Annotated in this window: 55 protein-coding genes and 1 pseudogene (1 of these 56 running past the window's edge); 28 read left to right on the forward strand and 28 right to left on the reverse strand. The window is 58.4% G+C overall.

Annotated elements, in window-relative coordinates; all coding sequences use genetic code 11:
- Positions 1–298: 298 nt before the first annotated feature.
- The 4 genes from IM303_RS20270 to IM303_RS20285 all read left to right on the forward strand — a co-directional run bounded on the left by IM303_RS20270 (position 299) and on the right by IM303_RS20285 (position 4,757).
- Complete coding sequence (locus IM303_RS20270; protein ID WP_193360200.1) at positions 299–1,534, forward strand: MFS transporter; 1,236 nt, start codon at positions 299–301, stop codon at positions 1,532–1,534.
- Positions 1,535–1,549: 15 nt separating this feature from the next.
- Positions 1,550–2,575: a sugar phosphate isomerase/epimerase gene (locus IM303_RS20275; RefSeq protein WP_193360201.1), complete on the forward strand. Its 1,026-nt coding sequence runs from the start codon at positions 1,550–1,552 to the stop codon at positions 2,573–2,575.
- Positions 2,568–3,710 (forward strand): Gfo/Idh/MocA family protein, encoded by a 1,143-nt coding sequence (locus tag IM303_RS20280; RefSeq protein WP_193360202.1) that lies wholly within the window; start codon positions 2,568–2,570, stop codon positions 3,708–3,710. Before IM303_RS20275 ends, IM303_RS20280 begins: the two co-directional genes overlap by 8 nt.
- Positions 3,711–3,785: 75 nt before the next feature.
- A complete protein-coding gene (locus IM303_RS20285; protein ID WP_049001024.1) occupies positions 3,786–4,757 on the forward strand; it encodes a LacI family DNA-binding transcriptional regulator in 972 nt (323 codons plus the stop codon).
- Here IM303_RS20285 and IM303_RS20290 read toward each other — a convergent pair whose 3' ends face one another.
- The gene (locus tag IM303_RS20290; RefSeq protein WP_041911005.1) at positions 4,758–6,002 is read right to left on the reverse strand and encodes a mechanosensitive ion channel family protein; all 1,245 of its coding nucleotides are present in this window, start codon (positions 6,000–6,002) and stop codon (positions 4,758–4,760) included.
- 65 nt (positions 6,003–6,067) lie between these two features.
- Entirely contained in the window at positions 6,068–7,504 is a 1,437-nt protein-coding gene (locus IM303_RS20295; protein ID WP_048998955.1) for an MFS transporter, read from the reverse strand.
- 107 nt (positions 7,505–7,611) lie between these two features.
- Between IM303_RS20295 and IM303_RS20300 the strand changes: the two genes are divergently transcribed.
- From IM303_RS20300 to IM303_RS20315, 4 genes are all read left to right on the forward strand, one after another.
- Positions 7,612–8,481: a helix-turn-helix transcriptional regulator gene (locus IM303_RS20300; protein ID WP_193360203.1), complete on the forward strand. Its 870-nt coding sequence runs from the start codon at positions 7,612–7,614 to the stop codon at positions 8,479–8,481.
- 138 nt (positions 8,482–8,619) lie between these two features.
- Positions 8,620–8,949, forward strand: coding sequence for a type II toxin-antitoxin system RelE/ParE family toxin (locus IM303_RS20305; protein WP_028012246.1), 330 nt, complete (start codon positions 8,620–8,622; stop codon positions 8,947–8,949).
- Positions 8,930–9,217, forward strand: a complete 288-nt coding sequence (locus IM303_RS20310) for a helix-turn-helix domain-containing protein (RefSeq protein ID WP_028012247.1) — start codon at positions 8,930–8,932, stop codon at positions 9,215–9,217. The genes IM303_RS20305 and IM303_RS20310 overlap by 20 nt, the downstream gene beginning before the upstream one ends.
- A gap of 78 nt (positions 9,218–9,295) precedes the next feature.
- The gene (locus IM303_RS20315) at positions 9,296–9,898 is read left to right on the forward strand and encodes a hypothetical protein (RefSeq protein ID WP_045260722.1); all 603 of its coding nucleotides are present in this window, start codon (positions 9,296–9,298) and stop codon (positions 9,896–9,898) included.
- 27 nt (positions 9,899–9,925) lie between these two features.
- Here IM303_RS20315 and nfsB read toward each other — a convergent pair whose 3' ends face one another.
- The 3 genes from nfsB to IM303_RS20330 form a co-directional block, all read right to left on the reverse strand.
- Positions 9,926–10,579 (reverse strand): oxygen-insensitive NAD(P)H nitroreductase, encoded by a 654-nt coding sequence (nfsB, locus tag IM303_RS20320; RefSeq protein WP_047367650.1) that lies wholly within the window; start codon positions 10,577–10,579, stop codon positions 9,926–9,928.
- 120 nt (positions 10,580–10,699) lie between these two features.
- Positions 10,700–11,068: an MmcQ/YjbR family DNA-binding protein gene (locus IM303_RS20325; RefSeq protein WP_028012250.1), complete on the reverse strand. Its 369-nt coding sequence runs from the start codon at positions 11,066–11,068 to the stop codon at positions 10,700–10,702.
- Positions 11,058–11,648, reverse strand: a complete 591-nt coding sequence (locus IM303_RS20330) for a TetR/AcrR family transcriptional regulator (RefSeq protein ID WP_028012251.1) — start codon at positions 11,646–11,648, stop codon at positions 11,058–11,060. The genes IM303_RS20325 and IM303_RS20330 overlap by 11 nt, the downstream gene beginning before the upstream one ends.
- Before the next feature lie 190 nt (positions 11,649–11,838).
- Between IM303_RS20330 and IM303_RS20335 the strand changes: the two genes are divergently transcribed.
- Together IM303_RS20335 and IM303_RS20340 are read left to right on the forward strand one after the other, a co-directional pair.
- A complete protein-coding gene (locus IM303_RS20335) occupies positions 11,839–12,942 on the forward strand; it encodes a RomA family MBL fold metallo-hydrolase (protein WP_048960930.1) in 1,104 nt (367 codons plus the stop codon).
- A 32-nt stretch (positions 12,943–12,974) separates the two neighbouring features.
- Positions 12,975–13,316, forward strand: coding sequence for a RamA family antibiotic efflux transcriptional regulator (locus IM303_RS20340; protein WP_028012253.1), 342 nt, complete (start codon positions 12,975–12,977; stop codon positions 13,314–13,316).
- 56 nt (positions 13,317–13,372) lie between these two features.
- On the opposite strand, the gene IM303_RS20345 is transcribed toward IM303_RS20340, so the two are convergent.
- The gene (locus tag IM303_RS20345) at positions 13,373–13,621 is read right to left on the reverse strand and encodes a DUF1158 domain-containing protein (RefSeq protein ID WP_041910998.1); all 249 of its coding nucleotides are present in this window, start codon (positions 13,619–13,621) and stop codon (positions 13,373–13,375) included.
- Positions 13,622–14,109: 488 nt separating this feature from the next.
- On the opposite strand from IM303_RS20345, the gene IM303_RS20350 reads away from it, so the two are divergent.
- The 3 genes from IM303_RS20350 (at position 14,110) to IM303_RS20360 (ending at position 21,110) form a co-directional block, all read left to right on the forward strand.
- Complete coding sequence (locus tag IM303_RS20350) at positions 14,110–16,818, forward strand: cation-transporting P-type ATPase (protein WP_192986381.1); 2,709 nt, start codon at positions 14,110–14,112, stop codon at positions 16,816–16,818.
- An 83-nt stretch (positions 16,819–16,901) separates the two neighbouring features.
- Entirely contained in the window at positions 16,902–17,966 is a 1,065-nt protein-coding gene (locus tag IM303_RS20355; protein WP_192971446.1) for an efflux RND transporter periplasmic adaptor subunit, read from the forward strand.
- A 9-nt stretch (positions 17,967–17,975) separates the two neighbouring features.
- Entirely contained in the window at positions 17,976–21,110 is a 3,135-nt protein-coding gene (locus tag IM303_RS20360) for an efflux RND transporter permease subunit (RefSeq protein WP_193360204.1), read from the forward strand.
- Here the strand turns inward: IM303_RS20360 and IM303_RS20365 are convergent.
- Positions 21,061–22,182: a YbdK family carboxylate-amine ligase gene (locus IM303_RS20365; RefSeq protein WP_048998948.1), complete on the reverse strand. Its 1,122-nt coding sequence runs from the start codon at positions 22,180–22,182 to the stop codon at positions 21,061–21,063. The genes IM303_RS20360 and IM303_RS20365 overlap by 50 nt on opposite strands.
- Before the next feature lie 105 nt (positions 22,183–22,287).
- On the opposite strand from IM303_RS20365, the gene IM303_RS20370 reads away from it, so the two are divergent.
- Complete coding sequence (locus tag IM303_RS20370) at positions 22,288–23,178, forward strand: oxidoreductase (RefSeq protein ID WP_048998947.1); 891 nt, start codon at positions 22,288–22,290, stop codon at positions 23,176–23,178.
- Between the two features lie 53 nt (positions 23,179–23,231).
- Here the strand turns inward: IM303_RS20370 and IM303_RS20375 are convergent, their stop codons facing one another.
- The 3 genes from IM303_RS20375 to IM303_RS20385 are packed head-to-tail and all read right to left on the reverse strand — an operon-like array spanning position 23,232 to position 24,521.
- Positions 23,232–23,666, reverse strand: a complete 435-nt coding sequence (locus IM303_RS20375) for a hypothetical protein (RefSeq protein ID WP_045260731.1) — start codon at positions 23,664–23,666, stop codon at positions 23,232–23,234.
- Entirely contained in the window at positions 23,663–24,019 is a 357-nt protein-coding gene (locus IM303_RS20380) for a tlde1 domain-containing protein (RefSeq protein ID WP_045325586.1), read from the reverse strand. The genes IM303_RS20375 and IM303_RS20380 overlap by 4 nt, the downstream gene beginning before the upstream one ends.
- A gap of 10 nt (positions 24,020–24,029) precedes the next feature.
- Positions 24,030–24,521 (reverse strand): Hcp family type VI secretion system effector, encoded by a 492-nt coding sequence (locus IM303_RS20385; protein WP_193360205.1) that lies wholly within the window; start codon positions 24,519–24,521, stop codon positions 24,030–24,032.
- Positions 24,522–24,968: 447 nt separating this feature from the next.
- Between IM303_RS20385 and IM303_RS20390 the strand changes: the two are divergent.
- A pseudogene (locus IM303_RS20390) lies at positions 24,969–25,121 on the forward strand (ketopantoate reductase C-terminal domain-containing protein); the annotation flags it as partial.
- A gap of 170 nt (positions 25,122–25,291) precedes the next feature.
- Here the strand turns inward: IM303_RS20390 and IM303_RS20395 are convergent.
- Complete coding sequence (locus tag IM303_RS20395) at positions 25,292–26,191, reverse strand: LysR family transcriptional regulator (protein WP_045260750.1); 900 nt, start codon at positions 26,189–26,191, stop codon at positions 25,292–25,294.
- Positions 26,192–26,319: 128 nt separating this feature from the next.
- On the opposite strand from IM303_RS20395, the gene IM303_RS20400 reads away from it, so the two are divergent.
- Positions 26,320–26,892 (forward strand): flavin reductase family protein, encoded by a 573-nt coding sequence (locus tag IM303_RS20400; RefSeq protein WP_048998943.1) that lies wholly within the window; start codon positions 26,320–26,322, stop codon positions 26,890–26,892.
- A gap of 179 nt (positions 26,893–27,071) precedes the next feature.
- On the opposite strand, the gene IM303_RS20405 is transcribed toward IM303_RS20400, so the two are convergent.
- On the reverse strand, positions 27,072–27,527 hold the full coding sequence (locus tag IM303_RS20405) for a hypothetical protein (protein WP_028012261.1): 456 nt from the start codon (positions 27,525–27,527) through the stop codon (positions 27,072–27,074).
- A 192-nt stretch (positions 27,528–27,719) separates the two neighbouring features.
- Positions 27,720–28,601: a LysR family transcriptional regulator gene (locus IM303_RS20410; RefSeq protein ID WP_048998942.1), complete on the reverse strand. Its 882-nt coding sequence runs from the start codon at positions 28,599–28,601 to the stop codon at positions 27,720–27,722.
- 105 nt (positions 28,602–28,706) lie between these two features.
- On the opposite strand from IM303_RS20410, the gene budA reads away from it, so the two are divergent.
- The 4 genes from budA (at position 28,707) to IM303_RS20430 (ending at position 32,575) form a co-directional block, all read left to right on the forward strand.
- A complete protein-coding gene (gene budA, locus IM303_RS20415) occupies positions 28,707–29,486 on the forward strand; it encodes an acetolactate decarboxylase (protein WP_028012263.1) in 780 nt (259 codons plus the stop codon).
- Positions 29,458–31,179 (forward strand): acetolactate synthase AlsS, encoded by a 1,722-nt coding sequence (gene alsS / locus IM303_RS20420; protein WP_208298099.1) that lies wholly within the window; start codon positions 29,458–29,460, stop codon positions 31,177–31,179. Before budA ends, alsS begins: the two co-directional genes overlap by 29 nt.
- Positions 31,180–31,199: 20 nt before the next feature.
- The gene (locus tag IM303_RS20425; protein WP_045631532.1) at positions 31,200–31,970 is read left to right on the forward strand and encodes a (S)-acetoin forming diacetyl reductase; all 771 of its coding nucleotides are present in this window, start codon (positions 31,200–31,202) and stop codon (positions 31,968–31,970) included.
- A 131-nt stretch (positions 31,971–32,101) separates the two neighbouring features.
- A complete protein-coding gene (locus tag IM303_RS20430; protein WP_045260739.1) occupies positions 32,102–32,575 on the forward strand; it encodes a cold-shock protein in 474 nt (157 codons plus the stop codon).
- 43 nt (positions 32,576–32,618) lie between these two features.
- Here the strand turns inward: IM303_RS20430 and IM303_RS20435 are convergent, their stop codons facing one another.
- From IM303_RS20435 to IM303_RS20455, 5 genes are all read right to left on the reverse strand, one after another.
- Entirely contained in the window at positions 32,619–33,323 is a 705-nt protein-coding gene (locus tag IM303_RS20435) for an ABC transporter ATP-binding protein (RefSeq protein ID WP_048998940.1), read from the reverse strand.
- On the reverse strand, positions 33,310–34,146 hold the full coding sequence (locus tag IM303_RS20440; protein WP_193360206.1) for an ABC transporter ATP-binding protein: 837 nt from the start codon (positions 34,144–34,146) through the stop codon (positions 33,310–33,312). Before IM303_RS20440 ends, IM303_RS20435 begins: the two co-directional genes overlap by 14 nt.
- Positions 34,139–34,972, reverse strand: a complete 834-nt coding sequence (locus IM303_RS20445; RefSeq protein ID WP_048998938.1) for an ABC transporter permease — start codon at positions 34,970–34,972, stop codon at positions 34,139–34,141. Before IM303_RS20445 ends, IM303_RS20440 begins: the two co-directional genes overlap by 8 nt.
- A complete protein-coding gene (locus IM303_RS20450; RefSeq protein WP_048998937.1) occupies positions 34,972–35,985 on the reverse strand; it encodes an ABC transporter permease in 1,014 nt (337 codons plus the stop codon). The genes IM303_RS20445 and IM303_RS20450 overlap by 1 nt, the downstream gene beginning before the upstream one ends.
- Positions 35,986–36,082: 97 nt before the next feature.
- Complete coding sequence (locus IM303_RS20455) at positions 36,083–37,651, reverse strand: ABC transporter substrate-binding protein (protein ID WP_048998935.1); 1,569 nt, start codon at positions 37,649–37,651, stop codon at positions 36,083–36,085.
- Between the two features lie 200 nt (positions 37,652–37,851).
- On the opposite strand from IM303_RS20455, the gene IM303_RS20460 reads away from it, so the two are divergent.
- Positions 37,852–38,550 (forward strand): GNAT family N-acetyltransferase, encoded by a 699-nt coding sequence (locus IM303_RS20460; protein ID WP_048998934.1) that lies wholly within the window; start codon positions 37,852–37,854, stop codon positions 38,548–38,550.
- Positions 38,551–38,582: 32 nt separating this feature from the next.
- Here IM303_RS20460 and IM303_RS20465 read toward each other — a convergent pair whose 3' ends face one another.
- The 8 genes from IM303_RS20465 to betI form a co-directional block, all read right to left on the reverse strand.
- Positions 38,583–40,277, reverse strand: coding sequence for a thiamine pyrophosphate-binding protein (locus tag IM303_RS20465; RefSeq protein WP_193360207.1), 1,695 nt, complete (start codon positions 40,275–40,277; stop codon positions 38,583–38,585).
- Positions 40,278–40,310: 33 nt separating this feature from the next.
- On the reverse strand, positions 40,311–41,051 hold the full coding sequence (locus IM303_RS20470) for an SDR family oxidoreductase (RefSeq protein WP_048998931.1): 741 nt from the start codon (positions 41,049–41,051) through the stop codon (positions 40,311–40,313).
- A gap of 271 nt (positions 41,052–41,322) precedes the next feature.
- A complete protein-coding gene (locus IM303_RS20475) occupies positions 41,323–41,970 on the reverse strand; it encodes an anti-sigma factor domain-containing protein (RefSeq protein WP_028012274.1) in 648 nt (215 codons plus the stop codon).
- Positions 41,967–42,521 carry an RNA polymerase sigma factor gene (locus IM303_RS20480; protein ID WP_048998929.1) on the reverse strand — a complete coding sequence of 185 codons (555 nt, stop codon included), beginning with the start codon at positions 42,519–42,521 and terminating at the stop codon, positions 41,967–41,969. The genes IM303_RS20475 and IM303_RS20480 overlap by 4 nt, the downstream gene beginning before the upstream one ends.
- A gap of 43 nt (positions 42,522–42,564) precedes the next feature.
- Positions 42,565–43,128: a fasciclin domain-containing protein gene (locus IM303_RS20485; RefSeq protein WP_028012276.1), complete on the reverse strand. Its 564-nt coding sequence runs from the start codon at positions 43,126–43,128 to the stop codon at positions 42,565–42,567.
- Between the two features lie 148 nt (positions 43,129–43,276).
- Complete coding sequence (gene betA / locus IM303_RS20490; RefSeq protein ID WP_048998928.1) at positions 43,277–44,941, reverse strand: choline dehydrogenase; 1,665 nt, start codon at positions 44,939–44,941, stop codon at positions 43,277–43,279.
- Positions 44,942–44,954: 13 nt separating this feature from the next.
- On the reverse strand, positions 44,955–46,427 hold the full coding sequence (gene betB / locus IM303_RS20495) for a betaine-aldehyde dehydrogenase (RefSeq protein WP_048998927.1): 1,473 nt from the start codon (positions 46,425–46,427) through the stop codon (positions 44,955–44,957).
- Between the two features lie 13 nt (positions 46,428–46,440).
- Positions 46,441–47,028 (reverse strand): transcriptional regulator BetI, encoded by a 588-nt coding sequence (gene betI / locus IM303_RS20500; RefSeq protein ID WP_023334836.1) that lies wholly within the window; start codon positions 47,026–47,028, stop codon positions 46,441–46,443.
- A gap of 128 nt (positions 47,029–47,156) precedes the next feature.
- Between betI and betT the strand changes: the two genes are divergently transcribed.
- From betT to IM303_RS20535, 7 genes are all read left to right on the forward strand, one after another.
- Entirely contained in the window at positions 47,157–49,190 is a 2,034-nt protein-coding gene (gene betT, locus IM303_RS20505) for a choline BCCT transporter BetT (protein WP_048998926.1), read from the forward strand.
- Positions 49,191–49,328: 138 nt separating this feature from the next.
- Positions 49,329–49,715, forward strand: coding sequence for a type II toxin-antitoxin system RelE/ParE family toxin (locus IM303_RS20510; protein ID WP_041912044.1), 387 nt, complete (start codon positions 49,329–49,331; stop codon positions 49,713–49,715).
- 2 nt (positions 49,716–49,717) lie between these two features.
- Positions 49,718–50,002, forward strand: coding sequence for a NadS family protein (gene nadS / locus IM303_RS20515; protein WP_041910964.1), 285 nt, complete (start codon positions 49,718–49,720; stop codon positions 50,000–50,002).
- Positions 50,003–50,205: 203 nt separating this feature from the next.
- Complete coding sequence (locus tag IM303_RS20520; protein WP_047362700.1) at positions 50,206–51,117, forward strand: metal ABC transporter substrate-binding protein; 912 nt, start codon at positions 50,206–50,208, stop codon at positions 51,115–51,117.
- Between the two features lie 2 nt (positions 51,118–51,119).
- Positions 51,120–51,926 (forward strand): iron/manganese ABC transporter ATP-binding protein SitB, encoded by an 807-nt coding sequence (sitB, locus tag IM303_RS20525; RefSeq protein WP_192971433.1) that lies wholly within the window; start codon positions 51,120–51,122, stop codon positions 51,924–51,926.
- Positions 51,923–52,771 (forward strand): iron/manganese ABC transporter permease subunit SitC, encoded by an 849-nt coding sequence (gene sitC / locus IM303_RS20530; protein ID WP_048998924.1) that lies wholly within the window; start codon positions 51,923–51,925, stop codon positions 52,769–52,771. Before sitB ends, sitC begins: the two co-directional genes overlap by 4 nt.
- Positions 52,768–53,607 (forward strand): metal ABC transporter permease, encoded by an 840-nt coding sequence (locus tag IM303_RS20535; protein WP_193360208.1) that lies wholly within the window; start codon positions 52,768–52,770, stop codon positions 53,605–53,607. The genes sitC and IM303_RS20535 overlap by 4 nt, the downstream gene beginning before the upstream one ends.
- Here the strand turns inward: IM303_RS20535 and entD are convergent.
- Positions 53,543–54,232 carry an enterobactin synthase subunit EntD gene (gene entD / locus IM303_RS20540; RefSeq protein ID WP_193360209.1) on the reverse strand — a complete coding sequence of 230 codons (690 nt, stop codon included), beginning with the start codon at positions 54,230–54,232 and terminating at the stop codon, positions 53,543–53,545. The two genes, IM303_RS20535 and entD, sit on opposite strands and share 65 nt — an antisense overlap.
- A gap of 81 nt (positions 54,233–54,313) precedes the next feature.
- Positions 54,314–55,436, reverse strand: partial view of a TonB-dependent siderophore receptor gene (locus IM303_RS20545; protein WP_193360210.1) — the end only. The gene runs 1,127 nt beyond the window's last position; only the last 1,123 of its 2,250 coding nucleotides appear in the window; its start codon lies off the right edge, out of view; its stop codon occupies positions 54,314–54,316.

A 55,436-nucleotide genomic window follows, 5' to 3' on the forward strand; every position in this document is an offset into this window, starting at 1 on the left:
CACCATGGGTAAAGGATGTTAAAAAGTGTTCACCATGTCCCCGAACACCTGTCTACCATGTCCCCGGACTGTACAGTGGGAGAGGGCCGGGGTGAGGGCAACAGACCGCACCAAACCAGTCCGCACCTGCCTTCACGCCCGGTGGCGCTGCGCTTACCGGGCCTACAAAACACTGCTTCATCTTTATCGTGACTCCCCTCCCAAATCTTCTACGATCCACAGGATCTTTATTTTGTAATCGATTACTTTTCATTTGAACTGTTTTGTAATCGATTACTTTTTCCGGGTGAGGCTTATCATGGTGTCAACTGAAAGTAGTGAAAAGGCGATAACACAGCACCGGCTACTGGTGCCGCGGCTGTCGCTGATGATGTTTCTGCAATTTTTTATCTGGGGTAGCTGGTCGGTCACGCTCGGCCTGGTGATGACCCAGCACAACATGTCTCTGCTGATTGGCGATGCGTTCTCCGCCGGGCCCATCGCCTCCATTCTCTCGCCGTTCGTGCTCGGGATGCTGGTGGACCGCTTCTTCGCCTCGCAGAAGGTGATGGCGGTAATGCACCTCGCGGGCGCGGCGATCCTCTGGTTCGTGCCGGGGGCGCTGATTGCCGAGAACGGCGCGCTGCTGATTGGCCTGCTGTTTGGCTACACGCTCTGCTACATGCCGACGCTGGCGCTGACCAACAACATCGCGTTCCATAGCCTGGCGAACGTGGATAAAACCTTCCCGGTGGTGCGCGTGTTCGGCACCATCGGCTGGATCGTGGCGGGCATTTTCATCGGCGTCACCGGCGTGGCGTCCAGCGTTACCATCTTTAAGGTAGCGGCGGCCAGTTCCGTGCTGCTGGCGCTTTACAGCATGACGCTGCCGCACACGCCTGCGCCCGCGAAAGGCCTGCCGGTGAAGGTGCGGGATCTCTTCTGCGCGGATGCCTTTGCGCTGCTCAAAACCCGCCACTTTTTCGTCTTCTCCGTCTGCGCGATGCTGATCTCCGTCCCGCTCGGCACCTATTACGCCTACACCGCCTCGTATCTGGCGGATGCAGGAATTGCCGACGTCAGCACCGCCATGTCCTTCGGGCAGATGTCCGAGATCTTCTTCATGCTGGTCATTCCGCTGCTGTTCCGCCGCCTGGGGGTGAAAATCATGCTGCTGATCGGCATGCTGGCGTGGTTTGTGCGCTACGCCATGTTCGCGCTGGGCGTCAGCGAGGAGGGGCGCATTCTGCTGTATCTCGGCATTCTGCTCCACGGCGTCTGCTACGATTTCTTCTTTGTCGTCGGCTTTATCTACACCGACCGGGTGGCAGGCGAAAAGGTGAAAGGCCAGGCGCAGAGCATGATCGTGATGTTCACCTATGGCATCGGCATGCTGCTTGGCTCGCAGATTTCCGGCGCGCTCTATAACCGCCTGGTGGCAGGGCAGGCCGTGCCGCAGGCGTGGGTGACATTCTGGTGGATCCCGGCGGTAGCGGCCGCGGCGATCGCGCTGATTTTCCTTCTCACGTTTAAGTATGACGATGACAAGGCGTAACGTTCAGGAGGTGGTATGAGGACGATGAAAGGACCCGGCATTTTTCTGTCGCAGTTTATTGGCGCAGAAGCGCCGTTTAATTCGCTCGACGGGCTGGCTGAATGGGCGGCAGGTAAAGGTTATAAGGCGGTGCAGATCCCCTGCAACCATCCGCACATCTTTGACGTCGAGAAAGCCGCAGAGAGCCAGGCCTACTGCGACGACATCACCGCAAAGCTGGCCGCGCACGGGCTGGTTATCAGCGAGCTGTCCACCCATCTGGAAGGGCAGCTTGTGGCGGTGAACCCCGCCTACAGCGACGCGTTTGACCACTTCGCGCCCGCATCAGTGCGCGGTAACGATGCTGCGCGTCGGGCGTGGGCCACGGAGAAGCTGAAGCAGGCGGCGGTCGCCTCGGCAAGATTAGGTCTGAAAGCGCACGCCACCTTCTCCGGCTCGCTGGCGTGGCCGTTTTTCTATCCGTGGCCGCCGCATAACGAGCAGCGTTTTCAGGAAGCGTTCGAGGAGCTGGCAACCCGCTGGCGGCCAATACTGGATACCTTTGGCGAGCAGGGGGTGGACGTCTGCTTTGAGCTGCATCCCGGGGAAGATCTGCACGACGGCGTGACCTTCGAGCGTTTTCTGGCGCTGGTGGATAACCATCCGCGCTGCAACATCCTCTTTGATCCGAGCCATATGCTGCTCCAGCAGATGGACTATCTGGCCTTTATCGACATCTTCCATGCGCGCATCAAGGCGTTCCACGTGAAGGATGCCGAGTTCCGCCCCAGCGGGCGCAGCGGCGTGTACGGCGGCTACCAGCCGTGGATCAACCGCGCCGGACGCTTCCGCTCGCCCGGCGACGGGCAGATCGACTTTAAGGGCATTTTCAGCAAGCTGACCCAGTACGACTACGACGGCTGGGCGGTGCTGGAGTGGGAGTGCTGCCTGAAGGATGGCGATACCGGCGCGCGCGAAGGCAGCGAATTTATCCGCCGCCATATCATTCCCGTTTCCGGACGGGCGTTTGATGATTTCGCCGCAGGGGGCAGTCATGACTAACGTCGGGATCGTCGGCAGCGGGTTTATTGGCCCGGCACATATCGAGGCGCTCAGGCGCCTCGGGTTTGTTCAGGTGGTCGCGCTGTGCGACGGCTCGCTCGTTAAGGCGCAGGAAAAGGCGCGCCTGCTAAACGTACCGCACGCGTACGGCAGCGTTGAGGAGCTGCTCGCGCACCCTGATTTGCACGTGGTGCACAACTGCACGCCGAACCACCTGCATGCACAGATTAACCGCCAGATCCTGCGCGCGGGCAAGCACGTGTTTTCCGAAAAGCCGTTGTGCATGACGCCTGAGGAGGCGCGCGAGCTGGTGGCGCTGGCGGAGCAGGTGGGCGTGGTGCATGGCGTGAGCTTCGTCTATCGCCAGTTTGCGATGGTGCGTCAGGCGGCGAGCATGCTGCGCGCAAGCAGCCTCGGGCGGATTTTTGCCTCACACGGCAGCTACCTACAGGACTGGATGCTGCTGGAAACCGACTACAACTGGCGGGTGGATGCCGCGCTCGGCGGCGCATCGCGGGCGGTGGCGGATATCGGCTCCCACTGGTGCGACACGGTGCAGTTCGTCACCGGGCGGCGCATTACCGAGGTGATGGCTGATTTATCCATCGTCTGGCCGACGCGCAGGGCCAGCAAGGGCGGGAATCAAACCTTCTCCCATGACGAACAGGCGGAGTATGAAGACAAACCAGTCACGACCGAAGACTTCGGCTCGGTGCTGTTCCGCTTTGACGACGGCAGCAAGGGCTGCTTTAGCGTCTCGCAGGTGAGCGCCGGGCGTAAAAACCGCCTGACGTTTGAGATCAACGGCAGCGAGCGCTCGCTGGCGTGGGACCAGGAGGTGCCGCAGCAGCTGTGGATCGGCCATCGTGCGCAGGCCAACCAGACGCTCACCGACGATCCAGGCCTGATGAACCCTGACGTAGCCGACAGCGCCCACTTCCCTGGCGGGCATATTGAAGGCTGGCCGGATGCCTTCAAAAATATGATGGCGCAGTTCTACCGCGCCGTGCAGGCGGGCGCAATGCCGGAGACGCCGCAGTTTGCGACGTTTCACGATGGCGCAAACGTGATGTATATCATTGATGCCATTGTGAAAAGCCATCAGCAGCAGCGCTGGGTGCGCGTGGAATGCTGACGCATTGCCCGGTTCGCCGGGCAACAAATTTATGGTAGCCTGCACAAAACGCTAACCGCAGGATGTATCGTCGCTATGTCAATTCAGAAAATCGCTCAGCTGGCCGGGGTTTCCGTGGCAACGGTCTCCCGCGTGCTGAATAACAGCGACACCGTGAAGGCGAAAAACCGCGAGCGCGTTCTGCAGGCGATTCAGGAGAGCAACTACCAGCCAAATCTGCTCGCCCGTCAGCTGCGCACCGCCCGCAGCTATATGATCCTGGTGATGGTGTCCAACATCGCCAACCCGTTCTGCGCCGAAGTGGTGAAGGGCATCGAAGCCGAGGCGGAGAAAAACGGCTACCGCATTCTGCTATGCAACTCCGGCTCGGACATCGAGCGCTCCCGCTCGGGCTTGAGCCTGCTTTCAGGCAAAATCGTCGACGGCATTATCACCATGGACGCCTTCTCGAAGCTGCCGGAACTTGCCGCGCTGATTGGTTCTGCACCGTGGGTGCAGTGCGCCGAATACGCCGATGCGGGCACGGTCTCCTGCGTCGGCATCAATGATGTGGACGCTTCACAGCATGCCGTTAGCCAGCTGGCCGACGGCGGCCGCAAGCGTATCGCGATGATCAACCACGATCTCAGCTACAAATATGCCCGCCTGCGCGAACGCGGCTACAAGAGCGTGCTCCACCTGCGGGATCTGGACTATCAGGCGGTGGAGTATGCCAGCGATCTCAGCTCCGGGGCGGGCATGGCGGCGATGCAAAACCTGTTAAAAGATAATCCGCCGGATGCAGTATTTGCCGTTTCCGATACGCTGGCGGCGGGCGCGCTGCGCGCCATTCAGCAGGCAGGTCTGCGGGTGCCAGAGGATATTGCCGTGGTCGGCTTTGACGGTACGGAGCTGGCGGACATGATTTCACTTACCACCATCGAACAGCCGTCGCGCGATATCGGGCGCAAGGCGGTCAATCTTCTCTTAAACAAAATCGACAACCCGGATGCGCCCACGGAAAGGGTGATGATGGACTGGCGCTTTATTTCCCGCGCCAGCACCTGATTATCTGGCAATAACGCCTGCCAGGGAGCGAATATCGTTCCCGGTAGGCGACTGGTGAATACGCAGGCCAAACTCATCCACTACCGCGAAAATATGGTCGAAGATATCGGCCTGAATATCTTCGTATTCCGCCCAGATTACCGTATTGGTAAAGGCATATATTTCAATCGGCAGCCCGTTGGCATCCGGCGCCAGCTGGCGCACCATCAGCGTCATATCTTTACGAATACGCGGATGGTTACGCAGATATTCATTCAGGTAAGCGCGGAAGGTGCCGATATTGGTCATCTTGCGCAGGTTTAATACCGATTCCCCTTCGCCGTTCTGCTGATTCCACAGGCTAATTTCCTCATGGCGCGCGGCCAGATAAGGCTTCAGCAGTTTTGCCTGAATCAGCTTCTGCTGCTCCTGCTCGTCGAGAAAATGAATGCTGGTGGTATCGATATTCAGGCTGCGCTTGATGCGTCGCCCGCCGGAGGCGGACATCCCACTCCAGTTGATAAAGGCGTCGGAGACCAGCGCCCACGTCGGAATGGTGGTGATGGTGTTATCGAAGTTGCGTACTTTAACGGTCGTCAGGCCGATGTCCGTCACCGTACCATTAGCGCCGTACTTCGGCATCTCCAGCCAGTCGCCGAGTTTGAGCATGTCGTTGGCGGAAAGCTGAATACCCGCCACAAGGCCGAGTATCGGGTCTTTAAACACCAGCATCAGGACGGCGGCCATAGCACCCAGACCGCTTATCAGAATCGCCGGGGACTGGCCGATCAGCAGGGAGATAATCAATATCCCCACCAGGATAGCGCTCACCAGCTTGATGCCCTGGAAGATCCCCTTCAGCGGCAGCTGCGAGGCGGTCGCCATCTTTTGCGACAGATTAAATATCACGTCCAGCAGCGAGAAGAAGGAGAGCAGGGCATACACCATCACCCACAGCTTCGCGCAGGTGGTGAGTATTTCCGCCGCTTCGCTGCCTTTTTGCAGCCACAGTACCGCCTGAACGTTGACGATTATCCCCTGCAGGGTAAAGGCCAGACGGTGAAATAATTTATTTTGGGTAATGATTTGCAGCCATAAATGGCTACTGGCCTGCGCGCGTTTCTCGAATGCGCGCAGCACCAGTTTGTGCAAAATAAAATGAACAATGATGGCGGTGAGAAAAATAATACCAAAGATAATCACTAAAGAGGTGGTGTGATTAATTTCAATCCCTAACTCTTCAACCTGAGCAATTAATTCCTGCATAACGTCTCCTGTATTGATGCAGCCCCATAATGGCGGCTGCGGATCTATTATGCAAATTCACAGGGTTATTTGGCGGCCTCACAGACCTTCACTACCGGCAGGCAGAGACGATGACGCATGCGCAGCGTCGCCAGCGCCAGGATAACCATCAGGCCGGTTTCCACCGCCAGGAAAAGGGTAATCGCCTGCGCGTAATCCCCGTGGTAATGCTGCAGCCCGTGCAGCAAAATCGCCCCGAAAATGGCCGGTCCCAGACCCAGCGCGGCCTGCTGCAGCGTGCTGAGAATGGCGCTTGCGGCCCCTGCGTCGTCAGGCTGGATATCGCGCATCCCGATGCGGTAGAAGCTGTTTACAATCAGCGCCTGACCGTAGCCCACCAGCCCGGTGGCAGGGGCCAGCGTCAGCGCGGTGTTGTTTACGCCCCAAATCCGGAACGTCGCGATGAGCGCCAGCAGGCCGATTATCTGAATTGCCAGACCCGTCAGCAGAATCGTGCTGGTACTGTAGCGGGCAATCAACCGTGGCGCGAACCAGGCAGAGATAAAATAGGTCACGCCCAGGGCGATAAAGCTGTTCCCGGACTGCCACGGCGCCATCCCCAGACCGGTCTGCATGGTCAGCGCCATACAGAACATAAACCCGGACCAGACGCTGAAAAAGAGCAGCGCAATCACGATGCCAAAGCGAACGCTGCGAAGCTGAAGCAGGCGTGGCGGGATCAGCGGATGGGCATTCTCTCTCTCCTTTTTGCGCGCGTTCCGCGCCATCAGCCAGGCCAGCGGAATAATGGCAAGAAGCATAACCTTCAGCGACCACGGCCAGTGCCACTGGGGACCGAGCGCCATCGGGAACAGCAGGCAGCAAAGAATGAGGGCCAGCAGCACGGTGCCTGTCCAGTCGATGCGCGACGGTGTTTCACGACGGGTTTCCGGCACGTAGCGGCGGCTTAACGCCAGCACCACCAGACAAATCGGCACGTTGATAAAGAAGGCGTTACGCCAGCCCAGCCCGGCGATATCCGCCGACACCAGCCAGCCGCCGCCCATCTGCCCGACGATAAACGCAATCCCGCCAATGCCGCCAAACAGGCTAATGGCTTTCGCGTGGGCGCTACCTTTTAGCGTGACGTGCAGCGTGGCGAGGATCTGCGGCATGATGAGCGCTGCCCCCGCGCCCTGAACGATGCGTGCGGCCAGCAGTTGTTCAATATTTCCCGCCATCCCGCACAGCAGCGAGGCCAGCCCAAAAACTGCCACGCCCCACATAAACAGGCGACGGCGGCCAAGGTTATCCCCCAGCTTGCTGCCGAGCGCAAGGCAGACGGCAAAGGCCACGCCGTAGAGAGCGACAATGAGCTCCAGCTCGGTGGCGGTGGCATGCAGCGAGTGGGTGATGGCGTCCAGCGCCACGTTGGTGATTGAGGTATCAATCATCGGCAGCATCTGGCCGGTTAACAGCAATATCAGGCCTGCGCGACCCGGTGAAACAACTGACGTATTCATGGTAACTCCATTGCGTCATTCATCAGATGGTCGTAGCATCAACCATCTGATAAACGGGTACCAGTTCTTGCTTATACTGGTACTGGCACTACCATGCAGGGGGATTTATGACCTTGATGTCTGAACCCGTCACCTCACTTCAGGATGACACCCGAAAACAGCTGGGGGCATTTTTACGCGCCCGGCGGGAAAGCCTCGATCCCCAGCGTCTCGGCCTGCCGCGCAGCGGTCGGCGGCGCACGCCTGGCCTGCGCCTGGAAGAGGTGGCGATGCTCGCTGACGTGGGCGTGACCTGGTACACCTGGCTTGAGCAGGGCAGAGACGTCAACCCCTCCAGCGCAGTGATGGCCGCCATCGCAAAAGCGCTGCAGTGCACCCCGACCGAGGCCCGGCATCTTTTCGTGCTCGCCGGCTTGCCGCCGGGTGAAGCCCCGCAGGCGGTCTGCTGCGAGGGCATCAGCGAAGGCACGCGCCGCCTGCTCGATACCCTGATGCCTAAACCCGCCAGCATTCAGAAGCCCAACTTCGACATCGTCGCGTGGAATGACAGCTTCGGGCACCTGATGGGCGTTGATTTCAACGCCATCCCGCCGGAAGACCGCAACTGTATTTACCTGTTCCTTACCCATCCGGCGTGGCGCGCGCGTCTCGGCAGACGCGACGACGTGCTGCCGATTTTCGTCTCCTATTTCCGCGCGGCGATGGCCGAGCACCGGGGCGACCCGCTGTGGGAAGCCAAACTGGCGCGCTTCTTCGCGGTGTCCGAAGAGTTCAAAATCCTGTGGCACCAGCGCAACGACGTGCGCGGCGTGGAGAACCAGCTCAAGCTGTTTACCCATCCAGAACTGGGAGATTTTACGCTGCAGCAGATGTACTGGTACTCCGCGCCACGAAACGGATCGCGGCTGCTGGTGTATCTCCCGGTGGATGAGGCGGGGGAAAGGGCGATGGAATGGCTGGCCGGGCAGGGGAAATAAGTTTTTGCGAGGCGCTTTCAGGGAATCGAAGCGGATCCGGTTCTTCCTGTTAAAAATGGGTAAGGTGGGACACGAAAAGCTAAATTAGCCTTTAATGCAAATTGCCTTATATGCTAATATCATCAAGGATGAAATATCGTGTTCAGACTTATCGTTCATGAGGCGGTAAGGGAAGAGATTCTCTTACTGCCTGCTGGGGTGAAGGCGAAGCTGATTCGCCAGCTTGATAAATTGCGTTTAAACCCGACGGCTCTTCGGGAACCTGACAGCAAACCATTGCCGCATGGCCTGTTTGAAATAAGGACCGTTGGGCTGATCCATACCCGAGGTATCTATGTTTACCAGCGGGAAAAGACGATTTTTCTTTTGCGCGTGTTTGTTAAGAAGACGCAAAAAACGCCCTCTGCTGAACTTCGTCTGGCACTGAAGCGACAACAGGAGATGTTGGATGAGCAAGAAGATTATTGACTGGGATGAACTCAGGGCTGAACTGTTAAGCGATTCAGAGGTTCAGGCTTCCTTTGATGCAGAAGAGCGCAAGGAGCGTTTGCGGGAGATGCTGGCGCAATGGCGCAATCATGCTGGCCTGACGCGCGCCCAGGTGGCGGAGCGGATGGGCGTCAGCGCACCAACGGTATCAAGAATGGAAGCGAATATTACCCGGGCGAGTCTCGATACATTAACGCGTTATGCGCTGGTGTGCGGGATAAAGCATCCGCAGATTACGCTCTATTGATGCTTAATCAACTTGCTGAATTTACGCGATTTCTATTGGAAGTTAAGTTGACTATACTTATGCGATGAGAAACAACTAATGTCGCCACTAATGATTGATTCCGCAGAGTTCAGCCAAAAACTCGGGCTTATCTCCCGAAACGTCGAACATACCGAAGCATTTCTGGCGCGGGGTACTGCGGATTTTCATCTGCCGGGGTTCTTGCTGCCTGTCGGATACCGGCTTTTAAAATCGCGTTATGGTGATGAATATCGTCTCGTGACTACCGATGACGGTAAGCCTTATACGGCGTATGCCGTGAAGCTTACATTTCATAAAGAAATTACCTTTCCCCACGGTGCCGCCACGCAGGTGATGGTATGGCGCACCCCGCGCGCCGTCCACCAGCGCGTAATAAGCGGATTACCGCAATTATTTTTCCAGTGGGTGCTCAGCGAATACGACATCGTAGTCTCCGACAGCGAGCAAACGGGGGACGGACAACGGTTCTGGCTGCGCATGATCGACTGGGCGTTCACCATGAACTATCGCATTAGCGTGGCAGACGGTACAGTGGGAGAAGAATGGACGTTAACGCCCGTAAACTCTTACGCCGAGCTGGAAGAGCGCTGGATTGCCTTTGCCTGGGGAAGCGATCGCGATGTGCATCCACACCGCAGGCTGGTCATCAGTAAAACGTAACGGGCCGCGTGCAGCGACCCGTTTGAATCAGCACTCGGTCACAATCGTGCTCAGCGGCAGACGAGACTTCGGCAGCGTGGCGTTAAAATCTTCCACGCTGTGATGCCCGACCGGGACCACCACCAGGCTGGTGAAGCCTTTCTCTTTCAGGCCAAACTCTTCATCCAGAATCGCCGCGTCAAAGCCTTCAATCGGCACCGCGTCCAGACCCATCGCGCCCACGCCCAGCAGGAAGTTACCGACGTTCAGGTAAACCTGTTTCGCCATCCACTGGTCGTCATCTTTCAGATCCACGCGGTGCATGTCGGCGAAGTAGGTGCGGCCCTTATGGTTCGCGGCTTTAGCTTCCGGCGTGTTGAAACGGCCATCGGCCTCTTCCTGGTCGACAACGCGTTCCAGCCAGGCGTCGTCCATCGCGGTTTTCGCGCAGAACACCACCACGTGAGAGGCGTCCAGCATTTTGCGTTCGTTGAACACGTAAGTGCCCGCGGCGGATTTTGCCACGCGGGCTTTTCCTTCCTCGGTGCTGGCCACAATAAAGTGCCACGGCTGGGAGTTGGTGCTGGACGGGCTGTACTGCAGAAGGGTTTTGATTTTCTCTGCTTCTTCAGCGGTCAGTTTTTTGGTTGGGTCGAACGCCTTAGTAGAGTGGCGTTTCAGGGCGACAGAAATGATATCCATAACTACTCCTGGTAATGAAATTCGCCCGTGCGCGGGCGCGAAAGGAGAGCAGATTACCGCGCGAAGCGGCAAAAGATAAGTGCGATTCGAGCGGTTATACTGTTCGGCACAGACGAACAATCAGGCAGGGCGTATCCATTTCTGGTCTTTTTTCGGCAGCTTATCGACGACCAGGTTCCACGAATCCTCGATCAGGTCGGCGACCAGTTCTGGCGTGATGTCCTCGGTGCCGTAGAGCGAAATCCAGTGTTTTTTATTGAGGTGGTAGCCCGGCTCAACGCCACGGTAAATCTGCTGATTTAACAGGGATTTTTCCGGGTCGGATTTCAGGCTAACGTGGGGGCGTCCGTGCGCGGTGGCCATCAGCATAAAAATTTTCCCGCCCACCTTAAACACGTCGTACTCGGGGCCAAACGGCCAGCAGTGTTCGGTGAAAGGCATCTCCAGCGCGACGCGTTTTGCGTGCGCCTGCAGGGATTTACTGTCCATCGTTATCCTCCTGAGCCAGCCCGCGCCACATGGCTTCGAAACCCAGCGCTTTAAAATCGGTGGCGCGGGACGGATCGCGGGTGGCAAACTCCATGGTGGTTTCCGCCAGCGATAAGAAAAGCGCATCGCCAAACGTTTTGAATTCATCGGACATAAACACCGGGCGCACCGAACGGCGGCATAGCTCGTGAAGTTCCGGGAACATCTCTTTCACCGCCTGTTCCGTTTCAGCGCTCAGCTTTTCACTCACGCCAATCTGGCGGATCGCCGCATGCGCCACGGGGTTACGAATCCCCCAGTCCACGTAGCTGTTCCAGATATTGCGGGTATGCTCTTTAGGAAGCGTGAGGGTGCGATCGAGGTTCGCCAGCATGGTCTGGCAGAGATCCTGCTTGAGGTGCAGGTAAAGGGCATTCAGCAGATCGTCTTTAGTAGCAAAGTAGCGAAACAGCGTGCCTTCAGCGACGCCCGCATTACGGGCAATTAACGCCGTTGAGGCGGCAATACCTGACTGTGCAAATGCCACCGTCGCGGCTTCCAGTAAGGCCTGTTTTTTATCTTCACTCTTCGGACGTGCCACTAAATTTTTCCCCCTTTCAATTATAAAAACCCTGATTGAAACACGTGCTTTGACACGCTGCAACGCGGAATGTCAAAGATCGAAAACGTCTTGACGACTTTATCATCACATCTATAATGAGTGCTTACTCACTCATAATCAAGTTTCCCTCGCGTAAACCATCGGATGGCGCGCGTTATCGGGTCAGGATATGAAAAAGCCTCTCTTCATCTGCGTGGTGTTCCTCATGATTATTGCTTCAGCTGCGAGTTTACCGTTTGTTCTGAATGCCGGATTTGGCCAGCCGCCGCAGGGTGCGCAGCTCACCGAAGTGGAGGCTTCTCCGCACTATCGCGACGGGAAGTTCCACAACGCGCTCCCGACGCCTGGCTTTACCGGGCAGCAAAACATGCTGGTGGCGTGGTGGCAGTTCCTGACCCGTAAAACCGAAAACGCTCGTCCGGCGCAGCCGCTGCCGCTGGTGAAAACCGATCTGGCGAGCCTGCCTCTGGAGCAGGATACGCTGGTGTGGCTCGGCCACTCCTCGTGGTATATGCAGCTGGCGGGAAAACGCATTCTGATCGACCCGGTCCTCGGCAACTACGCCGCGCCGTTCTCGTTCCTCAATAAAGCGTTTGCGGGAGAGTATCCGTGGCGCGCGGAGAGCATGCCGGAAATCGACCTGCTGATTATCTCGCACGATCACTACGATCATCTGGACTACGCCACCATCCGGGCGCTGCTGCCGAAGGTGAAGCGCGTCGTTACGCCGCTCGGCGTGGGATCCCACCTGCGCTACTGGGGAATGAAGCCTGAGATTATCGACGAACGGGACTGGAACCAGTCGGTGCACATCAGCGATGCGCTGACGGTTCATGTCCTGCCCGCGCGCCACTTCTCGGGGCGCGGCATTAAGCGTGACCAGACCCTGTGGGGCAGCTTCATGTTTGTCACGCCAGAGCAGAAGGTCTATTACAGCGGCGATTCCGGTTATGGCCCGCACTTTAAGGCCATCGGCGAGCAGTTTGGCGAAGTGGATTTAGCCATCATGGAAAACGGCCAGTACGACCAGGACTGGAAGTACATCCACATGCTGCCGGATGAAACGGCGCAGGCCTCGGCGGACCTCAATGCGAAAGCGGTGGTGCCGGGGCATAACGGACGCTTCGTGCTGGCGAAACACACCTGGAACGATCCGCTGATCCAGCTGGCGCGGGCCAGCAAGGACAAAAACTATCGGCTGCTGACGCCGGAACTCGGTGAGCCGGTCCGGGTGAGCGATAGCACGCAACAATTTCGTGAGTGGTGGGAATAATGTTGAACCAAGAAACAGAAGGGGAGAGCAGCATGACGATTTCCGCTCAGGTCATTGATACGATTGTCGAATGGATCGATGACAACCTACACCAGCCGCTACGCATCGAAGAGATCGCCCGCCACGCGGGTTACTCCAAGTGGCATTTACAGCGGCTGTTTATGCAGTACAAAGGCGAAAGCCTGGGGCGCTACATCCGCGAGCGCAAGCTGCTGCTGGCGGCGCGGGATCTGCGTGAATCTGACGAGCGCGTGTACGAAATCTGCCTGCGCTACGGCTTTGAATCGCAGCAGACGTTTACGCGCATCTTTACCCGCACCTTCCATCAGCCGCCCGGGGCTTACCGCAAAGAGAACCATAGTCGGGCGCATTGAAATTGACGAAACAAAGGCCGGGTAAGGCATCGCTGCTACCCGGCTTTTTTATTGGCCTACGACGCCAGTGAAAACCAGCGGCGCCAGACGAAACGCAGGATGAAGAATTCGATAGCGCCGAGCAGTAAAAACCACACGCAGAACAAAATGGTGTAGAGCTGGTTCAGATCGACCATATGAAAGGTTTGAACCAGCTTCTGCGCCAGCACCAGACCCAGCGACGGCGCGGGTAGCAGTAAGCAAGAGATCAGGGCCATCAATAAAATGCCCCCCGCAGTCAGCAGCGATTCCAACGGGTGTTTCATCGTAATGTTAATCGTCAGTTAAAAATGTCATTGTCCGGCATCCTTTAACGTAAAGCAATATCAACCCGTCGGCCCTTTTTTAATTAAATAATTCCTTCCCCCGAAGAATAATGCGCGGAAGGAGAATAATTTAATCCTGATGATTAAATTAATATCGCGCTATGTAAATAAATGTCTGCATCACGAAAATAATTTTACAAACATATAGGTGCTATATCCAATTAACGTCGCAATAACAATGGCTGCGACAATGTATAACGCCAGGCGCCGTCCGCGATAAATACCAAACATGGTTCCCCCTCGTTTAGGATTGGTTTAGAAATATTTTGTAAAAATCAGCTCGTCGAAATAATTTTAATCAATTTTGAATAACCCAGTGGTAAATATATTGCGGTAGATCAATTTTACCCGCAAGACTTTATAATCAATTTATTTAAGCCAGAAAGGAATTCAGGCTTCTGTTCACCGGATATTGAAGGAAAAATATGATGACCGAAAAAAAATACTCCCCAAACGTGCCGCCTTCCGGCGGGCTGGCATACCAGCAGACCGCAGAGCAGGTGCTTACCCACGTGCAGAGCCAGGCCAGCGGTCTGGATCGTGCAGAGGCGCAGGCGCGTCTGCAAAAAACAGGGCCGAACGCGCTGCCGGAGAAAAAAGGTAAACCCGCCTGGCTGCGTTTTTTGGCCCATTTTAACGATGTGCTGATTTACGTTCTGCTGGCCGCCGCGGTATTAACGGCGGTAATGGGTCACTGGGTCGATACGCTGGTAATTTTGGGCGTGGCGGTCATCAATGCGCTAATTGGCCATATTCAGGAAAGCAACGCGGAAAAATCGCTGAAGAGTATTCGCAATATGCTTTCCAGTGAGGCGCGCGTTATTCGTAACGGCAACCATGAAACTATACCGACGACGGAAATAGTTCCGGGCGATATTATTGTATTGCGCGCGGGGGATCGTATTCCGGCGGATATGCGTTTAATCGAGGCGCATAATTTACGCGTGGAGGAGGCGATTCTCACCGGTGAGTCCACCGTGGTGGATAAACACACGAATCCGCTGAGCGGCGAATTACCGCTGGGCGACCGCACCAATATGGTCTTCTCAGGAACGACCGTGAGCGCGGGCGGCGGAATCGGCGTGGTCATTGCCACCGGTAAGGATACGGAGCTCGGCCACATCAACCAGATGATGGCGGGCATCGAAAAGCACCGTACCCCGCTGCTGGTGCAGATGGACAAGCTGGGTAAAGCCATCTTCGTCATTATTCTGGCGATGATGGCCGCGCTGTTCGTCTTCAGCCTGATGTTCCGCGAGATCCCGATGGGCGAGCTGCTGCTCTCCCTGATTAGCCTGGCGGTCGCCTCCGTACCGGAAGGCCTGCCGGCGATTATCTCCATCATCCTCTCCCTGGGCGTGCAGGCGATGGCGCGCAAGCGGGCGATTATCCGCAAGCTGCCGACGGTTGAAACGCTGGGCGCGATGACCGTGGTCTGCTCGGATAAAACCGGGACCCTGACCATGAACGAGATGACGGTAAAAGCCATCATCACCGCCGACGTCTGCTACCGCGTGGACGGCAACAGCTACGAGCCGGTAGGCAATATCTACCTGGAAGGCAGCGATGAGCCGGTGCAGGTCCAGCCGGGCACCGTCCTGGAGCAGTACCTGCGCACCGTTGACCTGTGCAACGACAGCCAGCTGATTCAGGACGAGCGTGGCCTGTGGGGCATCACCGGCGGGCCAACCGAGGGCGCGCTGAAGGTGCTGGCGGCCAAGGCCCACCTCGAGCCGGTCGTGACCACGCTGGTTAACAAGATTCCGTTCGATTCTCAGTACAAGTACATGAGCACCCACTACCAGATTGGCGGTGAGGAGCAGATTTTGATTACCGGCGCGCCGGACGTCATTTTCGCCCTGTGCAACCAGCAGCAGACGCGTAACGGTGCGCAAGCGTTCAACCGTGCGTACTGGGAAACGGAGATGGAGCGCTATGCGCGTCAGGGGCTGCGCATGGTCGCCGCGGCGTTCAAGCCGGCGAACGGCGGGCAGGAGCTGACGCACGACGACCTGAGCCACGGCCTGATCTTCCTCGGCATCGCCGGAATGATGGATCCGCCGCGCCCGGAAGCGATTGATGCGATTAACGCCTGCCAGCAGGCGGGGATCCGCGTCAAGATGATCACCGGCGATCACCCGCAGACGGCGATGAGCATCGGCCAGATGCTGGGGATCAGCAACAGCGAGCAGGCGGTCACCGGCTATCAGCTGGAGAAAATGGACGACGCCGAGCTGGCGGAAGCGGCGGTGAAGTATGACATCTTCGCCCGTACCAGCCCGGAGCATAAGCTGCGCCTGGTGAAAGCGTTGCAGGATAAAGGCGAGATCGTCGGCATGACCGGCGACGGCGTAAACGATGCCCCGGCGCTGCGCCAGGCGGACGTCGGCATCGCGATGGGCATTAAGGGCACGGAAGTCACCAAAGAGGCAGCGGACATGGTCCTGACGGACGATAACTTCGCCACCATCGCCAGCGCGGTGAAAGAGGGGCGTCGCGTTTACGACAACCTGAAGAAAACCATCCTGTTCATCATGCCGACCAACCTGGCGCAGGGGCTGCTGATTGTGATTGCGCTGCTGGCGGGGAACATCATTCCGCTAACGCCGGTGCTGATTCTGTGGATGAACATGGCGACCTCCGCCACGCTCTCCTTCGGCCTGGCCTTTGAGGCCGCCGAGCGCAACATCATGCGCCGCCCGCCGCGCCAGACCGGGCAGCACGTGATGGACGCCTACGCCGTGTGGCGCGTGGCTTTCGTCGGCACCATGATTGCCATCGCCGCCTTTGCGCTGGAAGCCTGGCTGGCCCCGCGTGGCCACAGCGCGGAGTTCATCCGCACCGTGCTGCTGCAGATGCTGGTCTGCGCCCAGTGGGTGTACATGATTAACTGCCGCAACACCGAAGGGTTCTCCCTCAACCGCGGCCTGCTGGCGAACAAAGGGATCTGGCTGGTGACGGGCGTACTGTTCCTGCTCCAGGCGGCTATTATCTACCTGCCGTTTATGCAGATGCTGTTCGGCACCGAAGCGCTGCCGCTGCGCTACTGGTTCGTGACGCTGGCGGTGGCTGGGGTGATGTTCTTCGTCGTCGAAATCGAGAAGCGACTGACCCGCAGGTTCCGTAAGGCTGCATAACGAAAATCTTACCCCTCACCCTAACCCTCGCCCCTTTGGGGAGAGGGCCGGGGAGAGGGGAGAAACAACGCTGAGGTACTCCCATGAAACTTCCACTCCTGTTCGCCCTTCTTGTCAGTACCCTGCAACCCGTCTTCGCCGCCGCGGTCCCCGTTCGCGTCGCCACCGTGGAGCAGACCGCCCATGCCGCCGAGCGCCAGATCCCGGGCCGCATCGAAGCCATTCACACCGTTGAACTGCGCGCGCGCACGGAAGGCGTGATAACGAAAATCAACTTCCGCGACGGGCAGTACGTGAAAAAAGGCGACGTGCTGTTTGAGCTGGACGACGCCGAGCCGCGTGCTGCCCTGCGTCTGGCGCAGGCCGAAGTGAGAAGCGCTGAAGCCACGCTGCGTCAGGCGCAGCAGCAGCTTTCCCGCTTCGAAAGCCTGGGCAGCAGCAACGCCATCAGCCGTCACGACGTGGACAATGCCCGCATGCAGCGCGATGTGGCGAGCGCCGCGCTGGAGCAGGCCAAAGCCCGGCTCGACACCCGCAGCGTCACCCTGAACTACACCCGCATCACCTCGCCGATTGACGGTCGCGTGGGCCACAGCCAGTTCCACGTGGGCAGCCTGGTGAATCCTGCCAGCGGCGTGCTGGTGGAGGTGGTGCAGCTCGATCCCGTCCGCATCGCCTTTGCGCTGGAGGAGGGGGCGTTTGCCACCAAAGCCGGACAGCACGCGGATATCAGCGCCATGAAGCAGGCCTGGCAGGCGCTGATCGACAGCAACGGCCAGCGCGTCGGCGGGGAACTCACCTCCGTGGACAACCGCATCGATCCGCGCACCGCCAGCGTGATGCTACGCGCCGAGTTTGCTAACCCGCGCCATCAGCTGCTGCCCGGCGGCAACGTGAATGTTTATCTGCGTCCGGCGAGCGAGCAGCCGGTGCTGACGCTGCCTGCCGCTGCGGTTCAGCAGAGCGGCGACGGGTTCTTCGCCTGGGTGGTTAACGCCGACGGCAACGCCGAAAGGCGCCCGCTGAACGTGGCCGGCCAGATCGGCCAGCAGTTTCAGATTGCCTCCGGCGTGAAGCCCGGTGAGCGAGCGATTACCGACGGCGCGCAGCGCGTGCAGCCCGGCGCTGCCGTCCAGATACTCAATTAAGGAGCCATCATGCTGACGTTTTTTATCAAACGCCCGCGCTTCGCGATGGTGATTGCGCTGGTCATCACCCTGCTGGGGGCGATCGCGCTGAGGATCATTCCGGTGGAGCAGTACCCGCAGATCACCCCGCCGGTGGTGAATGTCTCTGCCAGTTGGCCGGGCGCCAGCTCGGCTGACGTGGCGGAGGCCATCGCCACGCCGCTGGAGACGCAGCTTAACGGGGTGGATCACATGCTCTATATGGAGTCCACCAGTTCGGATGAAGGTAGCTACAGCCTGAACATCACCTTTGCGGCAGGGACCGATCCGGACCTCGCCGCCATCGACGTGCAAAACCGCGTGGCGCAGGCCGTGGCGCAGCTGCCGACCGAGGCACAGCAAAACGGGGTACAGGTGCGCAAGCGCGCCACCAACCTGATGATGGGAGTAAGCCTTTACTCACCGAACAACACCCACACGCCGCTGTTTGTCAGCAACTACGCCAGCACCCAGGTGCGCGAGGCGCTGTCGCGTCTGCCGGGCGTGGGACAGGTGCAGATGTTTGGCGCGCGGGACTACAGCATGCGCATCTGGCTGCGTCCGGACCGCATGAACGCCCTGAACGTGACCACCGATGACGTGGCGCAGGCGCTGCGCGAGCAGAACGTGCAGGGGGCGGCAGGTCAGGTGGGCACGCCGCCGGTGTTCAACGGCCAGCAGCAGACCCTGACCATCAACGGGCTGGGGCGCTTAAGCCAGGCCGACGACTTTGCCGACATCATTATCCGCGCGGGCGAGATGGGCCAGCTGGTGCGCCTGAAGGACGTCGCCGCCATCGAGCTCGGCTCGCGCAGCTACAGCTCCGGCGCGCAGCTGAACGGGCACGACTCTGCTTACCTTGGCATCTACCCAACGCCGTCCGCCAACGCCCTGCGCGTGGCCGACGCGGTGCGCGCGGAGCTGGAGCGTCTCTCGACGCGCTTCCCGGACGACCTGGTCTACGAGGTAAAATTCGACACCACTACCTTCGTTGCCGCCACCATTAAAGAGATTGGCGTCTCGCTGGCGCTGACCATGCTGGCGGTTGTGGTGGTCGTTTCTCTGTTCCTGCAAAGCTGGCGCGCGACGCTGATTGTCGCCCTCGCCATTCCGGTGTCGCTGGTGGGCACCTTTGCGGTGCTCTACGCGCTCGGCTACTCCGCCAACACGCTGAGCCTGTTCGCCATTATTCTGGCGCTGACCATGGTGGTGGATGATGCCATCGTGGTGGTTGAGAGCGTCGAAACCCTGATGGCGGAAGGGCAGAGCCGCACGGCGGCGACCGCGCTGGCGCTGCGCCAGATCGCCGGGCCGGTGATTGCCACCACGCTGGTGTTGCTGGCGGTGTTTGTGCCGGTGGCGCTCCTGCCGGGAATTGTGGGCGAGCTGTACCGCCAGTTCGCGGTGACGCTCTCCACCGCCGTCACGCTCTCAAGCCTGGTGGCGCTGACCCTGACGCCCGCGCTCTGCGCGATGCTACTGCGCCCGCGTCCGGCGAAGCCTGCCGCCATTTTCCGTGGGTTCAACCGTGGGCTGGACGCCACGCGCACGCTTTACACCCGGATAGTGAGCGTATTCAACCGGCGTCCGTGGCTGGCGCTGCTGGCCACCGCAGGCGCGGCGGCGGTGGTGGCGTTCAGCTTTATGTCGATGCCAAAGGGCTTCCTGCCCCAGGAAGATCAGGGCTACTTCTTCGCCAGCGTCCAGCTGCCGGAAGCGGCCTCGCTGGAGCGCACCGAAGCGGTGATGGCTACCGCGCGCGAGCTGATTGCTAAAAACCCGGCGGTGGAAGACGTCATTCAGGTCTCCGGGTTTAACATCCTCAATGGTACCAGCGCGTCGAACGGCGGGTTTATCTCCATCATGCTGAAGGACTGGAGCGAGCGCCCGCCGCTGGATGAGGTGATGGGCACCCTTCAGCGCCAGTTGCTGGCCCTGCCGGAAGCGACCATCATGACCTTCGCGCCGCCGACGCTGCCGGGGCTGGGCAACGCCTCTGGCTTCGACCTGCGCATTCAGGCGCAGGCGGGGCAGAGCCCGGCGGAGCTGGAGCGCGTCACGCGTGAGGTGCTGGCAAAAGCCAACCAGCATCCGCAGCTGAGCCGCGTGTTCACCACCTGGAGCAGCAACGTGCCGCAGCTAACGCTGACCGTTGACCGCGAGCGTGCGGCTCGCCTCGACGTGCCGGTGTCGCGCATCTTCAGCAGCCTGCAAACCGCCTTCGGCGGCACGCGCGCCGGGGATTTCAGCGTCAACAACCGCGTCTACCACGTGGTGATGCAGAACGAGATGCAGTGGCGCGAGCGCGCGGAGCAAATCAGCGAGCTGTTCGTGCGCAGCAACAGCGGCGAGCGGGTGCGTCTGAGCAACCTCGTCACCATCACGCCGACCGTCGGCGCGCCATTTATTCAGCAGTACAACCAGTTCCCGTCGGTATCGGTAAGCGGTTCGGCAGCGGAAGGGGTAAGCAGCAGCACCGCGATGGCGGCGATGGGCGAAATTCTGGCGCAGAGCCTGCCTGCCGGGTACGACTACGCCTGGAGCGGCATGTCGTATCAGGAGCAGCAGACCGGCAACCAGGCGGTATGGATTGTGCTGGCGGCGGTGGTGATGGCGTGGCTATTCCTCGTCGCCCAGTACGAGAGCTGGACGCTCCCGGCGAGCGTGATGCTTTCGGTGCTGTTCGCCATCGGCGGGGCGCTGGTCTGGCTGTGGCTGGCGGGCTACGCCAACGACGTGTACGTGCAGATCGGTCTGGTCTTGCTGATCGCGTTAGCGGCTAAAAACGCGATTCTTATCGTGGAGTTCGCCCGCGCGCGGCGGATGGACGGGATGGCGATTGTCGATGCCGCGCGGGAAGGGGCATCGCGCCGCTTCCGCGCGGTGATGATGACCGCCGTGTCGTTCATCATCGGCGTTCTGCCGATGATGCTGGCGACCGGGGCGGGTGCCCAGAGCCGCCGCATCATTGGCACCACGGTGTTCAGCGGCATGCTGGTGGCAACCGTGGTAGGGATTGTGTTTATCCCCGCGCTGTTCGTGCTGTTTCAGCGCCTGCGCGAGTGGGGCCACGGCCTTACGGATTCGTCGCCCACAGCTCGCAGTGCTTCTGCACCAGAGAAATAAGCGAGCCGCCGTCGGCGATGAAGTCCCGCATGCGCTGCGCCTCGCTCTTGCCCTGCTTTAACAGCAGGGCAATTTCATTAATTGCGCTCGTTGCGCCGAGCTTCTCGGCCGACGGCGCAACCTGCTCCAGCAGCCAGGCGGTATCCTCCGCCACGGTTTTGTGCTCGCCGGTATGCACGTCCGTCAGAACCCCCTCCAGCCCGTAGCGACACGCCTGAAAACGGTTAAAGCGGTACAGCAGAAAATCCCGCTCCTGATGCTTATAGGGCCGCGTGGTCAGCAGCCAGTGGGACGTCGCCTGGATCAGCCCGGCGATGTTAATCGCGTGGCCGAGCGTCAGCGGGGTATCCATCACCCGTACCTCAACGGTGCCAAAATGCGGGCTGGGGCGGATGTCCCAGTGCAGATCTTTAATGCTGTCGATCATGCTGGTAGCGCTCAGGCGTCGGAAAAGCCCCTCGAACTCCTGCCAGCTGTTAACCCACGGCATCTGGCCGTTATCCGGGAACCCGGAGAAGATATTGAGCCGCGACGAGGAGAACTTCGTGTCGGTGCCCTGCATGTACGGCGAGGCGGCCGCCAGGGCGATAAAGTGCGGCACGAAGCGCGACAGGCCGTGCAGGAGATAAATGGCGTCATCCCCGGTCCGGCAGCCGACGTGCACGTGCTGTCCGAACACCGTTGCCTGCAAAATCAGGTAGCCAAAGCGCTCCAGCGTGACGTTATAGCGCTCGTCGTCGCACACCTCCTGACGCTGCCACTTCTGGAACGGGTGCGTCCCGCCGCCGCAGATCTGGATGTGCTGCTCCGCCGCCGCGCGCAGGATGCTCTGCTGCATCACCGAGAACTGCGCCGCCGCCTGGTCAATGTTCTGGCACACGCCGGTGGCGATTTCGAGCATGCTTTCGGTGATGTCGTGTTTGACTTCACCGCCTTTGATGTCGTCTTTGACGGCGGCGATGAGGGCAGAGGAGTCCTGGCTCAGATCGTAGCCCGGCGGGTTAACCACCTGCAGTTCGAGTTCGATGCCGAGGGTGAACGGTTCAGAGGATTTGAAATCAGGTAAAGGCATGGCGCACTCCGTTGTCTGTTGTGTGTTGAGTATAGACAACGGGTGTGGCGCGCTCGTCTCAGGGTGGTATAACTGATAGCAGGCTTAGCAAAAGGGGAGTGACTCATGTCTGACCATCCAACCATTGCGCTGATTGGTCCTGGTGCGATTGGCACCACCATTGCCGCGGTGTTGCATGACGCGGGCCGCACGCCGCTGCTGTGCGGACGCACCGCGCATCCTGAGCTGCGTTTGCGTTACGACGAGGGGGAAACGGTTGTGCCCGGTCCGGTATTCACCGATCCGACCGTCATCACGCGCCCCGCAGATCTTGTTTTTGTGGCGGTAAAAACGACGCAAAATTCCGACAGCGCCGGGTGGCTGCGCGCGCTGTGCGATGAAAAGACCGTAGTCTGCGCCCTGCAAAACGGCGTAGAGCAGAAGGCGCAGCTTGAGCCATTGGTCAGTGGCGCAACGGTGCTGCCGTCGGTGGTCTGGTTCCCGGCGCAGCGCGAGCCGGATGCCTCCGTCTGGCTGCGCGCCAAACCGCGCCTGACGCTACCGGACGCGCCCCAGGCGCAGCGGGTGGTCGAAGCGCTTCGTGATACGCGCTGCGCGGTTGAGCTCTCGGAAGATTTTGCCACCGTCGCCTGGCGCAAGCTGCTGCAAAACGCGGTCGCCGGGCTAATGGTGCTGGCCAACCGCCGCGCCGGGATGTTCAGGCGCGAGGATGTCAGCGAGCTGGCGCTGGCCTACCTGCGCGAAGGGCTGACCGTCGCCCGCGCTGAAGGGGCGAAGCTGAACGATGACGTGGCGCAGGAGATCCTGGCGAACTTCCAACGCGCGCCCGTGGATTTGGGTACGTCGATTCTCGCTGACCGCCAGGCGGATCGCCCGATGGAGTGGGATATCCGCAACGGCGTCATCCAGCGCTACGGCCGAAAACACGGCATTGCGGTGCCCATCAGCGATGTAGTGGTGCCGCTGCTGGCGGCGGGGAGCGAGGGGCCGGGGTGAGCCTGGGTCTGGAGTGAAGGAAAGACCCGGCCGTTGTGCGCCGGGTAGCGTCTCTACTTAGCCTGACGGGCTTTCTCTGCTTTCAACTCTTCCATGGTTGCCTCCAGGATCCAGAGGCACTGAGCACCCTCAAACGTTTCCAGCAGCGCCCGGCGGGTACGCTGATAGAACGCGTCGATTTCTTCGGGGGATTTCTCTAAAGGCGGCGTGCAGACAATATCGCTGCCTACCATGTGCGGCCACTTTCCGGCGTCAATGGCGCGGAGCGCTTTCAGCGTTGCGTTCGTGTTTGTTATGAGCGCTGCGGCTAAGGCGTCCTCCAGCTGTTGCGCCTGCTTGACGTCAGCCGTAGCAGACAGGGTAGGAGCTTGCTCAATCCAGTGTGCATCACCAGAGGCGATTCCATTAAGTGCTGATGACCAGTCAGTGCTGGCTGCAATGGCTGGGACGGCGAGCGTACATAGCAGGAGTACGATAGGGTATTTCATCGCACGACCTCAAGGTCACCGCCGTCACGAAGGATTTTACGTCGCGTTGACAGTGAGAGAATGATGCACCCCTCTGATGCAAACCCGGCTGGACCATACTTGTGGTCACCATGAATGCGGAATTCTGAGCGACCAAAACTCTCTCCGGAGGTTTGCTCAAGGATGATTGTAATTGGTCCTTTTGAATTCGAATGACCCGCGATTTTATATGTCCCGCGAGGCAGTGGCCCCAGTCCCTTTACATGCTGACGGTCCGGGTTGTTTTTATTCGTAAGAGCACCGGAATATCCGGTTTCAATTAATTTGCCGTCTTTATACATCTTGCCGGTAGACTGCTCATACTTCCATACCATAACGTTCTCCTTATGCCGTTTTGCGATCATTCCAGCTATCAGAATGCATGATGTTACCGTCGACATAGCGCCAGGTAATTTTTTCATACAGCAGTTCTACCAGCTCAAGATGGTTATGTTTCTCATAGTCAGGATCTTTGACGTCAAGCATCATTGGACAGACGCTGACGATCGTCACTCCTTCCATAAGGGTGGAAAAATATTCCACTTCCTGGCCGGCATCGTTGATACGGTAAAACTTTACCTCTGCGGATTTTAGCTTCTGACCTGTGCTGACAGCCTTGTACAAATAGGGGCTGGAGGCGTCGATCTCTTTATCGAAAGAATAAGGGGAATGGACGCGAAGACTTGTTGCTTTGCCGTTATGCTTGTCCGTGGGTTGCATTACGCCGTGGTTCAGTGCGATTAACTCAATACTTCCTTCACGACCATGTATATCGATAGAGCCTTTGATGTCGGCACCACCGTCGTCTTTGAGCCATAAATAAGCGGGAATAGCCATTTGTATAAAACTCCATTTAAAAAATCCTGAAAAAGCCTTTTGGTTAAGTTGGTTAGGTAACCATGGTGACGCTAGCGCTTATAAAGTGGGTCGTCAATTTTTGTACGATTTGGATATGAAATGATCTGCATTTTCGTTGATATAAATTAAGAAAATGTGGGATCTTACGGTTAGAAACTGGAAAATTTATTAATGTTTAATGCCGTGGTTTTACTTAAGTATTAATTAAGTAAATATTGATTGAAAGTCTAATAAATATTTGGGTTGTTATTAGGTTTATATCTATTTAACGATTTATTGATTGGTTAAAAGCTCATAACGGTTCGTCAGAATACCCGCAAATCCCTAGCGACATGCCTGAAACGGTTAAAGAGGTTAAGCAGAAAATCTTACTTCCGATGCTTATATAGCCGTCTGGTTAGCTGCCAGTGCAGATCTTTTATGCTGTCATTCCTGGCCGACCGTCAGGCGGATCGCCAGATGGAGTGGGATATCCGCAACGGCGTCATCCAGCGCTACGGCCGCAAACACGGCATTGCGGTGCCCATCAGCGACGTGGTGGTGCCGCTGCTGGCGGCGGGGAGCGAGGGGCCGGGCTAACGGCCGCTGTTTTTCCATTCGGCAAAGTAATGGGCGGCCGTGCTGCCCATCGCTTTTCTAAACAAAATGATAAACGCATTCATACCTGAGAGTGGAGGCGGGCCGATAGAGAGGAAGGGAGATGAATATGAATGTCCGCTCTGTGCCAGCAGCAGACGTTGAGGAGAATATTATTTTGATGTGAAATATTTGCGTAATATTTTTTCTAATAGCGAGAAAACGACCGTCACCCTTTTGGGAGTAATCAGCTGGTAAGGTCGATATAAATAAAATTGCCATTTCTCCTGTCGGAGTTCTGGCAGTGGGGGAACTAGTTGGCCGCTTGCTAAGTACTCCCTACAGATAAAATCGCTGGATTGTACAACCGTTTTTCCGGCCAATGCAGCCTGAATTTCGGCGTATGGGTCTGTAGTATAAAACTCAATATGACGAGGGACAAAAGTGTTCACTGCGTCACTCATAAACTCAAATGATTTTCCCGTCTCAGGATTAATTAAACCACTGAATGGATAACGCTGTCGAAGATCTTCTAAATCAGTAGGTGCTCCCAGACGCTCAATAAGTTCAGGGGATGCAACCAAAATATGTTCAACTTGTCCGATGTTTTTAATGATAAAGTTTGGATTAGGTTCTCGCCCTACGCGTATACCTATATCGATACGATGCTCAATAGTATCAAGTTTCATCATATCTAAACGCCAGTCGATAAATAACTCAGGATAGGGGCGTAGTGCAGTCAAGAGTTCATACAAGATTTGTTCATGATTTGGAAATCGAAGTAATGTGATGCGAACAATACCTTTCATTTCATTATCATCTTTCGCCATCTGAAATAATTTTTCAGAATCTTCCAGCAGTCGCTTCGCTTGGGGTAAAAATAGTTCGCCGAAACTGGTGAGAAAGATAGAACGAGTATTGCGTTTGAATAAAGGTTCACCAAGTTGTTTCTCCAACTCAGCGACTGTTCGGGTTACTACTGATGGTGAAACCGACAGTTTGATGGCTGCTTCGCGGAAGTTCAAGGTTTCAGAGGCGATGATGAAAAATTTTAGTGCATCAAGTTTGTTCATGATTATTGTGAAATTTGCAATAATGTATTTTGATAATAGCAATTAATTTGCAACTATTCCAGCCATATAATCGAACAATCAAATAAGTAACCTGTCTTACTTTTTATCAGAACTCAAAAGAGTAAATTATGTCAATTCAACCAGTAGAGTTAAACAAAGCCTATCGTTTATTACAGGTCGGGCCAACCACGATGATATCGGCTAAAAATGATGGCATTGAAAATGTCATGGCAGCGGCCTGGGTGGGATTAGTAGGTAATAACAAAGTGATGGCTTTTATAGGTCCACAGGCATTTACTCGCGGGCTTGTAGAAAAAAGCGGATATTACGCTGTCCAGATCCCAGTAGTAAATCAGATGGAAATGGTTTTATATGCTGGAGGCCACAGTTATTCCGACACACCAGAAAAAAATAGTAAAATCCCACTATTTTATCAGAAAGAGTTTGATCTGCCTCTAGTTGAAGGTTGCGCTGGCTGGTTAGTATGTAAGGTCATACCCAATGAAGAAAATGAAAAGCAGCACAACTTGTTCTTGGGGGAAATTGTCGGAGCATGGAGTGATGACCGCGTTTTCAGAAATGGGCACTGGATTTTTGATGATGCGCCTGATGAATTACGTACTGTCCATTACGTAGCTGGTGGACAGTTTTATGCCATTGGCAAAGGTACAAAATTTAATTATGGTCCGGGAAAAGACTAATCCTTACTTCTGTATAAATGTAGCCATATAACATGGCTACATAGAGGTAGTAGCAAAAAAAACAATTAAGATGTCCGCTTTTCGCTCTTAACGGACATTCAACACACTACTCTGTACTTTGAGTAAGGCCAAAGTCCTGCTTTTTACCCCAGCAGAACCCCGGCCACCCATCACCCGCCTCAGTGCGCCGTTATATAAGGCTCCTTCACAAACTCCGCCAGCAGCCAGACCATATCATGCAACAGCCCGGTGAGCTCTTTCGCCACGCTCGCAGGTAATGTCCCGCCCATTACTGCCAGCGTTAACGCCACGGCATAATCCACCTGTAGCGCCGTTTCTTGCCAGCATTCTGGCACGCAGGAGGTTATCTTTTCCCCCGCAATGAGCCGTTCCACCAGATACGGTGGAAGTTCTGAGTCGCAGCACTCGCGCAGCCGTTTCAGCGCAGCCAGCAGTCGCTCGCATAGCGTGGCAAAAGTCACTGCGTCGTAAGTTTCCACCAGTACGCTTACGTAAGCGGCGCAGGCATCGGCCAGTTCGAAGAGATCCGCAGAATCGGAAATTGGGTGGTTGATGAGCTGATGAACAACGCTTTCCTCAGAAAGCGCGTAGGAAAATTCAGGGGTAGTCGCCATTTAGCATCCTCTTTGTCTAAAAAATGTCATGTTATGCTAACGGGTTCCTACGCCCGGTTACGGTTGTGCCGCAACGCAGGCACTTTACGACCATAAACAAGGGATGAAAAGCGATAACCCTGAATTACATAAGGTTGCTTGCAGGTTTGCGAGGCGGCTTCCAGAACGGCATTTCCGGGCACCGCCGCACCATTAATCCTCGCTCATCATCGCCAGAAACCGCTTCACCGTCCGCGAACGTTCGAAGCGCCGCCAGCAGAGCGCGATATCGGTATAAAGCTCCGGCGAGCGCAGCGCGTGGTAGGTGACATTCGGCGGTGAAATGGCCGCCATGGATTTCGGCACCAGCGCGAACCCGCCGCCGGCGGAGACCATGCTCAGGGAAGAGGAAAGCTGCGACGACTGCAGCGCGCGCTGCACGTTTATTCCGGCCCGCTCGCAGCAGCCGTAAACCCGGTCATACAGCCCCGGCGCGACCTCCTGCGGGAACAGCACCACCGGCGTATCCCGAAGTTCCTCCAGCGCCAGATCGCCGCACGTTGCCAGGGGATGATCGCGATGCAGCGCCACCACCATTGGCTCCCGGTCGAGGATTTTTAATTCGAATACCTTGCTGCTTTCGCACGGCAGGCGCACAAAGGCGATATCCAGCTCACCCTCCGCCAGCATCGTGGTCAGCGACGACATGTTGGCTTCCACCTGGTGAACCTGCACTGCCATGTTCTGCACCTGAAACTGGCGGATCAGGGCGAAGATTTTGGGATGAAAGGCATCCGAACTGGTAATGCCAATCGACAGGCTGCCGTTCAGCCCGCGCGCGATGCCCCGGGCTTTCTCCAGCGCGGCGTCGCTCAGCGCCAGGATCTTACAGGCGTCCTCATAGAAGGCTTCTCCCGCCTCGGTCAGCTCCACGCCCCGCGTCAGGCGCCTGAACAGCGGCGTGCCCACTTCCTCCTCAAGCCGTTTGATCTGCTGGCTCAGAGGAGGTTGTGAAATACCCAGCGCGTTGGCCGCCCTGGTGAAGTGTCGCTCGCGTGCTACCGCGACAAAATAGCGCAGATAACGAAGTTCCATATCAAAAACGTCTCAAACCAGCATGGATTCTATATTGGAACTCTCTGCTGAATCGGGTCAACATTTATTTAACCTTTATAAATAAAGTTGAAGAGGACGAGCATGATGATGCATTCATCTGCATGCGACTGTGAGGCGAGTTTATGCGAGACCCTGCGCGGGTTCTCGGCTCAACATCCTGACAGCGTGATCTATCAGACATCGCTAATGAGCGCCCTGCTAAGCGGCGTCTACGAAGGGGAGACCACCATCGCCGACCTGCTGGCACACGGCGATTTTGGCCTCGGCACCTTTAACGAGCTGGACGGCGAAATGATTGCCTTCAGCAGCCAGGTGTACCAGCTGCGCGCCGACGGCAGCGCCCGCGCCGCGAAGCCGGAACAAAAAACGCCGTTCGCGGTGATGACCTGGTTCCAGCCGCAGTACCGCAAAACCTTCGACGGGCCGGTCAGCCGTCAGCAGATCCACGACGTGATCGACCAGCAGATCCCCTCCGACAACCTGTTCTGCGCGCTGCGCATCGACGGCAACTTCCGCCATGCCCACACCCGCACCGTACCGCGCCAGACGCCGCCGTACCGGGCGATGACCGACGTGCTGGACGACCAGCCGGTGTTCCGCTTTAACCAGCGCGAGGGCGTGCTGGTGGGGTTCCGTACCCCGCAGCATATGCAGGGGATAAACGTGGCGGGCTATCACGAACACTTCATCACCGACGACCGACAGGGCGGCGGCCATCTGCTTGACTACCAGCTGGAGAGCGGCGTGCTCACCTTCGGTGAAATTCACAAGCTGATGATCGACCTGCCCGCCGACAGCGCGTTTTTACAGGCCAACCTGCACCCCAGCAACCTTGATGCGGCTATCCGCGCCGTCGAAAACTAACAGGAGTACTACCGTGAACAGTGAGAAACAGTCACGTCAGTGGGCGCACGGCGCCGATATGGTTGTCGGCCAGCTGGAAGCGCAGGGCGTGAAGCAGGTGTTCGGGATCCCGGGCGCAAAAATCGACAAGGTCTTTGACTCCCTGCTGGACTCCTCCATTGAGATCATTCCCGTACGCCACGAGGCCAACGCGGCGTTTATGGCGGCGGCAGTGGGGCGGTTGACCGGCAAAGCCGGGGTGGCGCTGGTCACCTCCGGACCGGGCTGTTCGAACCTGATCACCGGTATTGCCACCGCCAACAGCGAAGGCGACCCGGTGGTAGCGCTGGGTGGGGCGGTGAAGCGGGCGGATAAAGCGAAGCTGGTGCATCAGAGCATGGACACCGTCGCGATGTTCAGCCCGGTGACGAAATACGCCGTGGAAGTGAACTCCCCGGACGCGATTGCCGAGGTGGTGTCCAACGCGTTTCGCGCCGCCGAGCACGGCAGGCCGGGCGGGGCGTTTGTCAGCCTGCCGCAGGATATTGTCGACCAGCCCACCACGGGGGCGATTTTGCCCGCCAGCGGTCCGGCGCTGATGGGGCCAGCACCGGAATCCGCCATTAACGACGTGGCGAAGCTTATTGAAAAGGCCAAAAACCCGGTCATCTTACTCGGCCTGATGGCCAGCCAGCCCGCCAACAGCGCCGCGCTGCGCAAGCTGCTGGAGAAAAGCCGTATCCCGGTCACCAGCACCTACCAGGCCGCCGGGGCGGTGAATCAGGAACACTTCACCCGCTTTGCCGGACGCGTCGGCCTGTTTAACAACCAGGCGGGCGACCGGCTGCTGCATCTGGCGGATCTGATTATCTGCATCGGCTACAGCCCGGTGGAGTACGAGCCTTCTATGTGGAACAGCGGCGACGCCACGCTGGTGCACATCGACGTGCTGCCTGCCTATGAGGAGCGCAAGTATGTTCCCGATCTGGAGCTGGTGGGGGATATCGCCGCCACGCTGAACCTGCTCGCCAGCCGCATTGAGCACAAGCTTGAACTGAGCCAGCGCGCCTCGGAAATTCTGGTCGATCGCCAGCATCAGCGGGACCTCCTCGACCGCCGCGGCGCATCGCTTAACCAGTTTGCCCTGCATCCGCTGCGCATCGTGCGCGCCATGCAGGACATCGTGAATAACGACGTGACGCTGACCGTCGATATGGGCAGCTTCCACATCTGGATCGCCCGCTACCTCTACAGCTTCCGCGCGCGTCAGGTGATGATCTCCAACGGTCAGCAGACCATGGGCGTGGCGCTCCCGTGGGCGATTGGCGCGTGGCTGGTCAACCCGGGGCGCAAGGTGGTGTCGGTTTCCGGGGACGGCGGCTTTTTGCAGTCGAGCATGGAGCTGGAAACCGCCGTACGCCTCAACGCCAACGTGCTGCACATCATCTGGGTGGATAACGCCTACAACATGGTTGCCATTCAGGAAGAGAAAAAATACCAGCGTCTTTCCGGCGTCGAGTTCGGCCCGGTCGACTTCAAAGCCTATGCCGACGCTTTTGGCGCGAAAGGCTTTGCCGTGGAGAGCGCCGACGCGCTCGAACCGACGCTGCGTGCCGCAATGGATGTCGATGGCCCGGCCGTGGTGGCCATTCCCGTCGACTACAGCGATAACCCGCTGCTGATGGGCCAGCTCCATCTCAGCCAGATTTTGTGAATCAACATAAGGACAGAGAAATGCAAAAAGTGGCTCTCGTAACCGGCTCAGGCCAGGGGATTGGCAAAGCGATCGCGCTTCGTCTGGTGAAGGATGGTTTTGCCGTCGCTATCGCCGATTACAACGAAGAGACGGCGAAAGCGGTTGCCGATGAAATCACCCGCAGCGGCGGGAAGGCCGTCGCCGTGAAGGTGGACGTCTCTGACCGCGAGCAGGTGTTTGCGGCCGTGGAGAAAGCCCGCACCGAACTGGGCGGCTTCAACGTTATCGTCAATAACGCCGGGGTGGCGCCGTCCACGCCGATCGAATCCATCACGCCGGAGATTGTCGACAAGGTCTACAACATCAACGTGAAAGGGGTGATCTGGGGCATTCAGGCCGCGATTGACGCGTTCCGCAAAGAGGGGCACGGCGGCAAAATCATCAACGCCTGCTCACAGGCGGGGCATACCGGCAACCCGGAGCTGGCCGTCTACAGTTCCAGTAAATTTGCGGTGCGCGGCTTAACCCAGACCGCCGCACGGGATCTTGCTCCGCTGGGGATCACCGTTAACGCCTACTGCCCGGGCATCGTTAAAACGCCGATGTGGGCGGAGATCGACCGTCAGGTCTCCGAGGCAGCGGGTAAACCGCTCGGCTACGGGACCGAGACCTTTGCCAAACGCATTACGCTTGGCCGCCTGTCCGAACCGGAAGATGTTGCCGCCTGCGTTTCATATCTTGCCGGGCCAGATTCTGACTATATGACCGGCCAGTCTCTGCTCATCGATGGTGGGATGGTGTTCAACTAAATTTTAATAAGCTCTGACATGAGTTTTCCCCTGCCTCCGTGCAGGGGCTTTTTTTTGTCTCCTCCGCCATTGTGCATTACACTGCGCGCTGCAAAACTTTAGTCATTACGATCTGACAGGCGGTAACAGCGATGAACGGTACAATCACAACGTGGTTTAAAGATAAAGGCTTCGGATTTATCAAAGATGAAAACGGCGACAACCGCTATTTTCATGTGATTAAGGTCGCGAACCCCGATCTGATTAAAAAAGACGCTGCGGTGACCTTCGAGCCAACCACCAACACCAAAGGCCTCTCCGCCTACGCGGTGAAGGTGATCCCCGAAAGTAAGCACCTCTATATTGCAGGCGAGCGCGTGAAGCTCACCTCGATCAAATCCTTCGTGGTATTCAGCGAGGAAGAGCCCGTTGAGACCAAAATCGACAAAGAGAACGCGGTGCTGTCGGTGGGTCTGCTGATGAACAGCATCAAACCAAAATCCGACAAGAAGCCGGGCGAAATGCGCACGGTGAAGAAGCTGGCGATCACCACCTTCCAGAACACGACGATGATCTTTACCGAAGATGAAATCGACATTGATGCCACGGTGAAGCTGCTGAAGTGATGGTTTGCCGGGTGGCGGCGATGCCTTACCCGGCCTGCAAAACTTAACCCATTCTGTGCTCGCCCCGTAACATCGCCTCACGGTCAAACACCTTCTGAATCGCCCCGTGCGCCATAAACGCTGCCCGGTCGGACATATGGGCAATCACGTCCGCGTCGTGGCTCACCAGCAGATAGGTCATCTCATGCTCGGCCTTCAGGCGGTTAAGCAGGTTCAGGATTTCCGCCTGCACCGACATATCCAGCGCCGAGGTCGGTTCATCCAGCAGCAGAAGCTGCGGGCGCAGCAGCAGCGCCCGGGCAATGGCAACGCGCTGGCGCTGGCCGCCGGAAAGCTGGTGCGGGTAGCGCCTGCCCGCCTCGGCGGAAAGCCCCACCTGCTGCAGCGCATCCGCCACCTTTTCCGCAACCTGCGTTTCACCGTGGAGGCTTAACGGCTCCGACAGGGTGCGCGCAATGGTGTGGTTTGGATGCAGCGACGCCCACGGATCCTGAAACACCATCTGCACGTTGCGGCGAAGATTGCCTTCAAAGCGGCGCCCTGGCGTTAACGTTTCTCCCAGCAGCGCAATACTGCCGCGCCACTCGCGCTGTAGCCCTGCCAGCACGCGCAGAAGGGTTGATTTGCCGCAGCCGGATTCGCCAATCAGGCTGAACGTCTCGCCTCTCTCTATGCTAAAGCTGGCGGCAGAGACCGCCGTTTTTTCCCCGAAGGTGACCTGCACCTGGTTAACCTCAACGAGCGCCATCGCTGGCCTCCTTCCACAGCTGCGAACGATCGAGCGTCGGCAGCATCTGTCCATAAGTATGGGCGTCTGGACGACAGGTCCACAGGGTGCGCGTGTACGGATGCGTCGCCTGCGGAAGCTGGCTTGCCGCCATCTCATCGACTTTTTCACCCTGATACATCACCAGCACGCGGTCGCAGTGCTCCGCCACCAGCGGCAGATCGTGGCTGATTAACAGCATCGCCATCTGGCGTTCTTCGCACTGCTGCACCAGCAGCTCGAGGATCTGGTTGCGCAGGCGGGCGTCCAGCGCGGAGGTCGGTTCGTCGGCAATCAGCACCTGCGGGTTGTTGATCAGCGCAATCGCAATCATCACCCGCTGGCCCATGCCCCCGGAAAGCTCGCCGGGATAGCGTGACAGCACGTTCTCGTTCAGCCCGACGGCGCTGATGATGTCGTGAATGCGCGCCGCACGCTCCGGGCGCGTCAGGCGCTGATGCAGCGTGAGCGCCTCATCAAGCTGGGCGGCGACGCTTTTCACGGGGTTTAGGGCGTAGCGCGGGTCCTGCAGGACCATCGCAATCCCGTTGCCGCGCAGCGCCTGCCAGCGGCGGACGTTCAGGGTCAGCAGATCGTTGCCAAGCACGTTAAGCCGGTTCGCGCACACGATACCGGGTTTACGCACCAGACCCATCAGGGCGCGGGCGGACATCGACTTACCGGAGCCGGATTCTCCCACCAGCGCCAGCCGCTCGTTGCCAAGCCGAAAGCTCAGGTTGTTGACCACGCGCGCGGCGGGGTAGTCGATATTCAGCGCATCGACGATAACGCGGTGTTCAGTCATGCTGTGGCTCCAGTACGTCGCGCAGGCCATCGCCCAGCAGGTTAAACGCCAGGCTGGCAAACAGGATGGCGCCGCCCGGAATGGCGGCAATCCACCACTGGTCGAAAATCACCTGCATGCCGTCGGCAATCATCGCCCCCCATTCGGCCATGGGCGGACGCGCGCCAAGGCCGAGGAAGCCGAGACCGGCGGCGGCCAGAATAATCCCCGCCAGATCCAGCGCCAGCCGCACAATCGCGGACGGCAGGCACAGGGGCAGAATATGGCCGACCAGCAGGCGCAGGCCGCGGATCCCCATCATCTCCGCGGCGGCCAGATAATCGCTGTGGCGCAGACGCTGAATCTCGCTCCGCGCCTGACGCGCGTAGGCGGGCCAGGTGGTTAAGGCCAGCGCCAGCGCGCCGTTGACCAGCCCCGGGCCAAGCATCGCCACAAACGCGAAGGCGAGGATCAGGCGCGGCATCGACATCACCACATCGGTAAAGCGCATCAGGATACGCTCCACCCAGCCGCCGTAGTAGCCGGACAAAATGCCCACCAGCAGCCCGGCGGGCAGGGTAATGACCGTCACCAGGGCCACCAGCCCGAGCGCCGGACGGGTGCCGTAAATCAGGCGCGAGAGCAGATCGCGCCCGTAGCTGTCGGTGCCCAGCCAGTGCTGGGCGCCAGGTGCCTCCAGGCGCGCGGCAGCGTCCTGCCAGTTCGGATCTACCGGCGCCAGCCAGGGCGCGAACAGGGCAATAAACACCAGCAGCGCGAGGCCAATCAGTCCGCAAACGGCGGCAGGGGAGCGGCGCAGGCGGCGTAAGAAGAGATAAAACGGCATCAGCGCACCCTGGGATCGGTCGCCCGCACAAGCAGGTCGGTAAGGTTATTGATCAGTACAAAGCAGACGCCAATCAGCAGCGTACCGCCCATAACCGCGGTCGTGTCTCCGGCGAACAGGGCGGTGGTGAGATAGCGTCCGATGCCCGGCCACGAGAACACGGTTTCGGTTAATACCGCACCTTCCAGCATGCTGGTATAGGCCAGGGCGATCACCGTCAGCAGGGTGCTGCGAATGTTCGGCAGCACGTGGCGCAGCAGAATGGCCATCTCCCCGGCACCCTTGGCGCGGGCAAGCAGGATGTACTCCTTGTTCATTTCGCTGAGGCAGGCCGAGCGGGTCAGGCGGGTAATGCTTGCCAGCGAGTAATAGGCCAGCAGCAGCACCGGCAGCACCAGGTGGCTGATGGCGTTGCGGAATGCCTCGCGATCGCCGGAAAGCCAGGTGTCTATCAGCGCAAAGCCGGTGCGCGGCTCGACGGTGAACTGCCAGATATCGTCCAGCCTGCCGGGGCCCACGCTCCACTGCAGCTTCGCGTAGAACAGGGCCAGCATCAGCAGGCCAAGCCAGAAAATCGGCACCGAGTTGCCGAGCAGGGTAAGCGTTCTGATCGCGACATCGAGCGGCGAACCGGCGTAGCGGGCGCACAGCACCCCGGCCGTCACGCCGAGCACGGACCCAATGATTAACGCCAGCGTCGCCAGCTCCAGCGTAGCGGGGAAGGCGTGCAGCAGATCCTGCAGCACCGGCTGCCCGGTAGCGCTGGCGGTGCCTAAATCACCGTGGGCGAGATTTTGCAGATAGTGCCAGAACTGCACGGGCAGGGGACGATCCAGCCCGAGCTGGTGGCGAACCTGATCGTACGTTGACTGGCTGGCGTGATCCCCGACGATCTGCAGCACGCGATTGACCGGGGAAAACGCCGAAAGCGCAAACGTGACGAGCAGCAGCCCGAAGAGCGTCAGCAGCAGGGTCAGCAGACCCTGAAGCACGCGGGTGGAAAGATGTGGCATGGGAAATCTCTTCATGCCGGGTGCGGCTTCGCCTTACCCGGCCTACAAAAACCGAGAACACAGGCCGGGTAAGCGCAACGCCACCCGGCAACAAGGGCTACTTCGTGACGCGATCGTACCAGACCATATCCGCGTTCAGCCCCTGCTGATACCCCTTCACGTTATCGCGCACCGCGATCTGGGTTTTGCCCTGATCGACGAACACGTACGGCGAGCTCTGCTGCAGCTGTTCCTGCATCTTCTTGTACAGATCCAGACGCTTCGCCGGATCCGGTTCGGCAACCGCCGCCAGCGTGGCCTTGTTCAGCTCCGGGATTTTCCAGCCGTTCAGACCGGCCACGGTGCTGGACTTCCCGTCGTTCCACGCGAAGGCGCTGGCGTTTGAGTGCGCATCGAAGTAGTCCGGGATCCACAGACGAATCGCCGCCTGATGCTGCTTAGCGCGCACGCGGGCATAGACCTGGCTCCCGGCGGCAGGCAGCAGATCCACCTTCACGCCACCCTGAGCAAAGCTCGCCTGCATCGACTGGGCAATAGTGATAAACGGCGGCTTGTTCTCCACGTCCAGCGTGAAGTGCGCGTCCTTAATGCCCGCTTTGGCGAGGATTGCCTTCGCTTTTGCCGGATCAAATTTAAACGGATTGTCTTCCAGCGCGCCCGGCAGGCCGACCGGCAGGAAGCTCTGGTGAACAAAATACTGGCCTTTCAGCAGGTTCTTCGTGATGCCGTCATAGTCGACCAGCCAGCGCGACGCTTCCCAGAACGCCGGGTTGTTCAGCAGCGGATTGGCGCTGTTGCCGGTGTTAAACACCAGGTAATTCTGCTCGGCGGACGGAATGCTCAGCACCTTCACGCCCGGCTTGCCGTCCAGAGCGCTAATCTGGTCTGCACCCAGATCGCGCGCGACATCCGCATCCCCCTGCTGGATCAGCAGGCGGCGTGAAGCCGGATCGGGAACGTTTTTAATGATGATGCTTTTGAGCTTCGGCGCGCCGCCGGGAGCGGAATCGTTGGCTTCCAGCACGATGGCCTGATGTGGCTGATAGACGCGCATTTTGAACGCGCCGCTGCCCGCCGAGTGTATTTTCAGCCAGGCGTTGCCGAAGTCGTTATCCTTGACGTTTGCCGCGACCTGCTTTTCATCGACGATGGAGGCTATCGGCGTGGAGAGGATATTCAGCGCCACCGAGGGGCTAACGTCCGCCGTCCAGTGAAGCTGGAGAGTATGATCGTCCACCTTTTTCAGCTGGCTGGCGATGTTGCTCGCGTCCCAGCCCAGCACGTTGAGGATAAAGGCCGGGGATTTGTTCAGCGTCACGGCGCGGGTATAAGAGAAAATCACGTCTTCCGGGCGCAGCGGGTTGCCGGAGGCGAATTTTGCATCGGGTTTAAGCTTGATGGTCAGGGTTTTTGCTGCCGCATCCGCGTCCCAGCTTTCTGCCAGAACCGGCGTGATTTTTTCCGGATTATCGCGGTCCGGCTGCACCAGACGCTGGTACAGGCTCGGCACGGTCTGGATGCTGGAGAGCTCGTTGGCTTCGGCCGGGTCGAGGCTCACGATGTCATCAAGACCCTGAGCAACCACCAGCGTCGGCGGCGGCGTAGCGGCATGGGTCGCGCCTGAGAGCGCAGCCAGCATCAGTAACGGCAACAGTTTTTTTGTCATAGCGATCCCTGAGAAGAATATATTGTGATTGTTTTATGCTCCGCTACGTTAGGTCGACTCCACATTTCTTCAAAGTCGAAATTCTGCTTTGCTTATGCCATGCGGATATATCGCATGCGGCCTGGTTATTAAACGCCTCTCTTTTCGCCGCCCTTTTAACCTGATATAACAAAATCCTTACCTTTCAGGGAGTCACCCCCGTGCCCGAAATCAATCAATATGGTCAAACCGTTAACGATCTCGTCCCGGACTGGAAGTGCGCGCAGGTATTAACCCGCACGGCGCTGACCGGCCAGTATTGCCGTCTTGAGCCGCTGGACGCCGGGCGTCACGCGGCGGATCTCTTTGAGGCCTACGCGCTGGGCGACGACAGCGACTGGACGTGGCTTGCCAGCACCCGGCCTGAAAGCGTGGAAGCCACCGCACACTGGGTGTCCGGAAAGGTGATGGATGATGACCTGGTGCCCTTCGCCGTGATGGATTTACGCACTGAAAAGGCGGTCGGGCTGGTGAGCTATATGGCGATCGAGCGCTTTCAGGGCTCGGTGGAGATCGGCCACGTCACCTGGTCGCGCAGGATGAAAGGCACCCGCATCGGCACCGAGGCGGTGTGGCTGCTGCTGAAAAACGCCTTTGACCACAAATACCGACGGCTGGAGTGGAAGTGCGACTCGATGAATACCGCATCGCGCAGCGCCGCGGAGCGGCTTGGATTCGTCTGGGAAGGGCGCTTACGCCAGCGGCTGGTGCGGAAAGGCCGCAACCGCGACAGCGATATGCTTTCTATTATTGATGGCGAATGGCCGCAAAGAGACGCGGAGCTGCGCGCCTGGCTGGCGGCGGCGAATTTTGACGAGGAAGGACGGCAAATAAAGCGGCTTGAGGCGTTTCGGTTATAAGTTTTTATGTAGGGTACAGCCCAACCACGCGGCTAATCCGCGGAAATCGCGATTTCAATCAGGTTGGTTTTTCCGGACTGCAGGCCGCGCGTTACCGCTTCGGCGATATCCGCCGCCTCGGTCACCCGGCAGCAATGGACGCCCATGGCGGTGGCCAGCGACTGAAAATCGATATGCGGGTTCACGAGGTCCATCCCGATAAAACGGCCCAGCCGCGTTGAGCTGTAGTCGGCCTGGCTCTTCATAAAGTTTTTCAGGATGTTGTACTCCCTGTTATTCATGACGATAAAGGTGACCGGCAGATTTTCGTGTGCTGCCGTCCAGAGCGCCTGCGGCGAGTACAGGGAGGCCCCGTCGCCGATCAGGCAGACCACCGGCTCCCGTCCGCGTCCCAGCGAATGCCCCACGGAGGCAGGCATCCCCCAGCCCAGTCCGCCGCCGCGCATAAAGTAGTAGCGCTGATGCTGCTGGTCAGAGATGAACCGGCGGACATGCCTGGCGCTCGCTATCGCCTCATCAACGATGGTGGTACCCGCCTGAATGGCTTTAATGACTTCAAAGGCTGCGACCATCGGCGAAATATGCGGGCGCAGCCGCTCTGCCGACAGACGTTCTTCCTGCTGCTGCCACTCTTTTTCACGTTCGCTGAGTGCCGTTTTAAGCAACTGCTGATGGATCAGTTTGCCTGCCACCAGACGTTGCTCAAGCAGCGGTAAGAGCGCCTTCAGGGAAAGTTTGATATCCCCCATCACCGAGAGCCGGGTGGCATAGGTGCGACCCAGCTCGTTCATGTCGGCGGAGAGCTGGTAGACAGCGCACGAGCCCGGAATCGCGTCCCCTTCGCTGTAGAGAATGGTGATCAGGCTTCTGCCGCCGATGATAAATACGGCATCGTAGGCATTGATGACGCTGGCGATTTCGCTGGCGGTGGTGGGCATATTGCCCCGCCAGAGCGCGTGCTGGGTGGGAAATGGCAAATTCAGCGGCCAGGAGGAGCCGTAGACGTGGGCGCCGAGCGCTTCCGCCAGCTGGACAATTTCCTGCGTCGAGCCGCTGGAGTGTACCTCATCGCCCGCCACAATCATGATCCTGCCCGGCGCGATCTCGCTGAGCGCCTCCGCCAGCTCGTCCAGCGAGCCCGCAACGGTGTGGTAGTTTACTCTCGACGCCGTCTGTATCCCGGCGTCGCTCAGCTCTTCCATCACGTTCATCGGCAGGGAGAGCAGCACCGGGCCGCCAGGAGGATAGCTGGCAGCGTGAAACGCGCGGCGCACCAGCACCGGGAGCTGGTCGGCGCTGGTGACCTCCTGCGCCCACTTCATGACCGGAGAGCCGATGGAAACAATATCATCATACAGAAGCGGGTCGCGGACGTAGTGTCGCGTATCCTGCTGTCCAACGGTCACCACCAGCGGGGTTTTCATAATCCGCGAATTAATGAGATTCCCCATGCCGTGCCCCAGGCCGCTGGCGGTATGCAAATTGATAAAGCCCGTTTTGCCGGAGGCTTTCGCATAGCCGTCGGCAATCGCCACCACGGTGCTCTCCTGAAGCGCCAGAATATAGTGAATATTTTCATGGCGAAGCAGGGCATCAATGAGCGGAAGTTCGGTGGTGCCGGGGTTGCCAAAAATATATTCCACGCCTTCACTCTCCAGCACTTCAAGAAGAATATCGGCACCCGTTCGCATATTGAGATCTGATAAGGACGTTAATGATTTAATCATAATGACACCTCATTCAGCATTATTTAACGCAGGCTAAAATTCTTCCTGCGTTGGACGCACAACAATTTCATTAATATCAACGTCGCCAGGCTGTTCTATGGCAAATAAAACCGCGCGGGCAACTGCGTCAGCCGGAATAGCCTGCTTATAAAACTCATTGAGAAATTTTTTACTCTCTTCGTCAGAGCTGCCGAATTGCAGTTCGCTTTCGACGGCACCGGGCGAAATAAGCGTCGTGCGGATAGTTTTACCTGCCTCTTGACGTAAGCCTTCGCTCAGCGCGCGGACGGCGAATTTCGTGGCGCTATACACCACGCCGCCAGGGGCCAGCACCTTGATGCCCGCAACGGAGGCAACGTTAATAAAATGCCCGCTGCCCTGACGCTGGAACACCGGGAGCGCGGCAGCGATGCCGTACAGCACGCCCTTCAGATTGGTATCAATCATCTTGTCCCATTCGTCGGTTTTCAGCTCGCTGAGGGGGGCGATGGCCATAAAGCCCGCGTTATTGATCACCACATCCACGCGCTGGTACGCGGCAACGGCAGCGTCAATCGCGCGCTGCACCTCTTCCTGACGGGTCACGTCAGCCTTTACGGCAATCGCCTTGCCGCCCTGTTGAATAATCTGATCCACCAGGGCATTAATTCTGTCCAGACGGCGCGCCACCAGCACCAGCGAAAACGCGTTATTCGCTAAATGGAGGGCAATGGCCTGACCAATACCGCTGCTGGCACCGGTGATGACAACCACCTTGTTTGCACTAATATTCATGATCTTATCTCGCTATTGAGTGATGCAAAAAATAAAAGGCAGAGAAGCGTTAATGAATAATGACAAATTCATTAATGCGGTTTTTGATATATTCTGTATCGGGAATAAAATGATGTTCGTTTAAAACTTAATGGAGTACGGAAGCGTCTGTCAATGTCGTTTTTTAATAATTAAATTAATTGCAGGCCTAATATTTAATTCTTATAGGTAACCGAGAATATTATATAAATAAAAAGGGGACGATGACGGCCCTGCAAACAGGGCCTGAGGATTACAGTTTGCCACTGTAAAGCACCGGGCCTGTGGGGAGGCCGGTGGGCGATCCGCCCTCTGGTTCAAGGCTTATGGCTATCGTGGCGTCAGCAGGGAGCGTTGCGTTCCTGAGGGTGACGCGTGTGGGGATGTCGTTATGCAGCAGCCCCATGGATACCGGCGCCTGCCCGCCTGGGATCAGCCAAAGCTGCAGGCTGTGTTGCGCGGCGACAGCTGTCGGTCGAAGCGGGGCAATGCTCAGGTGCTGGCGGCTGGCGTCCGCGCTGACGACCCACTGCCCGTGCTGTTGGGCATCGTTGAGTACCATCAGCGGAGCGAGTTCCGGGGCTCGGGTGGCATACCAGGCAACGACCGTCAGGGCGGCGAGTGAGGCCGCAACCATCCAGCCGAGATAAGGCCGACTTTGGCGTAAAGGCTTTTTGGGCGGCAGGTCGAGGGCGATTCTTTTCCACACCGTCTCGGGTGGAGGGACGGGCACAAGATGACTATCCAGCGTGCTGAACATGTCCTGCCAGTACGCCACGCGGGCGGCCAGAGCCGGTTCACGGAGGACCCTTTTCTGGAACTGAAGCCGTGCTCCTCCCCGCAGCGTGCCGAGGGCATACTCTGCTGCCAGCATGTCGTCGCGTTTTTCTGCGTCATTCATAGCCCCACGCACTCCCGAAGATGATCCATTGCCCGACGTATCCAGCTTTTCACCGAGCCTACAGGCTGCTGCAGCCAGTCGGCAATGTCGCTGTGAGACATTCCCTGATAGTAGGCGAGCGTAATGCTCTGGCGCTGCTCGCTGCTCAAATGTTCGAGGCAATGCCTGAGCCGCTCTGCCTGCGCATCGTCGTGCCAGTTATTCTGCTCATCGTTCTCGCCGGGCAAAAGCGCTTCGTTATACGGCGACTCGCGGTCGGCAGCGCGGGTTTGCCCGCTGCGCAGCCAGTCAATACAGCGATTGCGAACAATATGCGTAAGCCAGGTCATTGGGGAGCTCAGTGCAGCGTTGTAGGTTTCGGCTTTACTCCAGACGGTGATAAAACAGTCGTGAAGGATCTCTTCTGCCCACGCGCGGTCGCGCAGCATGCGCAGCGCGACGGCAAACAGGTGTGGCGATGTGAGTCGATAGAGTTGTTCAAATGCGCGGCGATCGCCGTTTGCGACCGCCTGCATTAATTTCTGCTGCTGTTCTGCCAGCGCGTTATCCATGTTTTTCCCGGAAGGTAACGTCACACTTCCGAAGTATAGACAACTACTTAGGCATCAGGACGGTATCAATCACATCGATCACGCCGTTTTTTTGATGAACGTCATAGGTGCTAATGTTCGCCACATTGCCTTTACCGTCCTTAAGCTGAATGTTGTGCGGGCCGTTGCTCATGATCCACAGCGGCTGACCGTTAACGGTCTTCAGCTCCGCGTGTCCGCCGCCCTGTTTAATTTTCTGCTCCAGCGCCTTCATATCGTAATTACCGGCAACCACGTGATAGGTGAGGATGCTGGTGAGCGTGGCTTTGTTTTCGGGTTTGACCAGGTTCTCGACCGTGCCGGCAGGCAATTTCGCAAACGCCGCATTGGTCGGCGCAAATACGGTGAATGGCCCTTTGCTCTGAAGCGTCTCCACCAGTCCAGCCGCTTTGACGGCGGCCACCAGCGTGGTGTGATCTTTCGAGTTCACGGCGTTTTCAACGATATTTTTGCTCGGGAACATTTCCGCTCCGCCTACCATCACGGAGCCTGACGTCATGGCGGCTGATGTGCCTGCACAGAAGAGTAAAGCGCTGGTGACGAGTGCAACACGGGTTAGCTTTTTCATCATCTTTCCTCGGTTTAGGGAGCAAAGGGATTGCTCACATACACATATACGAGGGGAGGGGGTGAAGTGGATGCAGGAAAATAAAAATAAATTTTGGGTGGGAAGCCCTCTCCCATATGGAAGAGGGCCAGGGGGAGGGGAAATATCCTCAGCGCCTGACCGGCGCCCCGTTCGCCACATAATACGCCGCCGTGCTCTTCGCCAGCGGCTCGCGCCCGCGAATCGCATCAGCAATTTTCTCGCCGATCATAATGGTGGTGGCGTTCAGGTTGCCGGTGATGATCTGCGGCATGATCGACGCATCCACCACGCGCAGCCCTTCCAGCCCGTGAACGCGGCCTTCGCCGTCGACCACCGCCATCTCGTCATAGCCCATCTTGCAGGTGCCGCACGGGTGGAAGGCGGTTTCGGCGTGGTTGCGCACGAATTCGTCCAGCTGCTCATCGGTCTGGCAGTCAATACCCGGACTGATTTCGCGGCCGCGGTACTTGTCCAGCGCGGGCTGGTGCATGATCTCGCGGGTGATGCGGATCGCGTCGCGAAACTCCTGCCAGTCCTGCTCGTGGGACATATAGTTGAACAGGATCGCCGGATGCTGGTGCGGATCGCGCGACTGGATGCGCACGTGTCCACGGCTCGGGGAGCGCATGGAGCCGACGTGGCACTGGAAGCCGTGCTCTTTCACCGCGTTCGAGCCGTTGTAGTTAATCGCCACCGGCAGGAAGTGGTACTGAATATTTGGCCACTCAAACTCCTCGCGGCTGCGGATAAATCCGCCCGCTTCGAAGTGGTTGCTCGCACCCACGCCGGTGCCGCCAAACAGCCACTCGGCGCCAATCTTCGGCTGGTTCCACCACTGCAGGGCAGGGTAAAGGGAGACCGGCTCTTTGCATTCGTACTGGAGGTACATCTCCAGGTGATCCTGCAGGTTTTCCCCCACGCCGGGTAAATCATGCACCAGCGGGATATCGAACTGCTTCAGCAATTCAGCGTTGCCCACGCCGGAACGCTGGAGGATCTGCGGTGACGCAATGGCGCCTGCGCACAGGAGGACTTCTTTATTCGCCGTCGCTTTTGACGGAATGGTGCTTTCGCCTTCCAGCCACTCAACGCCCGCCGCGCGCTTGCCGTCAAAAATAATGCGATCGGTCATGGCGTGGGTGCGGATAGTCAGGTTAGGACGCGGTTTTGCCTGGTCCAGATAGCCGCGCGCGGTGCTGGCGCGTCGGCCCTGCGGCGTAACCGTGCGGTCCATCGGGCCAAAGCCTTCCTGCTGGTAGCCGTTGAGATCGTCGGTGCGCGGATAGCCCGCCTGCACGCCTGCTTCCACCATTGCTTCAAACAGCGGATTTACGCCCGGCTTAGAGGTGGTGACGCTCACCGGACCGTCGCCGCCGTGATAATCGTTCGGCCCCACGTCGCGGGTCTCTGCCTTGCGGTAGTAGGGCAGGCAGTTGAGGTAGCTCCAGTGCTCCAGACCCGGTTCTTTCGCCCAGTTGTCCAGATCCATCGCGTTGCCGCGCACGTAGCACATGCCGTTGATCAATGACGAGCCGCCCAGCCCTTTGCCGCGTCCGCACTCCATGCGGCGGTTGTTCATGAAGGGCTCTGGCTCGGTTTCATACGCCCAGTTGTAGCGCTTGCCCTGCAGCGGGAAGGCCAGCGCGGCAGGCATCTGGGTGCGGAAATCAAAGCGGTAGTCCGGCCCGCCCGCCTCAAGCAGCAGGACGGTGGTGTTCGGATCTTCAGTCAGTCGTGTAGCCAGTACGTTGCCGGCAGAGCCGGCCCCGATAATGATGTAGTCAAATTGCAAATAAACCTCCCGGTTAAAATATGGACTGGAATTTACCCATCTCAACCTGGATGGACTTCACCTGGGTGTAGCTCTGAAGCGTCATCACGCCATTCTCGCGGCCAATGCCGGAGTGCTTGTAGCCGCCAACCGGCATCTCCGCGGCGGATTCACCCCAGGTGTTGATCCAGCAGATGCCCGCTTCAAGCTGGTGAATGGCGCCGTGCGCGCGGTTCAGATCGGCGGTGACGATGCCCGCCGCCAGACCGTAGTCGGTGTCGTTGGCGCGGCGAATGGCTTCTTCATCGCTTTCATAGGTAAGGATGGACATCACCGGGCCGAAGATCTCTTCGCGCACGATGGTCATTTCGTCGGTGCAGTCGGTGAACACGGTCGGGGCCACCCACGCGCCGTTATCAAACCCGTCGCCCTTCAGCACGTCGCCGCCGCACAGCACGCGCGCACCTTCTTCTTTGCCTTTGGCGATGTAGCGCATCACGCTGTCGCGATGCGGGAAGCTGACCATCGGGCCAAAGTTGGTGTTTTCATCGAACAGATCGCCCGCGCGGATGCGGCCCACGCGCTCAACGATTTTCTGCTCAAACGCGGCCTTATATTTTGCAGGCACGAACACGCGGGTGCCATTGGTGCACACCTGGCCGGAGCTGAAGAAGTTGGCCATCATGGCGATGTCTGCGGCGAGATCCAGATCCGCATCGTCAAACACAATCAGCGGCGATTTGCCGCCCAGCTCCATCGTCACCTCTTTCAGAGACGAGGCCGCTGCGTTCGCCATCACCTTTTTGCCGCTGGCGACGCCGCCGGTGAAGGAGACTTTCGCGATACCCGGATGCTCGGTCAGGTACTGACCGGTTTCCGCGCCCACGCCCGGCAGGACGTTAAACACGCCGTCCGGCAGGCCCGCCTCGGTGTAGATTTCCGCCAGCTTCAGGGCGGTGAGCGGGGTGACCTCGCTCGGCTTGAAGATCATCGCGTTGCCCGCCGCCAGCGCCGGGGCGGATTTCCACAGGGCGATCTGGATCGGGTAGTTCCACGCGCCGATGCCCGCCACCACGCCCAGCGGCTCGCGGCGCGTGTAGACGAATGAGGTGTCGCGAAGCGGGATCTGGCTGCCTTCCAGCGCCGGGATCAGCCCCGCGTAGTACTCCAGCACGTCCGCGCCGGTGACGATGTCGACGGTCGAGGTTTCAGAAAACGCCTTGCCGGTGTCGAGGGTTTCCAGCTTCGCCAGCGCGTCGTTGCGCTCGCGCAGGATATCGACAGCGCGACGCAGGATGCGCGAGCGCTCCATGGCGGTCATCGCCGCCCAGATTTTTTGCCCCCGCTTTGCGCTCTCTACGGCGCGGTCCACGTCTTCACGCCCGGCGGCCTGCACGCTCGCCAGAACTTCACCGTTGGCCGGGTTGATGGTCTCGAAGGTGCGACCGCTGGTGGCGGATGTATAACCACCATTGATATAAAGCTGCTGTTCTGCCATTCGGGACATGCTTCCTCCTCGGTTATTCGGTCGGTAAATGCTGGCTGATAAAGTGGCTGGTGAGCGATTGTGCGAGGGTTTTGTCCAGCGGTTTGCCGCTGAGTGCGGCGCGCAGCCACAGCCCGTCAATCAGCGCGGCGAGCCCGTAGCCCGCCTCTTCAGCCTGTTCACGCGGCAGCTCGCGGCGGAACTCGTACACCAGGTTTGAGAGCAACCGGCGGCTGCTGACCTGCTGCAAACGATAGAGCATCGGCTGATGCATGCTGCTCGCCCAGAAGGCCAGCCAGGCCTTCATCGCCGCGCCGCTGACCTGGGTTTCATCAAAATTGCCGCCGACAATCGCCTGCAAACGCTGCTCCGCGCTGCCGTTCGGCAGGGCGCGTAAGCGGCTTAACACCGCATCGCGCAGCTGGCCGGTGATGTCGCGCATAGTCGCTTCCAGCAGGCCGTTTTTATCTTTGAAATAATGGCTGATGATCCCCGTGGACACGCCCGCCCGACGGGCGATCTGCGCAATGGTTGCGTCATGCATGCCCACTTCATTAATTGCTTCCAGCGTGGCGTCGATAAGCTGCCTGCGCCGGATCGGCTGCATCCCCACTTTGGGCATTTTTGCCACTCCATTCATCAGCGTTGGTAATCTATTAAAGCGGTTTTTGATTGGACGTTCAATATAAAATGTGTCTTAATTGTTTCGATTTTGGATTTCAATAGTTACAAAAACAGTGGGGATACTGGATGACAGACCTTTCACAAGACAGAGAAAAAGACAAAATCAACCCGGTCGTTTTTTACACGTCCGCCGGGCTGATTTTGTTGTTTTCCCTGACGACCATTTTCTTTAACGATTTTTCTGCCGAGTGGATTGGCCGCACCCTGAACTGGGTGTCGAAGACCTTCGGCTGGTACTACCTGCTGGCGGCGACGCTCTATATTGTCTTCGTGGTCTGCATTGCCTGCTCGCGCTTCGGCTCGGTGAAGCTCGGGCCAGAGCAGTCCAAGCCCGAGTTCAGCCTGCTAAGCTGGGCGGCGATGCTGTTTGCCGCGGGCATCGGCATCGACCTGATGTTCTTCTCCGTGGCGGAGCCGGTCACGCAGTATATGCAGCCGCCGGAAGGGGCGGGGCAGACGATGGAGGCCGCGCGCCAGGCGATGGTCTGGACGCTGTTCCACTACGGCCTGACGGGCTGGTCGATGTACGCCCTGATGGGCATGGCGCTCGGATACTTTAGCTATCGTTATAATTTACCCCTCACCATCCGCTCCGCGCTGTACCCGATTTTCGGTAAAAAGATCAACGGCCCGATTGGCCACAGCGTCGATATCGCGGCGGTGATTGGCACCATCTTCGGCATCGCGACAACGCTCGGGATTGGCGTGGTGCAGCTCAACTACGGGCTGAGCGTGCTGTTTGATATTCCGGATTCGATGGCGGCGAAAGCGGCGCTGATTGCGCTCTCGGTGATTATCGCCACCATTTCGGTGACCTCCGGCGTGGATAAGGGCATCCGCGTGCTCTCCGAGCTGAACGTGGCGCTGGCGCTGGGCCTGATCCTGTTCGTGCTGTTTATGGGCGACACCTCGTTCCTGCTCAACGCCCTGGTGCTTAACGTGGGCGACTACGTGAACCGCTTTATGGGCATGACGCTGAACAGTTTCGCCTTCGACCGCCCGGTAGAGTGGATGAACAGCTGGACGCTCTTCTTCTGGGCGTGGTGGGTTGCGTGGTCGCCGTTTGTCGGCCTGTTCCTGGCGCGCATTTCGCGTGGCCGTACCATCCGCCAGTTTGTGATGGGCACGCTGATTATCCCGTTCACCTTTACCCTGCTGTGGCTGTCGATTTTCGGCAACAGCGCGCTGCACGAGATCATCCACGGCAACGCAACCTTTGCCCAGGAAGCGATGGCGCACCCGGAGCGCGGCTTCTACAGCCTGCTGGCGCAGTATCCGGCGTTCACCTTTAGCGCCTCCGTGGCGACCATCACCGGCCTGCTGTTTTACGTCACCTCGGCGGATTCCGGCGCGCTGGTGCTGGGGAACTTCACCTCAAAGCTGAAGGACATCAACAGCGACGCGCCGAACTGGCTGCGCATCTTCTGGTCGGTCGCCATCGGCCTGCTGACGCTCGGCATGCTGATGACCAACGGCATTTCGGCGTTGCAGAACACCACGGTGATCATGGGCCTGCCGTTCAGCTTTGTGATCTTCTTCGTGATGGCCGGGCTGTATAAATCGCTCAAGGTGGAAGATTATCGACGCGTCAGCGCCAGCCGCGACACCGCGCCGCGTCCAATGGGGGCCCAGGACAGGCTGAGCTGGAAGAAACGCCTGTCGCGCCTGATGAACTACCCGGGCACGCGCTACACCAAACAGATGATGGAGACGGTCTGCTTCCCGGCGATGGAAGAGGTGGCGCAGGAGCTGAAGCTGCGCGGTGCGTACGTGGAGCTGAAAAACCTGCCGCCGGAGGAGGGCGAAACCCTGGGGCACCTGGATCTGCTGGTGCACATGGGCGACGAGCAGAACTTTGTCTATCAGATCTGGCCGCAGCAGTACTCGGTGCCCGGCTTTACCTACCGGGCGCGCAGCGGGAAATCAACCTACTACCGGCTGGAAACCTTCTTACTAGAAGGTAGCCAGGGGAATGACCTGATGGATTACAGCAAGGAGCAGGTGATTACGGACATTCTGGACCAGTATGAACGGCACCTGAACTTTATCCATCTGCACAGGGAAGCGCCGGGGAATAGCGTGATGTTCCCGGATGTCTAAACGGATTCTTAAAATACCTTTAGGCTGTATATAAATACAGTTATTTGGCGCAGCATTACTCAAGGAAGAGTAACCATGCAGCATGAGCCTGGTGTTGAAGCATTCGGGCTTTTGCTGCGTTTAGGGAAGGAACTATGGATGAGTCATGCGATAGAGTTTATCGAAACATCACTCTTTACCCGACAGATTAAAAGCATTGCTACGGATGATGAATTAAAGGATCTGCAAAAGGAACTTATTGCGTGGCCTGATAAAGGTGACCTGATCCAGCAGACGGGTGGTTTACGTAAAATAAGGATGGCGGCAGCCTCAAAGGGAAAGAGAGGGGGTATCAGAGTGATTTACTTTCTGGCCACGGAGGAGGTCATCTATTTCATTATGGCCTATCCAAAATGCATAAAGGACAGCCTGACAGAGGCAGAGAAAGCAGAACTTAAAAAGCTGACTTCCATTCTGAAAAATACTGCTTCCAGTGCCGTAAATGAGAGGTGTACTATGTACCCCAATCAGGCAGGTGGAGGCTGATAATGAGTATTTTTAATGAATTAAAATCTTCGCTTGAAGAGGCCGTTGAGATCCATAACGGAAGAAAAGCCGCTTCCCGAGTAACCCGCTATGAAGTTGCTGATGTGCGTGCCATCAGAGAGCAGCTCAATATCACGCAAAGCGAAATGGCGAAGGCGCTTGGCACGAGCGTCGATACAATAAAGAGCTGGGAGTCCAAACGCCGCAATCCAACCGGGCTGGCGGCGAAGGTACTTAATGTGATTAGGGAGAATCCTGCATTTTACAAGGCACTTGCCGGGCTGTGAGTCGCCCTTATGCCGGGTGGCGCTGCGCTTACCCGGCCTTCAAAACTGCTTTTACGTAGACCTGATAAGCGAAGCGCCGTCAGGCCCGCCCTTCATTGACATAACTTTAATGATAACCATTTTCATTTAAATATAGCCTGTGCTATACCTTATAGCACGGGCTAATTTTGCTTTGAATTTCGCCACCTCAGGAGACTTCTGCGATGCACCCACTGCAAGGATTAAAGCGTCTGTTGCTCGGCGCGCTGCTCACGGCTACGACCAGCACGGGCGCGCTGGCGGCTGAAAAGTTCCAGGTCATCACCACCTTTACCGTCATCGCGGATATGGCGAAAAACGTGGCGGGGGATGCCGCAGAAGTCACCTCCATCACTAAACCGGGCGCTGAAATCCACGAGTACCAGCCCACGCCGGGGGATATCAAGCGCGCGCAAAAGGCGCAGCTGATCCTGGCGAACGGCATGAACCTGGAGCTGTGGTTCCAGCGTTTTTATCAGCACCTGAACGGCGTGCCGGAGGTGATTGTCACCCAGGGCATCACCCCGATGGGCATCAGCGAGGGGCCGTACGATGGCAAGCCTAACCCGCACGCGTGGATGTCGCCGGACAACGCGCTGATTTACGTTGATAACATCCGCGACGCGCTGGTGAAGTACGACCCGGCCAACGCGCAGGTCTACCAACGCAACGCTGAGGCCTACAAGCAGAAGATCGTCGCGACCCTCGAACCGCTGCGCAAGCAGGTGGCGGAGATCCCGGAAGACAAACGCTGGATGGTGACCAGCGAGGGCGCCTTCTCCTATCTTGCGCGGGATCTGGGCATGAAGGAACTTTACCTGTGGCCGATCAACGCCGATCGGCAGGGCACGCCGCAGCAGGTGCGCAAGGTGATCGATCTGGTGAAGAAACATCGCATCCCGGCGGTATTCAGCGAAAGCACGGTCTCCGATAAGCCGGCGCGTCAGGTGGCGCGGGAAACCGGCGCCCACTACGGCGGTGTGCTGTATGTTGACTCCCTGAGTGCGGAAAACGGCCCCGTGCCGACCTATATCGACCTGCTGAACGTCACCACCCGCACGCTGGTGCAGGGCATTCGCGACGGCATGAAGGAGTGACCATGCAGAAGGGGATTGTCGTCACGGACGTGACCGTGACCTACCGCAACGGCCACACGGCGCTACGCAATGCGTCGTTCAGCGTGCCCGGTGGATCGATTGCCGCGCTGGTGGGGGTGAACGGCTCCGGCAAGTCCACGCTGTTTAAGGCGGTGATGGGCTTTGTGCGGGCGGCGAGCGGCACTATCACCCTCAATGGGCTGCCGCCTCATCGGGCGCTGCGCCAGAACCTGGTCGCCTACGTGCCGCAGTCGGAAGAGGTCGACTGGTCGTTTCCGGTGCTGGTCGAGGACGTGGTGATGATGGGGCGCTACGGGCATATGGGATTTCTGCGGCGGCCTAAAGTGCAAGATCGGCAGATCGTGACCGACGCCCTGATGCGCGTGGATATGCTCGAGCTGCGCCACCGGCAGATTGGCGAGCTCTCCGGCGGACAAAAGAAGCGCGTCTTTCTGGCGCGGGCGATTGCCCAGCAGGGCGAGGTGATCCTGCTCGACGAGCCGTTTACCGGCGTGGACGTTAAAACCGAAGCCAGAATCATCAGCCTGCTGCGCGAGTTGCGCGACGAGGGCAAAACCATGCTGGTCTCGACCCACAATTTAGGCTCGGTCACGGAGTTTTGCGATTACACGGTGATGGTCAAAGGCACCGTGCTGGCGAGCGGCCCGACGGAAACCACCTTCACCGCCGAAAACCTTGAGCGCGCCTTCAGCGGCGTGCTGCGCCACGTGGTGCTCAGCGGTTCTGAAGAGCGCATTATCACCGACGACGAGCGACCCTTCGTGACGCACCGGCAGGAGGCAAAATGAACGCGCTTCTCGAACCCTTCAGCTATGAGTACATGCTTAACGCGATGTGGGTCTCGGCGATGGTGGGTGGGCTCTGCGCGTTTCTCTCCTGCTACCTGATGCTCAAAGGCTGGTCGCTGATCGGCGATGCGCTCTCTCACTCCATCGTGCCGGGCGTGGCGGGGGCTTACATGCTCGGGCTGCCTTTCTCGCTGGGGGCGTTTTTATCGGGCGGGCTGGCGGCGGGTAGTATGCTGTTTCTCAACCAGCGCAGCCGCCTGAAGGAGGACGCCATTATCGGGCTGATCTTCTCCTCCTTTTTCGGGCTGGGGCTGTTTATGGTCTCGCTCAACCCGACCTCGGTAAATATTCAGACCATCGTGCTCGGCAATATTCTGGCTATCGCGCCGGAGGATATCGTCCAGCTGGCGATTATCGGCGTGGTGTCGATGGTTATCCTGCTGTTCAAATGGAAAGATCTGATGGTGACCTTTTTTGATGAGAACCACGCCCGCGCCATCGGCCTGCGCCCTGAGCGCCTGAAGATCCTGTTCTTCACGCTGCTGGCGGTCTCTACCGTGGCGGCGCTGCAAACCGTCGGCGCGTTTCTGGTGATTTGCCTGGTGGTTACGCCCGGCGCAACCGCGTGGCTGCTGACCGACCGCTTCCCGCGTCTGCTGATGATTGCCGTCGCCATTGGCAGCCTCACCAGCTTCCTCGGCGCGTGGGCCAGCTATTACCTGGACGGCGCCACCGGCGGCATTATTGTGGTCGCCCAGACGCTGCTGTTCCTGCTGGCGTTCGTCTTTGCGCCGAAGCACGGGCTGCTCGCCAGCCGTCGTCGCGCGAAGGAGGCACACCCATGATGGCGCTGCTCCTTGAACCCTTCCAGTTTGCGTTCATGAACAACGCGCTGCTGATTTCACTTCTGGTAGCCGTGCCCTGCGCGCTGCTGTCGGTTTTTTTGGTGCTGAAAGGCTGGGCGCTGATGGGCGACGCCATGAGCCACGCGGTGTTTCCCGGCGTGGTGCTGGCGTGGGTGATGGGCCTGCCGCTGGCGCTGGGCGCGTTCGTTGCCGGTCTGTTTTGCGCGGTCGCCACCGGCTACCTCAAGGACAACAGCCGGATCAAGCAGGATACGGTGATGGGGATTGTCTTTTCCGGGATGTTCGGCGCGGGGCTGATCCTTTATATCGCCGTTAAACCTGAGGTGCATCTCGACCACATTCTGTTCGGCGATATGCTGGGCATTAACGGGATGGACATTCTGCAAAGCGGTTTCGTCGCGGGGCTGATTGCGCTGGTGATTGGCCTGAAATGGCGTGATTTCCTGCTGTTCTGCTTTGACTATCAGCAGGCGCAGGCGAGCGGCCTGCGCGCCCGCTGGCTGCACTATGGCTTACTGTGCATGGTGTCGCTGACCATCGTGGCGACGCTGAAGGCGGTGGGGATTATTTTGTCGATTTCGCTGCTGATTGCCCCCGGCGCGGTGGCGGTGCTGATCGCCCGACGCTTTCACATGGCGCTGCTGGTGGCTGTGGCGGTATCAGTACTGGTGTCGGTCAGCGGCGTGTATGCCTCGTTTTATCTCGACAGCGCACCCGCGCCGACCATTGTGGTCCTGTTCGCGGTGGTGTTTATCGTGACGTTTGTGGTGACCAGCGTGAAGGCGCGTCGGCAGGAACGTGTGACAGCAGGGTGATCGCCTGCTCGCCGCGCAGTTGCCAGTGCAGGGCGAAGGCGGTGCCTTCGTTAAAGCCTGACAGTTGACGGGTCAACGCCAGCGTGAGCGTGTTATCGTCGAGCAGGGTGACGCGCGCGCTGTCAAACCCCATGTAAGCCTGCACCTGCGGAAAGAGAGCCTTAAACAGGCTCTCTTTGGCGCTGAAAACCAGCGTCAGGGCGAGGGCGAACGGGTAACCCGAGCGGGAAAGCACACGCTCTTCATGGGCATCTATAATGCCATCTTTGATTTCCCTTGCTTCATTTTCGGCGAGGATCGCTTCACTATCGATACCGATAAGCGCAGGGTAAGGCGCGACGACAGCCATCGCCTCCGTGCCGCTGTGGGTGATGCTGCCGTAAATTCCGTTCGGCCAGAGCGGTTCCCCGCTGGGGCCGATGGCGGGAACGGTGTGGTCAGGCAAGGCGTGCGCGGCGGCGATGCGTCCTGCCAGATGGTCGGCCTTGCGTTTACGTCCGGCGTCAGCGAGCTGGGCGTGATGGGGGAGCCAGAGGAGATCGGCGTCGGTGAAGGTGGCGGGGTCGAAGGTGATGCGGTGGAGGGTGAGGCCGGCGAGAGAAAATGTGCTGTGGGCGGTGTGCATGGTTTTTCCCTCTGAATTGTGCGGACTGATGCCCTCACCCCAACCCTCTCCCACAGGGAGAGGGGGAGGTCACTGCCTGTATCAGAATCTTGTGTTTACGCTCATGTACCAGGTGCGACCCGGTTCATTATACGTATACGCACCCGCACCGTACATATACGCGCCGGTTGTCGCGTTCCCCGTGGTCTGGGCATTACCCGCGCGCCACTGGCGCTTGTCGAAGACGTTGTCCACGCCGCCGGTCAGGCTGACGTTTTTCGTCACGTCCCAGGTGGCGCTCAGGCCAACGATGCTGTACGGGCTGACCTCGTCTTTCTCAGACCCGGTCACCGGCTGGCCTTTGTAGTTGTACTTCTTCGGCTGCTGCTTGCCGTACCAGGTGAAGGTCGACTGCAATGACACATCCTGGTGCACCTGCCAGCTCAGGGTTGAGTTCAGCGTGTACTCAGGAATGATCGACAGACGGTCGCCGGTCTCCTTGTTCTTGCTTTGCAGCATATAGGTGATGTTGTTGGTCCAGTTGATGGTGTCGCTGACCGGCACGTTCAGGGAGCCTTCCAGACCTTCCACCACCGCCTTCGGCACGTTTTCCCACTGGTAAATATCGGTAGTGACTTTGCCGGAGGACGTCTGGCCAATCGGCGCGTAGCCCGCTTCAATCTTGTTGCGATAGTCGTTGCGGAACCAGGTCACGCCCGCCAGCCAGCCGTCGCGTTTCCACTCCAGGCCAATCTCTTTGTTGATGCTGGTTTCCGCTTTCAGATCGTCGTTGCCCATCATGTAGCAGCCCACGCCGTCGGAACTGGCGTAGCAGCCCTGGCCTTTACTGTAGAGCAGGTAGTTCGGGTTGGTCTGGTACAGGCTTGGTGCTTTGTAGGCGCGCGCGATGCCCATCTTCAGGGTGAAGTCATCCCCCAGACCCTGCGACAGGTTCAGGGACGGGCTCCAGTTATTGCCCACGATTGTGTGGTGGTCGAAGCGCAGGGCAGGGGTCAGCATGGTGCTGTCGGTCAGCTCCATGTTGTTTTCGGCAAACAGGGAGAAGATCTCCGCTGACGTGTACGGGCTACGGTCTTCGCTCATGCCCGGGATGGTGCCGCCCTGCTGGGTTTGCGTGAAGGAGGTCGAGTCCTTCATGCGCTGCTGGTTCCACTCGGTGCCGAGCGTCAGGTTCTGGTTAACGAGGAAATCAATCGGCAGGTTG

This window comes from Enterobacter cloacae complex sp. P38RS, assembly GCF_014930775.1.
Classification (GTDB): domain Bacteria; phylum Pseudomonadota; class Gammaproteobacteria; order Enterobacterales; family Enterobacteriaceae; genus Enterobacter; species Enterobacter bugandensis.

What these genes read in the sequence shown, in the direction of transcription:
- IM303_RS20270 (WP_193360200.1), top strand. Translation starts at nt 299, where the DNA reads ATGGTGTCAACTGAAAGTAGTGAAAAGGCGATAACACAGCACCGGCTA.
- IM303_RS20275 (WP_193360201.1), top strand. Translation starts at nt 1,550, where the DNA reads ATGAGGACGATGAAAGGACCCGGCATTTTTCTGTCGCAGTTTATTGGC.
- IM303_RS20280 (WP_193360202.1), top strand. Translation starts at nt 2,568, where the DNA reads ATGACTAACGTCGGGATCGTCGGCAGCGGGTTTATTGGCCCGGCACAT.
- IM303_RS20285 (WP_049001024.1), top strand. Translation starts at nt 3,786, where the DNA reads ATGTCAATTCAGAAAATCGCTCAGCTGGCCGGGGTTTCCGTGGCAACG.
- IM303_RS20290 (WP_041911005.1), bottom strand. Translation starts at nt 6,002, where the DNA reads ATGCAGGAATTAATTGCTCAGGTTGAAGAGTTAGGGATTGAAATTAAT.
- IM303_RS20295 (WP_048998955.1), bottom strand. Translation starts at nt 7,504, where the DNA reads ATGAATACGTCAGTTGTTTCACCGGGTCGCGCAGGCCTGATATTGCTG.
- IM303_RS20300 (WP_193360203.1), top strand. Translation starts at nt 7,612, where the DNA reads ATGACCTTGATGTCTGAACCCGTCACCTCACTTCAGGATGACACCCGA.
- IM303_RS20310 (WP_028012247.1), top strand. Translation starts at nt 8,930, where the DNA reads ATGAGCAAGAAGATTATTGACTGGGATGAACTCAGGGCTGAACTGTTA.
- IM303_RS20315 (WP_045260722.1), top strand. Translation starts at nt 9,296, where the DNA reads ATGTCGCCACTAATGATTGATTCCGCAGAGTTCAGCCAAAAACTCGGG.
- nfsB (WP_047367650.1), bottom strand. Translation starts at nt 10,579, where the DNA reads ATGGATATCATTTCTGTCGCCCTGAAACGCCACTCTACTAAGGCGTTC.
- IM303_RS20325 (WP_028012250.1), bottom strand. Translation starts at nt 11,068, where the DNA reads ATGGACAGTAAATCCCTGCAGGCGCACGCAAAACGCGTCGCGCTGGAG.
- IM303_RS20335 (WP_048960930.1), top strand. Translation starts at nt 11,839, where the DNA reads ATGAAAAAGCCTCTCTTCATCTGCGTGGTGTTCCTCATGATTATTGCT.
- IM303_RS20340 (WP_028012253.1), top strand. Translation starts at nt 12,975, where the DNA reads ATGACGATTTCCGCTCAGGTCATTGATACGATTGTCGAATGGATCGAT.
- IM303_RS20345 (WP_041910998.1), bottom strand. Translation starts at nt 13,621, where the DNA reads ATGAAACACCCGTTGGAATCGCTGCTGACTGCGGGGGGCATTTTATTG.
- IM303_RS20350 (WP_192986381.1), top strand. Translation starts at nt 14,110, where the DNA reads ATGACCGAAAAAAAATACTCCCCAAACGTGCCGCCTTCCGGCGGGCTG.
- IM303_RS20355 (WP_192971446.1), top strand. Translation starts at nt 16,902, where the DNA reads ATGAAACTTCCACTCCTGTTCGCCCTTCTTGTCAGTACCCTGCAACCC.
- IM303_RS20360 (WP_193360204.1), top strand. Translation starts at nt 17,976, where the DNA reads ATGCTGACGTTTTTTATCAAACGCCCGCGCTTCGCGATGGTGATTGCG.
- IM303_RS20365 (WP_048998948.1), bottom strand. Translation starts at nt 22,182, where the DNA reads ATGCCTTTACCTGATTTCAAATCCTCTGAACCGTTCACCCTCGGCATC.
- IM303_RS20370 (WP_048998947.1), top strand. Translation starts at nt 22,288, where the DNA reads ATGTCTGACCATCCAACCATTGCGCTGATTGGTCCTGGTGCGATTGGC.
- IM303_RS20375 (WP_045260731.1), bottom strand. Translation starts at nt 23,666, where the DNA reads ATGAAATACCCTATCGTACTCCTGCTATGTACGCTCGCCGTCCCAGCC.
- IM303_RS20380 (WP_045325586.1), bottom strand. Translation starts at nt 24,019, where the DNA reads ATGGTATGGAAGTATGAGCAGTCTACCGGCAAGATGTATAAAGACGGC.
- IM303_RS20385 (WP_193360205.1), bottom strand. Translation starts at nt 24,521, where the DNA reads ATGGCTATTCCCGCTTATTTATGGCTCAAAGACGACGGTGGTGCCGAC.
- IM303_RS20395 (WP_045260750.1), bottom strand. Translation starts at nt 26,191, where the DNA reads ATGAACAAACTTGATGCACTAAAATTTTTCATCATCGCCTCTGAAACC.
- IM303_RS20400 (WP_048998943.1), top strand. Translation starts at nt 26,320, where the DNA reads ATGTCAATTCAACCAGTAGAGTTAAACAAAGCCTATCGTTTATTACAG.
- IM303_RS20405 (WP_028012261.1), bottom strand. Translation starts at nt 27,527, where the DNA reads ATGGCGACTACCCCTGAATTTTCCTACGCGCTTTCTGAGGAAAGCGTT.
- IM303_RS20410 (WP_048998942.1), bottom strand. Translation starts at nt 28,601, where the DNA reads ATGGAACTTCGTTATCTGCGCTATTTTGTCGCGGTAGCACGCGAGCGA.
- budA (WP_028012263.1), top strand. Translation starts at nt 28,707, where the DNA reads ATGATGCATTCATCTGCATGCGACTGTGAGGCGAGTTTATGCGAGACC.
- alsS (WP_208298099.1), top strand. Translation starts at nt 29,458, where the DNA reads ATGCGGCTATCCGCGCCGTCGAAAACTAACAGGAGTACTACCGTGAAC.
- IM303_RS20425 (WP_045631532.1), top strand. Translation starts at nt 31,200, where the DNA reads ATGCAAAAAGTGGCTCTCGTAACCGGCTCAGGCCAGGGGATTGGCAAA.
- IM303_RS20430 (WP_045260739.1), top strand. Translation starts at nt 32,102, where the DNA reads ATGAACGGTACAATCACAACGTGGTTTAAAGATAAAGGCTTCGGATTT.
- IM303_RS20435 (WP_048998940.1), bottom strand. Translation starts at nt 33,323, where the DNA reads ATGGCGCTCGTTGAGGTTAACCAGGTGCAGGTCACCTTCGGGGAAAAA.
- IM303_RS20440 (WP_193360206.1), bottom strand. Translation starts at nt 34,146, where the DNA reads ATGACTGAACACCGCGTTATCGTCGATGCGCTGAATATCGACTACCCC.
- IM303_RS20445 (WP_048998938.1), bottom strand. Translation starts at nt 34,972, where the DNA reads ATGCCGTTTTATCTCTTCTTACGCCGCCTGCGCCGCTCCCCTGCCGCC.
- IM303_RS20450 (WP_048998937.1), bottom strand. Translation starts at nt 35,985, where the DNA reads ATGCCACATCTTTCCACCCGCGTGCTTCAGGGTCTGCTGACCCTGCTG.
- IM303_RS20455 (WP_048998935.1), bottom strand. Translation starts at nt 37,651, where the DNA reads ATGACAAAAAAACTGTTGCCGTTACTGATGCTGGCTGCGCTCTCAGGC.
- IM303_RS20465 (WP_193360207.1), bottom strand. Translation starts at nt 40,277, where the DNA reads ATGATTAAATCATTAACGTCCTTATCAGATCTCAATATGCGAACGGGT.
- IM303_RS20470 (WP_048998931.1), bottom strand. Translation starts at nt 41,051, where the DNA reads ATGAATATTAGTGCAAACAAGGTGGTTGTCATCACCGGTGCCAGCAGC.
- IM303_RS20475 (WP_028012274.1), bottom strand. Translation starts at nt 41,970, where the DNA reads ATGAATGACGCAGAAAAACGCGACGACATGCTGGCAGCAGAGTATGCC.
- IM303_RS20480 (WP_048998929.1), bottom strand. Translation starts at nt 42,521, where the DNA reads ATGGATAACGCGCTGGCAGAACAGCAGCAGAAATTAATGCAGGCGGTC.
- IM303_RS20485 (WP_028012276.1), bottom strand. Translation starts at nt 43,128, where the DNA reads ATGAAAAAGCTAACCCGTGTTGCACTCGTCACCAGCGCTTTACTCTTC.
- betB (WP_048998927.1), bottom strand. Translation starts at nt 46,427, where the DNA reads ATGTCCCGAATGGCAGAACAGCAGCTTTATATCAATGGTGGTTATACA.
- betI (WP_023334836.1), bottom strand. Translation starts at nt 47,028, where the DNA reads ATGCCCAAAGTGGGGATGCAGCCGATCCGGCGCAGGCAGCTTATCGAC.
- betT (WP_048998926.1), top strand. Translation starts at nt 47,157, where the DNA reads ATGACAGACCTTTCACAAGACAGAGAAAAAGACAAAATCAACCCGGTC.
- IM303_RS20510 (WP_041912044.1), top strand. Translation starts at nt 49,329, where the DNA reads ATGAGTCATGCGATAGAGTTTATCGAAACATCACTCTTTACCCGACAG.
- nadS (WP_041910964.1), top strand. Translation starts at nt 49,718, where the DNA reads ATGAGTATTTTTAATGAATTAAAATCTTCGCTTGAAGAGGCCGTTGAG.
- IM303_RS20520 (WP_047362700.1), top strand. Translation starts at nt 50,206, where the DNA reads ATGCACCCACTGCAAGGATTAAAGCGTCTGTTGCTCGGCGCGCTGCTC.
- sitB (WP_192971433.1), top strand. Translation starts at nt 51,120, where the DNA reads ATGCAGAAGGGGATTGTCGTCACGGACGTGACCGTGACCTACCGCAAC.
- sitC (WP_048998924.1), top strand. Translation starts at nt 51,923, where the DNA reads ATGAACGCGCTTCTCGAACCCTTCAGCTATGAGTACATGCTTAACGCG.
- IM303_RS20535 (WP_193360208.1), top strand. Translation starts at nt 52,768, where the DNA reads ATGATGGCGCTGCTCCTTGAACCCTTCCAGTTTGCGTTCATGAACAAC.
- entD (WP_193360209.1), bottom strand. Translation starts at nt 54,232, where the DNA reads ATGCACACCGCCCACAGCACATTTTCTCTCGCCGGCCTCACCCTCCAC.